Source organism: Vibrio sp. 10N.247.310.98, from assembly GCF_041467395.1.
In the GTDB taxonomy this organism is placed as follows: Bacteria; Pseudomonadota; Gammaproteobacteria; order Enterobacterales; family Vibrionaceae; genus Vibrio; species Vibrio crassostreae_C.
The window spans coordinates 1-55,110 of sequence record NZ_JBFSUL010000029.1 but is presented as its reverse complement, the minus strand read 5'-3'; the positions used below and the strand labels follow the sequence as shown (position 1 = coordinate 55,110).

Below are 55,110 nucleotides of genomic sequence, written 5' to 3'. Positions count from 1 at the left end.
AGATGGTTCACTCGTTAAGCGGTGAACAACGCTTCATACGACCTCAGGTCGCACGAAAAGTAATAAGTTACTAAGTAAAAACAAAAACGCCGAACATAAGTTCGGCGTTTGAAATGTATCTAATACAGCTTTGAGCTCAAGCTATTTTCAACTCATGCTATACGCTGAATGATGCGCCACAACCACATGTTGTTGTAGCGTTCGGGTTGTTCACAAAGAAGCGTGCGCCTTCTAGGCCTTCAGTGTAATCAACCATGCCGCCCATTAGGTATTGTAGGCTCATTGGATCAACAACCAGCGTTACACCGCTGTTTACAATTGTAGTGTCGCCATCATTTACTTTTTCATCAAATGTGAAGCCGTATTGGAAACCGCTACAACCACCACCTGTAATGTATACACGCAGTTTTAGTTCTGGGTTTTCTTCTTCAGCAATTAGCGTTTGTACGCGGGTAGCTGCTGCATCAGAAAAAGACAATGGGATATTTACTTCGCTCACGACAACCTCTCTTACCTGTGTCAAAAACAACATGATACAAATCTAATTCGAGACCATAGTTGTTGAGTATTTTCTTATATTCCGGTGATTATCTAATACCTGACTGAAACGTTCAAGTATTCACCACAGGATCGGTCCTTTTACTGTCGTAAACTCGCCAATATCTAACAATTAAAACGTGTAACCACACAAAACAACCAGATTCGGGTGATTATCTGGGCGAAAGCATTCCTAGTTGGATTAGGGATAGGTACAATGCGTGCCAATTGGTCCGACAGTCAAAAGAGGATATATCAATGACCAAATCAGCAGAGCTGTACGAAAAAGCACAGCAAACCATTCCTGGTGGCGTAAACTCTCCAGTTCGTGCATTCAATGGCGTAGGTGGTTCTCCAATCTTCGTTGAACGCGCTGATGGCCCACTTATTTTTGATGCTGATGGTAAAGCGTATATCGATTACGTTGGCTCTTGGGGTCCAATGATCCTTGGTCACAACCACGCGGTTATTCGTGACGCAGTTATTGCAGCAGCTCAACGCGGCCTTAGCTTCGGTGCTCCAACCGAAACTGAAATCAAAATGGCTGAACTGGTATCTGAGATGGTTCCATCAATGGAACAGCTACGTATGGTGAGCTCAGGTACAGAAGCAACAATGAGCGCGATTCGTCTAGCTCGTGGCTTCACTGGTCGTGACAAAATTCTTAAGTTTGAAGGCTGCTACCACGGCCACGCAGACAGCCTACTTGTAAAAGCTGGTTCTGGCGCACTGACTTTAGGTCAACCAAGCTCTCCAGGCGTACCGGCTGATTTTGCGAAACTAACGCTAACAGCAACCTTCAACAATCTAGATTCAGTACGTGAAATCTTCGCAGCAAACAAAGGCGAGATCGCTTGTATCATCGTTGAGCCGGTAGCGGGTAACATGAACTGTATCCCTCCTGTAGAAGGCTTCCACGAAGGTCTACGTGAAATCTGTGATCAAGAAGGTGCATTGCTAATCTTTGATGAAGTAATGACAGGTTTCCGCGTTGCTGAAGGTTGTGCTCAGGCTTACTACAACATCAAGCCAGACCTAACGTGTCTTGGTAAAGTGATTGGCGGCGGCATGCCTGTCGGTGCTTTCGGTGGTCGTAAAGACGTGATGCAATACATCGCACCAACTGGCCCTGTTTACCAAGCGGGTACGCTTTCAGGTAACCCTGTTGCAATGGCTGCTGGCTACGCATGTTTGAACCTTCTACGAGAAGAAGGCAACGAAAAGCGTCTAGCTTCAAAAACTAAGCAGTTGGCAAAAGGCTTCAAGCAACTTGCTGACAAGCACGGCATCCCGATGCTAGTTCATCAAGTTGGCGGTATGTTTGGTTTCTTCTTCACAGATCAAGAAACTGTGACGTGCTACGAAGATGTAACTAAGTGTGATGTAGAACGCTTCAAGCGCTTCTTCCACCTAATGTTAGATCACGGTGTTTACCTTGCACCTTCAGCATTCGAAGCAAGCTTTACTTCTCTTGCTCATGGTTCAAAAGAACTTGATGCAACACTAGAAGCTGCCGACCGCTCTCTTGCGATCATTGCTGCTGAAAGCAAATAATCGAAAGCACTTTATAAGTCGCTAACCGATTGAATTTAGGGCTGCATTAAATGCAGCCCTTTTTATATATCGCGCTCACCAGCCAAAAAATATGACAGCTTATTTAGCCGTCGACTAAGGCTAAAGCTGAACCAAAAGCGATTAACGTTCCCAGAAAAGAAAAACCAACAACATCAAGGTACCAAGGAACATTCTGAACCAAGGGATCTCTTTTTTTGTTTGCTGTTCTTCGTCTTGGCATTTCTTATCTTTATTACAGCATCCCATTATCAAAACTCCTCATTGCTAACTCTCTGTTTTGCAGCCATTATAAACTCAGAACGCAAATATAGAGACCATTACCGTGTCAGAAAAACTCAAAATCAATTCCAGCCACTGGGTGATCATCATTGCCCTACTCGCGGCGGCTTATGCTTGTTACTTGCTTATCGAGCCATACGTTAACTCTATCGTGATGGCCTTTATCATTTCACTATTGATGTTCCCAATCCATGAGTGGCTTGAAAAAAAGCTCCCGAATAAAGAAAACATCGTCTCTCTGCTGTCTTGTATCATACTGACCTTCATTATTGTTATCCCTTTATTGGCAGTATTCGCAGCAATTGTTCAGCAAGGTTCTCTGTTCTCTCAGAATACTTACCAATGGGTGACCCACGGTGGCATTCAGACTCTGTTTGCTCATCCGTTAGTGGTCAAAGCGCTGTCATTTGTGAATAACTACCTGCCTTTCGACAACATTGATCCCCAAGCCATCGCACAAAAAGTCGGTGAGTTTGCGACCAGCTTTGGTTCTAAGCTAGTTGGTATCAGTGCCAAAATCTTAGGTGACGCAACCAATTTCTTGATGGATTTCTTCTTGATGCTGTTCGTTTTGTTCTTCTTATTAAGAGATCATGACAAAATCATCAGTGTGGTTCGTCATATTCTGCCGCTGTCTCGTAGCCAAGAAGACAAACTTCTAACAGAGATAGAACAAGTATCTAAATCAGCAGTAATGGGCTCATTCTTAACCGCAATCGCGCAAGGTTTTGCCGGCGGTTTAGGTATGTGGATTGCCGGTTTCCCAGGTCTATTCTGGGGTACTATGATGGGCTTTGCCTCTTTCATCCCAGTTGTGGGTACCGCATTAATCTGGATTCCAGCAGCAACCTACTTGTTCCTAACTGGTGATACCACGTGGGCGATTTTCCTAACGGTTTACTGTGTAGCGATTGTTGGTTCAATTGATAACCTTCTGCGTCCGCTGCTAATGCAAGGCAGTGCAGGCATGAATACCCTGATGATCTTCTTCTCACTATTGGGTGGTATTCAACTGTTTGGCCTAATTGGTCTTATCTACGGACCATTGATTTTTGCGATTACCATTGTCCTATTCAACATCTACGATGAAGAGTTTAAGGACTTTTTAAACCAGCAAGACAAGAGTTAACGAACTTGACGTCAACTTGATTGGCGAACCCGTATTAAACACTTCAAGCTTTGGGCGGATTATGCGAAAATCCGCCCTCATTTTTTGCTAACGATTCAACAGAGTGTCCTATGTCAGCTTATATTGCACCAAGCCAGATTGCTCAACGCCAACTCGCCTACTTTGAAGGCAAACATGTTTTAGTTGCCGGTGAGGCAGAAGACTTGTTCCCTGTTGAGTTAGCGAAGCATTGTGAATCTGTCTCTGTGTTTACTTCTAATTACAGCTACTACCGTCAATTAGAAGGCTACAACACCATCCAACGTTTTTATGGTGCGGAGTTTACCGAAGAGACCAAAGCCGACTTAGTGATGTTGTACTGGCCAAAAGCCAAAGCGGAAGCGGAATTTTTGTTGGCGATGCTATTTGCCAAGCTAGGCAAAGATACCGAGATCGTCGTGGTTGGTGAAAACCGTTCAGGCGTGAAAAGCATCGAGAAGATGTTTGCTCCTTACGGCAAAGTTGTTAAATACGATTCAGCGCGTCGTTGCTCTTTCTACTGGGGTCAATGCTTCGAGCAACCACAAGCGTTCAACCTGCAAGACTGGTTTAAGACCTACACGGTTAACATTGGTGAGCAATCACTTACGGTAAAAAGCCTTCCTGGCGTCTTCAGTCACGGTCAATTCGATGTCGGTAGCCAACTTCTGTTGGATACTCTGCCAAAACTAAAAGGCAAGGTACTGGATTTTGGCTGTGGTGCAGGCGTATTGGGCGCGGTGATGGCATCTCGTAACCCAGATATCGAGCTAGAAATGTGCGACATCAGTGCATTTGCCGTGGCATCAAGCCAAGCAACGCTAGAAGCGAATGGTTTAACGGGTAAAGTCTTCGCATCCGATGTCTATTCTGATACTGCAGAAGACTATCAGTTCATCATCAGTAACCCACCATTCCATTCAGGTTTAGACACTAGCTACAGCGCGACTGAGACCTTACTTTCTCAGGCTCCTAAGCATTTGAAGCGTTCTGGTGAGATGATTATTGTTGCGAATAGTTTCTTAAAATACATTCCAATTATTGAACAAGCGTTTGGAAAATGCGCGACTCTAAATAAGACCACTAAATTCGCGATCTATCACGCAAACAAATAACCTCTCTAGCACAGCGCAGGGTCATTATCTGCGCTGTCTGTTCATATTTTTGTCAAAACTCTATAAAAATGAGCTTTTGCACACGCTTTAAATACCACTTACTTGTCAAAGTAAAAAAACTCGTTAATTTCGTTAAATTGGAACCCGTTAATTCTATTCTCTGTACTTGTTTTCGCCCCTTTTAGCAGTACATCAAAGGAAAGTAGTACCCAATTTATGTTTAGATTCTATCGTAAGCAGAAGTTTAAGCGCCTTCAAAATACCCTAATGCTGGCATTTCTTGTCCTCAGTATTACCCCTGTGACACTTATCGCGATATTTTTCCTCCAATCGCACAGTCAGGATCTCCAGGAACAAAGCACCTCACACCTTGTTTCGGTTCGTGATACTAAGCAGCAGCAAATTGTCGATTACCTACAAGCTCAAGAATCCCAAGTGATGGGCTTTGTTCGCTCAGAATTGGCCAATGCCAGTGGCGGGCGATTTTATGGTTTGATCAATGCATTTCAACGATTGGGGTTAGATATTGACGAGGCACGCAGTAATGCACAGCAGCGCTATATTCAAGGCTCTGGCGATCAAATCAAAACGTCGATCCTCCCTGAATCCAGCAGCTTTATTGGCAGCGAGCGTTATCGCCTGCTCCACAAGCGCTACCATAATGCTTACCTAGAACTGCTTAAACGCTCTGATTTTGACGATATTCTCTTAGTTGATATCAACGGTAACGTCGCTTATTCCGTCTTTAAAAATGACGATTACGGCACCAATCTGCTGACAGGAAAATACAAGGACTCCAACCTAGGTATTACCTTTCAACGACTAGCCAAAGACGTAACCGACCGACGCAAATCTAACGAAGATTACACGCCGGTTATCGTTTCTGACTTTAAAGACGAGAATGGCAAACAGACCGCATGGCTAGGCGCACCTATCGTTCAACAAGGCTACCTACACAGTTACGCGATGTTTAGGCTACCAATCAACGGCATTACTAAGTTGATTGCGGATCTCAACAAGAGTTCGAATATTCAAACGCTGCTTGTAGGTGATGATCACCTGCCGCGTAGCCTTGCTCATTCACAAGAATCTATCAACTTGAGCCTAGATGTTGTCGATAAAGCATTGGCTGGCGAAACAGCGGTTGGCACCTTCGACAACACCCTAGATCAAGCGATCATCGCGGCATATACGCCAATTGAGCTGAAATACGCAACATGGGCTCTTGTCGTAGAGCTGCCAGAGAAAGAGGCGTTTGCCCGTATTCATCAGTTAGAAAAGATCTTCGTGATCGTGATGCTAACGGCGATCATTCTGGTAGTCGTTGCATCGCACTATCTGTCTAACTTCATCACATCCCCACTGCTTAAACTGACGTGGGCTGCCGAAAAAGTATCGGCGGGTGATCTCGATGAAACCATGATCAATACCGAGCGCAAAGATGAGATAGGCCGACTCGCGGTGAGCTTCGAAAGAATGCAGCGATCTATTCGTGAAAAAATGCAGCTCATCAAAAGCCAAAACGATGAGCTTGAGGACAACCTTAAGACCATTCAAAAGCAAAACGAAGAGTTACAACTGGCAAATAAACTCAAAGATGAGTTCTTAGCGACTACTTCACATGAATTGAGAACACCACTGCATGGCATGGTGGGTATCGCTGAAGCGTTGATATCTGGAGCTAACGGCCCTATTCCTGCTAATCAGAAATATCAGTTGGATATCATCATCAATAGCGGTCAGAGATTGGCGACCTTGGTTGATGATCTGCTTGATTATCACAAGATGCGCTATGGCAGCTTAGATATTAAGAAATCAGCCGTTGATTTGTCGGCAGCCACCAGCTTGGTCCTAGAGTTGTCTCATCACCTATTGGGCAATAAGCCAATCCGTATTATTAACCAAGTCCCAAGTGATTTAGGTCTGGTTTCATCGGATCCTCAACGACTTGAGCAAGTGATGTATAACTTGGTCGGCAATGCCATCAAGTACACCTCAGAAGGTAAAATTGTTATCTCTGCCAGCGTTATCGATGACAACATTCGTGTACAAGTTGTCGATACTGGCCAAGGTATACCGGCCGAGTACCTTGAGCACATCTTTGAGCCATTGATTCAAGCAGGCCAAGATGCGAGTAACTACCGCCAAGGTGCAGGGCTTGGATTATCGATCAGTCGTCAGTTGATCGAGCTAATGGGCGGTTCACTGTACGTTAGTAGCCAACCAATGCTCGGCACTACGTTTAGCTTTACCCTGCCCCTAGCTACTCAAGATGAGTTAGACAGTTACAACGAATCAGGTCACTACTCGCACTTCCAAGCGCCTGATTTAATTGATAACAGCCAACAAGAAAATAGTGTTATCAGTGAAAACCCAGATGGCCCGTTATTGGTTATCGCCGATGATGAGCCGGTTAACCTACGAGTATTAGACAGCTTCTTGAAGTTAGAAGGTTATCGAGTACGTACTGCATGTGATGGCCCTGAAACCATTGAACTGATTGAGAAAGAGAAGCCAGAGCTGCTTCTACTCGACATCATGATGCCAGGAATGAGCGGCTATCAGGTTTGTGAAGCACTGCGTAAGCAATACGATCATGCTCAGTTGCCAATCATCATGCTAACGGCACTCAACCAAGCAGAAGACCGTGTTCGAGGTTTCGAAGCTGGCGCCAATGACTACTTGTCTAAACCGTTCAACAAACAAGAACTAGCGGCTCGAATTACAGCACATCTATCAGCAAGCAAAGCTGAACAGAGACGCCTTGAAAACGACCAACTGCAACTCGAGCTCAAACATAGAGCGATGGTTGAGGCTAACTTGTTAGAAACTCAAGGCCGCTTATTAGAGCAACTAGAATCGGCACCTGAAGCCATCATCTGTATTCGTGACGACCAACGTATTCGCTTTGCTAACGAAGCTGCGGCGAAGCTATTCAGACGCGGACAAGAACAACTTAAACGCTCAATGGTCGACGAGATCATTGCGCCTAAATACCTTAAGGTAGAACAAGCCCACTACTGCGGTGATATTGATATCTATATAGACGATACACGTCAGCGCATACCAAGTGACATCCTTAAGCTGCCTGAAGGCTCAGGGCTCGACACCATGTATATCTTCAATGTAGGTGGTGGTGTTAACTCAAACCGAATCAATAACCTTGAAACGGCGGTTGAAGCTCTCTCTAGTTATGCCTTTGAAGGCGACAAAGATAAGTTGCAACAGTTGAAGGAGCTTGGCGGAGAATTTACTCGTCTTGCTGACAAGGCAACCGGTGAAGGTAAAAACAAGCAAGAGTTAATGCGCGAGGTACTGGTCGATGCGATGACTAATGCCATCATCTACTGGGAATCGGTGACGGGTGAAACCAAGTTCGCTTTCGCCGAGAAGAGTGGCTTGTGGCGCGTCTACTTAGACCGCAGTACGCTGCAAACTCGAACGCTAGACAAATACCTACGCGTAGAAACCCTACCGAAAACCCCTCGCTGGCGAACGGTACTGAGCTCAATCGAATTCATACTGGAACACTGTAAAGAACAGACGCCAGAAAGAACCCATATTGAGATGCTAAGAGATAAACTTCAGAAACTACTGACCAGTTAATCCCTGAACCAACATCACGATACTTTGAATAATGGAGCCCACCTAGCGTGGGCTTTTTTGTACGCCTAATAATCACAAAAAGTAGAATCCCATCGCTTGCAACGCACTTTTTTTACGCCCTTAAACAAGGAGGAATTCACGCCAATTACGTACAGTGTGAGCTCGTAACCGTCAGTACTTTTCGTTCTATTCTCAATCATATCTGACTCTTTGTTGCAGTTTGAGAAGCGAGTCACAACAGAACGGCAGATTTAATTTTCTAGGGAAATTTAACGTAAAACTGGCAAGTGACCGAGATCTACAATTATACCAACGTAGGGTAAGGCATTATAATAAAAAGCCTTTAAAGTTAGTGGCCACTTACAACCTGCAAGAACCTCAAAACCAAATGCGAGTCACATCACTTTAACAATTGCGTACGAAAAACCACCAAAGCAACCTATTTTGACGTTAATGACGTGGGGTTGTGTGTTTTTAACGTTTTTGACGGGAAACGAGTTTGATTAATTCATCGATAAGGTGTTTTCTTACTCCTGCCAAAGGCCTACAGGCCACTCTTACCACTTCTCAGAATCAACGATGAATCTGGAGCAACGAAGAAGAGGTAGGCCTTTAACCAGAGTGTGTATCTACTAAACAATTTAGCGACAGATAACATTCAATCCATTAGTGAAATGAAAGCAAATAGTAAGGAACAGCTATGCTTGCCAATATAAAAAAAACAGCAATAGCAACAGCAATTATTGCAACTGCTACAACAGGTTTTGCATCAGTAGCAACCGCTGCAGAACGCAGTGAACTGACCGTTCACCCGAAAGAGTACACTACATTCGTACGTAACTTTAACCCGTACCTTGGTGCTACTAACCTACATACTACAACTGACTTCATGTATGAGCCGCTAGTAGTATTTAACGAAATGCACGGTAACACTCCAGTGTTCCGTCTAGCTGAAAACTTCAAGATGTCAGATGATCTGATGAGCGTTGTTTTCGACATTCGTAAGGGTGTTAAATGGTCAGACGGAGAAACTTTCTCTGCTGATGATGTTGTTTTTTCTTTCAACCTTGTAAAAGAGAAGCCAGAGCTTGACCAATCTGGTATCAACTCTTGGGTAACTTCTGTAGAAAAACTGAACGACAACCAAGTTAAGTTCACACTAACAGAAGCAAACTCAAACGTACCTTACGAGATTGCTAAAGTACCTGTAGTACCTAAGCACATCTGGAAAGACGTTAAAGATCCATCAACGTTTACCAATGAGAACCCGGTAGGTTCTGGTCCATTTACAGAAATCGATACGTTTACAGCGCAGCTATACATCCAGTGTGCAAACCCGAACTACTGGGATGCAGACAACCTAGATGTTGACTGTCTACGTGTTCCACAAATTGCGAACAACGACCAATTCCTAGGTAAAGTTGTAAACAGTGAAATGGACTGGACGTCTTCTTTCGTTCCAGATATCGATCGTACATACGCAGCAGCTAGCCCTAAACACCACTACTGGTACCCGCCAGCAGGTACACAGGCATTCATCGTTAACTTCAAGCACCCTGATGCTGCGAAGCATGAAGCATTGAGCAACGTTGACTTCCGTCGTGCTTTCTCTATGGCTCTTGACCGTCAAACTATCATCGACATCGCATTCTACGGTGGCGGTACTGTAAACGATTTCGCATCGGGTCTTGGCTACGCGTTTGAAGCTTGGTCTGATGAAAAAACTCATGACAAGTACAAAGGCTTCAACACTTACAACGCTGAAGGCGCGAAGAAGCTTCTTGCTGACGCTGGCTTCAAAGATGTAAACAAAGATGGTTTTGTTGACACTCCATCAGGCAAGTCTTTCGAACTAATGATTCAATCGCCAAACGGCTGGACTGACTTCAACAACACAGTTCAACTAGCGGTAGAACAGCTAAACGAAATCGGTATTAAAGCGAAAGCTCGTACACCTGACTTCTCTGTTTACAACCAAGCAATGCTTGAAGGTACATACGACGTAGCATACACAAACTACTTCCACGGTGCGGATCCATACACGTACTGGAACAGTGCTTACAACTCATCACTACAATCTGGTGATGGTATGCCTCGTTTCGCAATGCACTTCTACAAAAACGACAAGCTAGATGGTCTTCTAAACAGCTTCTACAAAACAGCTGATAAGAACGAGCAGCTAGACATTGCACACGGTATCCAGCAAATCATCGCTGCAGACCAAGTGACAATCCCTGTGATGTCTGGTGCTTACATGTACCAATACAACACAACTCGCTTCACTGGTTGGTGGAACGAAGAAAATCCAAAAGGCCGTCCAAACATTTGGGCTGGTATTCCAGAGCGTCTACTTCATGTACTGGACCTAAAACCAGTTAAATAAGTAATCGTTCAATCCTTGCGGCGTAACCTCTTACGCCGCTTATAAAAATCCCCACACTCTCAATTGAAAGTATGGCGCTAGTCGTCAGGGGATTTTTCGTTCCAAATTTCGCTAGGAGCGACCTGAATCCAGAAACAGGGAAACAATCTGGGTGAGTAAGGTGTGAGTTATGGGTTATTTTTTAAGACGTTTGTCATTTTATTTTGTCGCGCTATTAGTTGCTGCGACGTTAAACTTTATTATTCCAAGAGCAATGCCTGGTGACCCAGTTACCATGATGTTTGCGAACGCTTCTGTACAAGTTACTCCAGAGCGTATTGCTGCAATGAAAGAACTATTAGGCTTCGTTGATGGTGGCTACTTAGTTCAATACGTGGCGTACATGAAGAACATTCTTAGCTGGGAACTTGGTACATCAATTCAATTCTACCCACTTTCTGTAAACACACTGTTGGGTGGAGCATTCGGTTGGTCGCTTTTCTTAGCCGGCACCGCAGTTATTCTTTCTTTCTCGATTGGTTCAATCCTAGGTATTTTCGCAGCGTGGAAACGCGGCAGTAAGTACGATGCCTTCGTAACGCCAGGGATGCTGATTCTACAAGCCGTTCCTCAAGTTGTTATCGCGATGATTGCACTATTTACCTTTGCAATTGGCTTGAAGTGGTTCCCAACAGGGTATGCCTACACCGCTGGTACTATACCTGATTGGACAAGCTGGGCATTCATTAAAGATGTCGCTTACCACGCCTTCTTACCACTGTTCTGTGCTTCTGTTGTTCAAATTGGTGGCTTCCTAGTAAACATGCGTAACAACATGATCAACCTATTAGCCGAAGACTACATCACCATGGCGAAAGGCAAAGGCCTGAGCGAAAACCGAGTGGTATTCAACTACGCAGCTCGTAACGCGATGCTACCTAGTGTGACAGCCCTGTCAATGTCGCTAGGTATGGCAATCGGCGGTCAGTTAATTATCGAAATCATCTTTAACTACCCAGGTCTTGGCAGCGTACTTTTCAACGCAATTAACGCTCGTGACTACCAAGTACTGCAAGGTCAGCTGCTTATCATGACGCTATTCATGCTGTTCTTTAACCTAGTTGCAGACATGCTTTACGTTGTTCTTGACCCTCGTCTTCGTAAGGGTGGTAAATAATCATGAAAGACTTTTTAAAACTCATTTGGCGTAACCCGATGGCCCTAACAGGCGTCATCATCCTAAGTATTTTTATTCTTGGCGCGATTGCAGCTCCATTAATCACCAAACATGTACCAGACAAGCGTACAGGTAACCCACACGAATATCCTGGTTTCGTGGTGAAGTCTGCACAAACTAACCCTGATGGCTGGGTTGCTCAAAATCTAGCAGACGACCGTCGTACATTGATCATGTCTAAAAAGGCAGACCACGTACTAGGTACAACTCGTATGGGTCGTGACGTTTGGTCTCAAGTGGTATACGGCGCACGCGTATCTCTTGCTGTAGGTTTTGGTGCGGGTCTAACCGTATGTTTACTCGCAACTGTTATTGGTGTTTCTGCAGGTTACTTCGGTGGCCGTGTCGATGACGTTCTAACAGCCGCAATGAACATCATGCTGGTAATCCCTCAATACCCATTACTGTTCGTAGTAGCAGCCTTTATCGGTGAGGCAGGGCCACTCACCATAACCTTGGTTATCGGCTTTATGTCTTGGGCTTGGGGTGCCCGTGTTGTTCGCTCCCAAACCTTAGCACTGCGTGAAAAAGAGTTTGTAAAAGCCGCTGAAGTTTTGGGTGAATCTTCATTCCGCATCATCTTCGTAGAGATTCTGCCAAACCTTATCTCTATCGTTGGCGCAAGCTTCATCGGTTCGGTGATGTACGCAATCATGATGGAAGCAACCATCTCGTTCCTAGGTCTTGGTGACCCGAACACAATCAGCTGGGGCATCATGCTTTACAACGTTCAAACCTCTTCATCAATGCTGATTGGCGCTTGGTGGGAACTGCTGGCTCCTTGTATCGCACTGACACTACTTGTAACTGGCCTTGCTCTACTTAACTTCGCGGTCGATGAAATTGCTAACCCGCAACTGCGTTCTCACAAAGGCATGAAGCGTTGGAAGAAACTAGCAGCTCAAGACAAAGAAGAACGTGAACCAGAACTACCACCACAAAATGCACTTTGGAGCGGAGATAAATAATCATGTCTGAACCACTAATTTCTATCCGCAACTTATGCGTGGATTACATCACAGAGTCTGGCGATGTTCGTGCGTGTAACAACGTAAGTTTCGACATCGCTCCAGGTGAAGTCTTCGGCCTAGCTGGTGAATCTGGCTGTGGTAAATCAACGGTCGCTTTCTCTCTTATGCGTCTTCATAAGCCGCCCGCTTACATCAGTGGTGGTGAGGTTATCTTCAACGGTGAGAACATCCTTGAATACAGTGATGACCGTATGCAGTCGTTCCGTTGGAGCGAGATGTCGATGGTATTTCAGAGCGCGATGAACGCACTCAACCCAGTACTACCGATGGAAGAGCAGTTCTGTGACGTAATCATGCGTCACACCAACATGACTCGTGAGCAAGCTAAACAACGTGCTGAAGGTCTACTTGAAATCGTAGATATTCACCCGAGCCGATTGAGTGATTACCCTCACCAATTCTCTGGCGGCATGCGTCAGCGCTTAGTTATCGCTATCGCGTTAGCACTGAATCCAAAGCTGATCATTATGGATGAGCCGACAACCGCACTTGATGTGGTTGTGCAACGCGAAATCCTACAAAAGATCTATGCACTGAAAGAAGAGTTTGGCTTCTCGATTCTGTTCATCACCCATGACTTGTCATTGATGGTCGAGTTCTCTGACCGCATCGGCATCATGTACTCAGGTGAGCTAATCGAAGTAGCTAACTCTCAAGATATTCTAGAAAACCCTTACCACCCTTACACCAAAGGGTTGGGAAGTTCTTTCCCTCCACTGACAGGGCCAAAGACAAAGTTAGCAGGTATTCCGGGTAACCCTCTGAACCTGTTAGAGATCCCTGAAGGGTGTCGTTTCCAAGCTCGTTGTGACCGTGTACATGAAAAGTGTACCAAGGTGCCAACCAAGCTGCGTTCTATCGACCCGGGACATTTGTCTAACTGCCACCTGTACGGTGACCCAATAGTACAAAGGAAGCTATAGCTTGCACGCTGACTCAGCGTGAATAACGAACAAGGCGGCTCGACCGCCTAAAAACAAGCAAAGCGAATAAGGATTCTGGAGACAATTATGAGCAAAGATTTCGGTCAATTATTGGTAGAAGGCAAGAATGTCGTAAAAGACTTCCCAATAAGCAGTACCACCATTCAAACCCCAATGATGCGTGCGATTAACGACGTGTCATTCAAGATGTACAAAAGCCGTGGCCTAGCAGTGGTTGGTGAGTCTGGTTCAGGCAAATCAACAACCGCAAAAATGATCGCAAAAATGTACGCACCTTCAGGCGGCACGATCGAATACAAAGGTCGTGATATCCAAGAGATCTCAAGCAGAAAAGATCTTATGCACTACCGTGAAGGCGTGCAGATGGTATGGCAAGACCCGTTTGGTTCATTGAACCCAACGCACAATATCTTCCACCACATTGCTCGACCACTGTTGATCCACAAGAAAGTATCTCCGGGCAACAAGAAAGAGCTAGAAGAACGCGTTTACGATCTTTTAGAGCAAGTAGGTCTCATTCCGCCAAAAGAGACGGCGAAGAAATACCCTCACCAACTGTCTGGTGGTCAGCGTCAACGTGTCAACCTAGCCCGCAACATCGCGGTAGGTGCCGAAGTTGTACTAGCCGATGAGCCAACTTCAATGCTTGATGTATCGATTCGTGCCGGTGTTTTGAACCTAATGGAAGAGATGAAGTTCGAGAAGCAAATGTCTCTGCTTTACATCACTCACGATATCGCAACCGCTCGTTACATCGCTGAAGACCTTTCGGTGATGTACGTGGGACACATGGTGGAATGGGGCGATACCGATGACGTGATTGCTAACCCTCAGCACCCATACACCCAATTGCTTGTTTCGGCCGTTCCAGATCCTAAGAAGTCGATCCACGAGCAACTTGCAGGCAACAAAGGTGAGATTCCTCTGTGGACACCAGTATCAGCAGGCTGCCCATTTGCAGGCCGATGTACTCACGCAATGGATAAGTGCAAAGAGCAGCTACCAGGGGTTACGCAACTCGCTGATAACCACTTTGTGCGCTGTTACCTACACGAAAGCTAAGCAATAAAACCCAAGTTAGGGTCTTCGGACCCTAACTATTTATATCCAAAACATTCAAGTACCTAGCCAATAGAAACTAGGACTGTCGGAGAATATTGATGCTGTTATTGACCAACCATATTGGCTATGAGTCCACAGGCCCGAAGCAAGCTATCCTACAAACTAAGAAAGCTCGCCTATCAAGCACTACGGCTCTACTCGTCTGTGCTGACAACCATATGACTGTCGGAAATTTTGATGTGGTTAAACAAGGCCGCGTAGCAAATTGGCATCAAGGGCAATTCTTCACTATTGATTTCAGTTCAGTCACTGAATCTGGTCGCTACTACCTACGTTTTGACAATCTGCGCTCTGAAGTGTTTGAGATTGGTAGCAACCTATTAATGAACCACACGTTTTCTGATGTACTTCATTACTTTAAGTCACAACGCTGTGGCGGTATTTTCGACAAAAAAGATCGACAAGCACAAATTCTAGGTACCGACCGATACGTCGATGTCCACGGTGGATGGTATGACGCATCAGGCGATGTCAGTAAGTATTTTAGCCACCTGTCTTATGGTAACTACCTAAACCCACAACAAATTCCAATGGTCGTTTGGAACATGCTAAAAAGCGTACGCTTGACTAGCCATAATCCAGACTTCCCCAAATTCTCCATGACTCGTCTAACGGAAGAGGCTCTGTTCGGTGCCGACTTCTTAGTGCGTATGCAAGACGCTGACGGATACTTCTATATGACAGTATTCGACAAATGGAGCAAAGATATCAACCAGCGCGATATCTGCGCTTATGCGACTCAAGAAGGTCATAAATCAACGGACTTACAAGCGGGCTACCGGCAAGGTGCAGGTGTTGCTATCGCAGCATTAGCCGCAGCTTCTGAGCTTGAAATCTCTGGCAGCTACTCGAGCCACACTTACCTTGAAACGGCGGTTAAGGGTTACTGGCACTTAAAAGAGTACAACCTCCAGTATCTAAACGATGGTGAAGAGAACATCATCGACGAGTATTGCGCCCTACTCGCAGCCAATGAGCTGTATCGCGTAACACAAGACCAGCAATACCTATCAGAAGCAAGAACTTGGGCGACTCGTTTAATCTCTCGCCAACAGTCAGATGATTCATTTGAGCACTTCTGGTCGGCAAACTCTGATGGCTCTCGTCCATACTTTCACGCAGCTGAAGCCGGTCTTCCGGTGATTGCACTATGTGAATACATCAACAACGAAAGCGATGCTGATTTAAAAGAACAGGCGCGCACAGTTGTTGAACAAGCTTGTCAGTTCGAAATCAACATCACCGACAAAGTCACCAACCCATTCGGCTACCCAAGACAGTACGTTAAATCTGTCGATGGTGATAAACGTGATGCCTTCTTCGTAGCTCAACAGAACGAAACTGGTTATTGGTGGCAAGGCGAGAACGCACGCCTTGGCTCACTCGCAACCATGGCTTACCTAGTTCAGCCGCACATTAACGACAATGACCTTCAGCAGCGTTTAATCCAGCTTTCACAAAATAGCCTTGATTGGATTTTGGGTCTCAACCCATATCACATGTGCATGCTCGATGGTCATGGCCATAACAACCCAGACTACCTGCCTCAGCTTGGTTTCTTCAATGCGAAAGGCGGTATCTGTAATGGCATCACAGCTGGTTTTGAAGATGAACAAGACATTGCGTTCAATCCACCAGCACAAAAAGATGACATGCTCCAAAACTGGCGCTGGGGTGAACAGTGGATCCCTCATGGTGCGTGGTTCCTATTAGCAACCGCTGCACAGTTCAACTTCTTAGCTCAGCGTAAGGAGCAATAATCATGACTCTTTACTATGTAGGTATTGATGGTGGTGGTACTTCTTGTCGTGCTCGTATTCGTGACGACCAAGGCAAATTGATTGGTGAAGCGAAAAGTGGCAGTGCCAACATCCTTTTGGGTGTTGATGTTGCGATGATCTCAATTATTGATGCCATCACAAAAGCGGCACAACAAGGGCAACTCAACTCAGACCATTTTTCAAATATGCATGTTGGCCTAGCGCTGGCTGGTGCTGAGCAAAAATCAGCATGGTTCGACTTCGTGGCTCAACCACACCCTTTCGCAAGCATGACACTAAATACCGACGCTTATGGCGCTTGCATTGGTGCTCACAATGGCCAAAACGGCGCAATCATGATTGGTGGTACGGGTTCTTGCGGTATCTACCTAAAAGACGGCGAACAACATGTGGTTGGCGGTCGTGAATTCCCGATTTCAGATCAAGGTGGAGGCGCAGTTATGGGCTTACGTTTGATTCAACAAGTCTTACTTGCAGAAGACGGTATTCGCAGCAAAACCCCACTGACCCAGCACGTTATGAATCACTTTAATAATGATGTGGATGCCATTGTCGAATGGTCAAAAGGTGCTATTCCAAAGGATTACGGTCAATTCTCACCAGTTATTTTTCAACTCGCTAACGAAGGTGACGAACTGGCTATCGATATGCTCAAGCAAACCGCGGCTGATATCGAAATGTTTGTCTTAGCACTGCATCGAAAAGGCGCTGACAAGGTGTGCTTAATGGGAAGTATCGCTGAGCGTATTCTCAACTGGCTATCACCACCAGTACAACAATGGATCGTTAAACCTCAATTCGACGCTATTGAAGGCGCATTGATGTTTGCCGGAAAACCACAACACAACTTGTATCAACAGGCTTAGCAGGGAAGTTATATGAATTATCGCATCGACTTAGCTGTTCTTTCTGAACAAAAAAATAACTGCCGATTTGGCCTTACGGTACATAACTTAAGTGACCTCGACGTAAAAGATTGGTCTCTGCACTTTGCATTTGATCGTTTCATCCTTCCAGAGAGTTTATCGCAAGGAGAGCTGACTCAAGTTGGCAGCTTTTGCTCATTCACACCAAGTTCGTCAGTGTTAAAGGCCAACAACCATTACTACCTTGAATTCAGTATTCAAAGCGCACCATTCCGCTTCTATTCTGATGGCCTTAACGATGCCTTTATCCAGTCACATAATGATGGAGAAACATCGGTACTGCCTGTCGCGATATCACCCATAGTACTGGCTTCGCCATACCGTGAACGCAATCAAATACCTGAAGTTAACGCTGCTGAGATTGCATTGATTCCTCAGCCTAATCAGATCGAATTTCAGCAAGGTAGTTTCGCGCTAAGTAGCGAATGCGGAATTGAGGTTCAATCTCATCTTGCAGATAAGGCAGTCTCTTGGTTCCAGCAAGAATTGCTATCGACCTTTGAGTTGTCTCTTTCGAACGCGCTTTCAAAAGACGAGAGTTGCGACATTCTATTTCGCAGCAACCCGACGTTAGATGAAGCCGAATACAAGCTGACCATCACTACACAACAGATTATTGCTGAATCAGGCAGCCAGTCGGGCTTTACACACGCTGTGGCAAGCTTGATTCAATTAGTACAACAACTGGACGCAGAGAACTTCTCTCTACCATGCTGCCAGATAGCCGACCAACCGCGCTTTAAGTACCGCGGCATGATGTTGGATTGCGCTCGTCACTTCCACTCAGTGGATCAAGTGAAGCGTTTAATCAACCAATTGGCGCACTACAAATTCAACGTTTTTCACTGGCACCTAACCGATGATGAAGGCTGGAGAATTGAGATAAAGAGCCTGCCACAGCTAACAGAAATTGGCGCTTGGCGTGGCCCTGATCATGCACTAGAACCGCAATACACCCACATTGCTGACAACTATGGCGGCTTCTATACACAACAACAGATTCGCGAAGTCATTGAATATGCAGAGCAACGCAGCATCACAGTGATCCCAGAGATCGATATCCCGGGACACTGCCGCGCCGCAATCAAATCACTGCCTGACATGTTGGTAGAGCAAGCGGATACCACTCAATACAAGAGCATTCAGCACTACAACGACAATGTACTAAACCCAGGTTTACCAGGTACTTACCAATTTCTAGATGCAGTTATTGAAGAAGTCGCGGAGCTGTTCCCGAGCGAATTAATTCACATGGGTGCAGACGAAGTGCCACCGGGCGTGTGGACCAACAGCCCTGCTGCTCAAGCATTGATGAAAGAACACCAGTACCAAGACAGCAAAGACCTACAAGGCCACCTATTCCGCTATGCCGAGAACAAGCTTAAGCAACTCGGCAAACGCATGGTCGGCTGGGAAGAAGCACAGCACGGCGACAAAGTGAGTAAAGAGACCATCATCTACTCGTGGCTCAGTGAAGAAGCGGCTGTCAATTGCGCTCGCCAAGGCTTTGATGTGGTGTTGCAACCTGCACAGTTTACCTATCTCGACATGACCCAAGATTATGCACCGGAAGAACCGGGCGTAGATTGGGCTGCCGTTATCCCATTAGAACAAGCTTACACCTACGAAGCACTTGCTGAGATATCCGACACCGACCCAATTCGTAAGCGGATCCGCGGAATTCAGTGTGCTCTATGGTGTGAGATCGTCACCAACCAAAAGCGTATGGATTACATGGTATTCCCAAGAATTAGCGCTTTAGCTGAAGGATGTTGGACACATAAAAACAACCGAAACTGGCTAGATTACCTGTCTCGCCTAAAGGGTCACTTGCCGCTACTCGACAGACTCAATGTTGACTATCGCAACCCTTGGAAAGCTCAATAAAACAAAACCAAAGCAACACTCACATCGAGCGCTTGCTAACTCAAATTAAGGTGCTCAGTCAGATAAGACTCAGCATCACTATTTAAAAATTAGCTGCATAGATGCAGTTTGTTAAAAAGGAAATGACAATGAAATACGGCTATTTCGATAACGACAATCGCGAATACGTCATCACTCGCCCTGATGTACCAGCACCTTGGACCAACTACCTAGGTACTGAAAAGTTTTGTACCGTGATTTCGCACAATGCGGGCGGTTACTCGTTCTACAACTCTCCGGAATACAACCGTGTTACTAAGTTCCGTCCAAACGGCACCTTTGACCGTCCTGGACACTATGTTTACTTGCGTGATGATGAGACGGGTGATTACTGGTCTATCTCTTGGCAACCAGTGGCCAAGAGCCTAGATGAAGCGAACTACGAGGTTCGTCACGGCCTGTCATACTCAAAGTTCAAATGTGAATACAGCGGCATTACCGCAACCAAAACGCTATTCGTACCTAAAGGCGAAGATGCAGAAGTTTGGGACGTTGTGCTAAAGAACAACACTGATAAGCCACGTACTATCAGCACCTTCTCATTTGTTGAGTTCTCGTTCAGCCACATCCAATCGGACAACCAGAACCACCAGATGTCTTTGTACTCTGCGGGCACGTCTTACCAAGAAGGTGTGTTGGAATACGACCTATACTACAACACTAACGACTTTGAAGGCTTCTACTACCTAGCGTCAACCTTCTCACCAGACAGCTACGATGGCCAACGTGACAACTTCCTTGGCATGTACCGTGATGAAGCTAATCCAATTGCGGTTGAAAACGGTCAGTGTTCGAACAGCGCTCAAACCTGTTACAACCACTGTGGTTCTCTGCACAAGCAATTTACCATTCAACCGGGTGAAGAAGTTCGCTTTGCGTACGTACTAGGTATAGGTAAAGGCAACGGGGAACGCCTACGCGAGAAGTACCAAGATACAGCAAACGTTGATGCGGCTTTCCAAGGCATCAAAGATCACTGGGACGAGCGTTGCAACAAGTTCCAAGTTAAGTCTCCAAACGAAGGCTTAGACACCATGATCAACACGTGGACGCTATACCAAGCGGAAACCTGTGTGGTTTGGTCACGCTTTGCATCATTCATCGAAGTTGGCGGTCGTACTGGTCTTGGTTACCGTGATACGGCTCAAGATGCTATTTCAGTACCCCATGCCAACCCACAAATGACCAAGAAACGTATTATCGACCTGCTTCGCGGCCAAGTGAAAGCGGGCTACGGTCTACACTTGTTCGATCCTGACTGGTTCGATCCAGAGAAAGCCGACGTTGAGCCATCAAAATCACCAACAGTTGTTCCAACACCGTCAGATGACGACAAGATCCACGGCATTGAAGATACATGTTCTGATGATCACCTATGGATCGTTCCAACCATCATCAAGTACGTGATGGAAACCGGTGAGCACGACTTCTTCGATGAAGTGATTCCATACGCAGACGGTGGCGAGGCGACAGTTTATGAACACATGAAAGCGGCACTGAACTTCTCTGCTGAATACGTGGGTCAAACGGGTATCTGTAAAGGCCTTCGTGCTGACTGGAATGACTGTTTGAACCTAGGTGGTGGTGAATCTTCAATGGTTTCATTCCTACACTTCTGGGCGCTACAAGAATTCCTAGATCTTGCTAAGTTCCGCAATAACGATGCTGACGTTGGGAAATACACTGAAATGGCTGCTAACGTTCGCGAGGCGTGTGAAACGCACCTTTGGGATGACGAGGGTGGCTGGTACATCCGTGGTCTGACTAAAAATGGCGACAAGATCGGTACCGCTCAACAAGCTGAAGGTCGTGTGCACCTTGAGTCAAACACGCTCGCGGTTTTATCTGGTGCTGTTTCTCAAGAACGTGGCGAGAAAGCGATGGACGCTGTTGATGAGAACCTTTTCTCTGAATACGGCCTACACCTAAACTCTCCTTCATTCGCAACACCAAACGATGATATCGGCTTCGTAACTCGCGTTTACCAAGGTGTAAAAGAGAACGGTGCAATCTTCTCTCACCCTAACCCATGGGCTTGGGTAGCAGAAGCGAAACTAGGTCGTGGTGACCGTGCTATGAAATTCTACGACGCACTGAACCCGTACAACCAAAACGACATGATTGAAACACGTTACGCAGAACCATACTCGTACGTGCAGTTCATCATGGGTAAAGATCACCAAGACCACGGCCGTGCAAACCACCCTTGGTTAACGGGTACGTCGGGTTGGGCTTACTTCGCGGTAACCAACTTCATTCTTGGTGTTCGTACAGGCTTTGAAGGCTTAACGGTTGATCCTTGTATCCCGACTGATTGGCCAGAGTTCGAGGTTACTCGTCAATGGCGTGGCGCAACTTACAACATCACAGTGCAAAACCCGAATGCAGTAAGCAAAGGCGTTGCCTCTATCACTATCAATGGTGAGTCAGTTGAAGGCGCAATCCCAGTACAAGCAGAAGGCAGCGTGAACGATGTTGTCGTTGTTCTAGGCTAGTCACGCAATTTAACGAACAGCTCTTGTCTCAAGTCTTTACGGGCTTGAGACAATGAGACTAAAAGGATTTTCTAATGATTAAATTTGGTACAGGTGGCTGGCGCGCTTTCATTGGTGAAGAGTTCACTAGAGAAAACGTCCGTTTGGTAGCGCAAGCGCTCGCTAACATCATTAACAACGAAGATGCAGCCAAGAATGGGTTTGTGATCGGCTATGACCGTCGTTTCCTTTCCGATAAAGCCGCATGTTGGTTTGCAGAAGTACTTGCGGCGAACAACATCAAAGTAAGCTTCATCGATAAGTTTGTTCCAACACCTATCGTGATGTTCCAAGCAAAAGAGATGGGATGCACCTACTCGGCGTGTATTACCGCCTCTCACAACCCAGCCGATTACAATGGCATCAAGGTATTCATTGAAGGTGGCCGTGATGCTGATGAGATCATCACAGAGAAGATCGAACAGCAAATCGCAACACTGACCAACGAAGATATTATTCGTGTCGATTTCGAGCAAGCGTTGAATGACAAAGAGATCGAAATCATCAACCCGATGAACGCCTTTGTTGATTCCATCATTAATGCCATCGATATTGAATCGATTAAGAAAGCGAATCTACGCGTGCTGATCGACCCAATGTTTGGTGTGGCGAAAAACGCTCTGCAAACGGTTCTTATCAACGGTCGTTGTGATGTCGACGTAATCAACGATGGTAAAAACCCAGACTTCGGTGGCCTAATGCCTTCTCCTAGCGCAGCAACGCTCTATCGCTTGAAGCACTTAGTTGCAGCAGAAGGCTATGACATTGGTATTGGTACTGATGGCGATGCCGACCGTTTGGGAATCATCGATGAGAAAGGTCACTTCATTCACCCTAACGAAGTACTACTCCTACTTTACTACTACTTGCTGGAATACAAAGGTTGGAAGGGCTCTGTCGTTCGTAACATCGCAACCACACATCTACTGGATAAAGTCGCGGCGGATCATGGTGAGAAGAGCTTTGAGGTTCCTGTAGGCTTTAAGCACATCAGCTCACAAATGGAGGCCGATGACTCTCTGATTGGCGGCGAAAGTTCGGGGGGTTTAACCATTCGTGGTCATATCAAAGGTAAGGATGGCGTATTTGCTTCAAGCTTACTGGTTGAGATGATCAGTGTGACAGGCAAGAAGCTGTCTGAATTACTTGATGAGATTTACTCTAAATATGGCTATGCCTACACCGCAGAAGGCGATTATAAGTTTAAACCTTCAGAGAAAGAAGCGCTCTACACTAAGATCTACGTCGAGAAGCAACTGCCTGAATTTGAATACGAAATTGAAAGAGTCAGCTATGAAGATGGTGCCAAGGTGTACTTCAAGAATGCCGGCTGGGTCATTGCTCGCTTCTCAGGAACAGAGCCGTTACTACGAATCTTCGCAGAAATGGAAGATAAAGACACTGCAGAACGTGTTCTTCAAAAAGTGAAAGACTTCCTCTCTCTATAGGCTTATAGAGTGCAGCAGTTTTGTATGGGACTTAACAAATCACTGCCTTGTTAAAGCCTATAAGTGAAGAACTCTTGCCCAGTACTTTGATTAAAGTGCTGGGCTTTTTTATCGCGATTCTTGTAACGATTAGTATCGCGTTATATCTCTTTAAAAAGCCAATACGCCTTTGGTATCGACTTTTACGTTGACCGGCATACCCACTTCAAGTGCTTCTGACGAGGTTGCTAATAACTTCTGACCATGCGCTTCGATTACATAACGACAGTGATCACCCATAAATTGCTGTTCTAGCACCGAAATAGCACTATCTTGCTCGTAACTTGCTTGGATATGCTGGGGCCTTAGCAGAAGCTCACATGTATTGCCGAACTCAATCTCCGTTTGCGGTTTGGCTTCAACCATACCCAAACTGGTTTCAAATTCATGCTCCGAAATACGCTGTGCCTTTAAGTAGCTACCGCCACCCAAGAAATCAGCAACGAACTTACTCGAAGGGTGGAAATACAACTCAGATGCCGAACCATACTGTTCAATCACACCATGGTTCATCACAGCCATCTTATCTGCAAAAGCAAATGCCTCTTCGCGACTGTGAGTCACAAAAATAGCGGTCACACCCTGCTTCTTAAAAATCTTACGAATTTGAGAAATCAGCTCATGACGAACTTGAGTGTCAATGTTCGAGAATGGTTCATCTAACAGCAGTAAGTCAGGCTTGTATGCCAAAGATCGGGCAATCGCAACACGCTGCTGTTGACCACCAGAAAGTTGATGCGGGTATCGTTCACCATACTCATCTAAATGAACCAACTCTAACATCTCTTGAACTTTCTCTTTCTTTTGCTGCTCTGAGAGTTCTTTTAGTCCAAAGCCAACGTTCTGGTTGACCGTCAAGTGCGGGAACAGAGCGTAGTCTTGGAAAATCATACCGATATTTCGTTGCTCCGGTGGCAACCAATTATCGCCATCATCGATGGTTTGACAGTTTAAACTCATTACGCCACTACTCAATGGAAGCAGGCCAGCAATCGCCTTAAGTAAGGTGGTTTTCCCGCAACCACTTGCACCAAGAAGACAAACAATTTCACCATGCTCAACTTCTAACGAGAGCGCTTCCAAGATGGTTTGCGACTCATACTTACAAGTCAGATCTTTAATTGATAATGCACAACTCATTAGTGTTTCTGCTCCAAAGAACGGTTTACGATGATCAGAGGAATTAAACCTACTAACACCAGTAATACAGCAGGCATCGCCGCCAATTCGAGGTGCTCATCTGAGGCATAGTTATAAACATAGGTCGCTAATGTTTCGAAGTTGAAAGGACGCAGCAGCAAGGCCGCATTCAACTCTTTCATTGATTCGATAAACACCAGTAAGCCAGCGATCAATGCGCCACGTTTAATCAAAGGTAAATGAACACGACGTAACATCTGGTTGGTATTGCAACCCATGGTTTTAGAAGCCATATCCAATGAAGGGGATACTTTACTCAAGCTGCTTTCAATACTGCCAATTGCCACTGCAGAGAAACGTACGACCATGGCAAAAATTAGCGCGAACATGGAGCCAGAGAAGATCAAACCAGGTCGCCCCCACTCCATCACTTTGGCAATATCATTGACTAAGTGATCCATGAACAACACAGGCACCATCACACCAATTGCCAACACAGTGCCTGGAACAGCATAGCCCATCGAAGCAATACGCATGTAAGCCTGATTTTTCTTACTCGGGCTAACGCGTTGATTAAAGTTCACAATCATCGCAATGATAACGCCAATAATCGCCGCGATTACTGACACATAAAGACTGTTAACAGCATACTCTCTGAATTCAGGCGTCCAACTTTGTGCAAAGTATTTGTAGGCATAGATCATCAACTGACCCAGAGGGAATAAGAATGCAACGCACACTAATCCCCAGCACCAAAACAGTGCCAACCACTTCTTCCAACCGGATAGGTCGTAACGAAAGTCTTCACGACTGCTGAATTGATTCTGGAACAGTTTCTGTTTACGACGACTGTAGCGCTCTGAACTCAACAGCAAGATCACGATAACCAGCATAATTGCCGATATTTTCGCAGCAGCCGTTAAACTTGAATAACCTAACCAGGTATCGTAAACCGCTGTCGTTAAAGTGTTGACTGCAAAGTAACTCACGGTACCAAAATCACCGATAGTTTCCATCGCAACAAGCGATAGACCTACCGCCATTGATGGGCGAACAAGTGGCAACGAGATACGACGAAAGCTTTCCCAAGGTGAGCATTTTAGCAACCGAGCGGATTGCAGTAAGGAGACGTTTTGCTCCATAAATGCGGCGCGGCACAGCAAGTAAACATAAGGATAGAGAACGAGAGACAGAACAATAATAGCACCAGATAAGGTTCTAATATCCGGGAACCAATACTCACCGGGTCCCCACCCAGTAAGATCTCGCAGTAGAACTTGAACAGGCCCAGCAAAGTCGAACCAATCGGTGAATATATACCCAACAATATAGCCTGGCATTGCTAATGGCAGTACTAGCGCCCATTGCAAAACCCGCTCTCCCGGAACACGGCACATTGCCATAATCCAAGCAGACGGAATACCAAAAACCAAAGACAGGAATAAGGTTCCCATGACTAAAACCACCGTATTGTAAGCATAGGTGGGCATTACTGTGGACATCAGATGAGAAAATAGCTCATCTGTTTCTCCAACAGCCGTCGTAAAAATCGCTAAGATCGGTAAAACCAGTAATACAGCAATAATGCCGCTACTGGTGTTCCATAAATAATTCTTTTCTTTCATCGCCTAACTACAAAGAGGCTTAATGAAACACAAATGCATTTGCAAATACATCTCATGTCCTTTTAATGGTGGGGTTATTTATACCCATATACTGTAATGACTTCAAGGTGAGATGCTAATAACTCAAGGGATCGACGGCGAGCTTTGTATCAAAAAGTGATTTTCCAAAACAAACAACCCCAAGTGACCGAAAATGGCGACTTGAGGTTGTCATTTTACTTGGGCCGAAGCCTACAGTAATAAATTAAAGATCGAACTTAACTTCGTCTAATAGTTTAATTGCTGCTGCGTGGTGGTCAGCAATTTGGTCTAGAGAAATTGTATCTGCTTTGAATTCACCCCATGAAGCAACAAGCTCAGAAGGTTTAACATCAGCTTTCACTGGGTATTCATAGTTCACTTCTGCATACATGCTTTGTGCTGTGTTACCCGATAGGAATTCCATTAGCTTAACGGCATTCTCTTCGTTTGGAGAGTATTTAGCCATTGCCATACCAGAGATATTCACGTGAGTACCCGTTGTCTCTTGGTTAGGGAAGTTAATGTAAACAGCGTCAGCCCAAGCTTTTTGCTCTTTATCGTTAACCATCTTGCCTAGGTAGTAGCTGTTACCAAGAGCAACATCACATAGGCCTTCTTTAATCGCTTTAACTTGTGCACGATCGTTACCTTGAGGCTTGCGTGCTAGGTTAGCTTTTACGCCTTCTAGCCACTCTTTCGTTTCAGCTTCACCTTTGTGAGCGATCATCGAAGATACTAGAGAAACATTGTATGGGTGCTTACCGCTACGCGTACAGATCTTACCTTTAAATTCAGGCTTAGTTAGATCTTCGTAAGTAAACTCCTCACCTAGACGACCAACACGGTCACGAGAAGAGTAAACGCTACGTGTACGTGTTGTTAGAGCGAACCACTCATTGTTTGTATCTTGGTATTGAGCAGGAATATTCTTTTCAAGAACTTCGCTTTCAACAGACTGAACTAAACCTTGTTTAGTTAGCTCAGATAGACGACTGATGTCTACAGTTAACACTACGTCTGCAGGGCTGTATTCGCCTTCTTGAGCTAACTTTTCTGCTAAACCTTTTTTAGCAAACTTAACGTTTACTTTAATGCCAGTCTCTTTTGTGAATTCCTTGAACATTGGTTCAACTAGGAAAGGTTGACGGTAAGAGTATACGTTTACTTCTTCCGCAGCCATTGCTGTCGGGGCAATTACACCACACGCTAGAGCTGAAAGTGTTAGCAGTTTCTTCATTGTAAAATCCTTTATATCGAAATGATAATGTCTATCAGTTGCGTTATTATATTCATCATTAACATAATTACAATGACGACCAACAAAAAATCCGTCTACTCAGACCATTCAAACTCTCACTTTTGTAACAAACCATTTCAACTTTGTGTCTTGTCGTTCCTCTTAAACAATGAGCCTAACTTCAACGTTCGTGTTTATATATTGTGCAACCGTAAATACAACAAAGCCCCGCAACAAGAGTTGCGGGGCTTTCTTTGTCCAACCTAACCCATTCAGATTAGGCGACGACTGTTGATTATTTTACTGATACAAACTCAGGGTAAGCGCCGACACCACAATCGTGCATGTCCATACCTTCAAGTTCTTCATCTTCCGTTACTCGGATACCGATTGTTGCTTTAAGCACCGCCCATACTGCTAGGCTAGCACCGAATACCCATGCAAAGATGACTGCTGCACCCATTAGCTGAGCACCAAACGTTGCATCAGCGTTGCTTAGTGGCACAGCCATTAGACCGAAGAAACCACATACACCGTGTACAGAGATAGCACCTACTGGATCATCAATCTTAGCTTTGTCTAGAGCGATGATGCTGAATACAACCAATGCACCAGATACCGAACCAATCGCTACAGCAAATAGAGGTGATGGTGATAGAGGGTCTGCAGTGATTGCTACTAGGCCAGCTAACGCGCCGTTAAGAATCATTGTTAGGTCTGCTTTACCCCAAGTTGTTTTACATACTAGTAGTGCTGCAATTGCGCCTGCTGCTGCTGCTGCGTTGGTGTTAAGGAAGATTTGACCTACTGCTGTTGCGTTCTCAAAATCCGAAACCATCAGTTGAGAACCGCCGTTGAAACCGAACCAACCGAACCAAAGGATAAATGTACCTAGCGTTGCAAGTGGCATGTTTGAACCAGGAATCGGGTAGATTTCACCGTTCTTACCGTATTTACCTTTACGAGCACCGAGTAGTAGAACACCAGCTAACGCTGCTGCTGCACCAGCCATGTGTACGATACCTGAACCTGCGAAGTCACTGAAACCCGCTTCTGATAGGAAACCACCGCCCCAAGTCCAATAACCTTCAACAGGGTAAATGAACGCTGTTAGTACTACAGAGAAGATTAGGAATGACCAAAGCTTCATACGCTCAGCAACCGCACCAGATACTACAGACATTGCTGTTGCAACGAATACTACCTGGAAGAAGAAGTCTGATTCTAGAGAGTGGTCTGCGCCTTCACCTTGTGTACCAATTAGAGTACCAAATGATGGCAACCAACCGCCTTCACCGTTGTCGACATACATGATGTTGTAACCAACCACTAAGAAAGCAGTACAAGCAATTGCGTACAAACAGATGTTCTTAGTTAAAATTTCTGTGGTGTTCTTTGAACGAACTAGGCCAGCTTCTAACATCGCGAAGCCTGCTGCCATCCACATTACCAACGCACCTGAAATGAGGAAGAAAAAAGTGTCTAGTGCGTAACGTAGTTCCGTTACTGTTGTTGTAAGTTCCATATTAAAGTCTCCAGTCCTTGTAATTCTTTAAAGTGCTTCAGCATCCATTTCACCAGTACGAATTCGTACGGCTTGGCTTAGGTCATACACAAAAATTTTGCCGTCGCCGATTTTTCCGGTGTGTGCCGCTTGGCTAATCGCTTCAACAACTCGGTCAACATTCTCAGCTTGGGTAGCAATCTCTAGCTTCACCTTTGGTAGGAAATCCACTTGGTACTCTGCACCACGATACAATTCAGTATGTCCCTTCTGACGACCAAAGCCTTTCACTTCAGAAACAGTCATACCTTCAATACCCACATCAGAGAGCGCTTCGCGTACATCGTCTAATTTGAATGGCTTAACAATGGCATTTATTAATTTCATATTCGTTCCTTAAATTCTTACTTAATCCGTTAATTCTCTTATTACAATCCAAGTAGCGTGCCAAAAAGTTAAGTGCTTGATTTTAAATAAGATGAAGATAATAAGGTCGTAATAACGAAAAAGGCCGCACCAACATGGTGCAGCCTTTTCACTATCTTAATGCGCGATGCTCTTATTGCTCCAGTTTTGGGCAACGGAGCCTTCAAAGCTCTGAATGACTAACAAATAGGTCTTAGGACTAGTAACCTAAAAAATCCATCCAGCGTTCGATGAGCAGTTCGAAATCGTCGATTCCACAGCTTGCTTGGCTTTCACAGTTATAGAAGTCGAACTCACTGCCCTCTTCCATCTCTTGCTCATGCGCTAACACGTTTTCTTGAATCGTTACTTCGTCTTCATTAATCGCAAGGCTAATCTCTTTGCCAAGCAACGTCACTTCATTGCTCAAGTCCTGTCGAGATTGCTCAATCAACGCCATCACATGATCTAATTTTTGCTTATCTTTACCGATCTCTTCTTGAAGCCAACGGCCAACAATCTCATGGCCCATGCTGCATTTCACATAGTATTCACCCATTAGAGTGTTTCTAGTAAATTCAAACTCCATAACTCAACCTATACTGCATTAATACTCAAGCGATACTATTTCTGAGTATACCATTGTCTTGTCAGAAACGAGCGTATTGACGAATTTATCGTTACGATCCAACCTACACAGTCAATGAAGAGGAGGGCTCTATGCAGTTGAACGAAATGATTGCCAAACAAATTGTCGAACGAACCATGAAGATCATCCCACACTCGATTAATGTGATGGATAATAAAGGTCGCATTATTGGATCCAGTGATCCTACTCGCTTATACCAAAAACATGAAGGAGCGGTACTTGCCATCACCGAATCACGAGTCGTTAATATTGACGAAGCCACTGCCGAACACCTAAAAGGGGTTAAGCCTGGAGTTAATTTACCGATTCTATTTCAGGATAATGTCATTGGGGTGATTGGGGTTTCTGGGACACTGCAGCAAGTTCATCATTTTGGTGAGCTGGTGAAGATGACCGCTGAGCTTATTGTTGAACAAGCTGTACTTATGTCTCAAGTAGAATGGAATAAGAGGCATCGTGAAGAATTGGTATTGCAATTAATCCGAGGTAGCACGCTTAATGACATGCAACTGCAATCCATCGCACAGCGTCTGGATCTCGACCTTGCACAACCGCGGATTGCCGCCATCGTCAAGGTGTTACCGATAGGAGACACTGCGCCTTCATTGGAAAACTTACAGCAATTAGTACATTTACTTGAATATCCCGAGCGCGATAATTTAGTCGGTATCTTGTCTGTTTCACAAAACGAAGTGGTGGTACTCAAGCCTATAACCCTGATAGGGAACAGCTGGTCCAAGGATGCAGAAGCCAAGCGCGTGAAATTGCTACTCAAAAGAATAAAGAAAGAAGCTAAGTTTCAAATCAAGATTGCGCTTGGGGATTACTTTACCGGACTTTCTGGTTTAGCACGCTCATATGATACCGCTGAGCTCACTATGCGCAGTGTCGGTAACCGCCCCGGAGACATGTTTTTCTATCAAGACTATCGACTGCCGGCCATTATGAGTAGCCTGTTACAAGATCCATGGATTCGTGAGCAACTGGAGCAGTCTTACCTACATCTTCAACAACAGGACAGTAAAGGGATACTGATCAAAACTTTGAAGACATATTTAAAGCAGAACTGTGATTCAGCTCTCACCTGTAACGAACTACATATCCATCGCAATACGCTACGCTATCGAACAGACAAGATAAACCAAATAACATCATTAAATATCAACAATATAGACGATCTATTTCAACTCTACATTGCAATAAATCTATTCCACTGGTCGAGCTAAAAAATGTGCAACTGCACAATTTAAAAGGACCGATTTGAGCACTTATTTGTAGAGAATGACAAAGACTTACCAACCCTATATCTTTATATTTGCCGAAAATGACACATCGTTATCTGGGAAATAGAACATGATTGAAGTTTCAACTCTTGGCGCACTTTCAGCATTGATTGTTGCTATCGCGCTCATTCTTAAAAAAGTGCCACCCACCTACGGCATGATCATCGGTGCTTTGGTTGGCGGCGTGGTTGGCGGCGTTTCTCTCACCGAAACCGTTGAGTTAATGATAGGTGGTGCCCAAGGGATCGTCACTTCAGTGATGCGAATTCTCGCCGCTGGTGTGTTGGCCGGCGTACTAATTGAATCAGGGGCGGCTACCTCGATTGCAGAATCCATCATCAAAAAAGTAGGCGAAACTCGCGCCTTACTTGCTCTTGCTATTGCGACCATGATTTTAACCGCTGTTGGCGTTTTCGTTGATGTGGCCGTTATCACGGTTTCTCCTATTGCACTGGCTATTGCTCGCCGCGCAGACCTTTCTAAAACCGCGATCCTTTTGGCGATGGTGGGCGGCGGTAAAGCAGGTAATGTCATGTCGCCTAACCCAAATGCCATTGCGGCGGCTGATGCGTTCAATGTTCCGTTAACCTCTGTGATGGCTGCAGGCGTGATTCCGGGTCTATTTGGGCTGCTTTTCGCCTACTTCTTGGCAAAGCGCCTCGTCAATAAAGGTTCAAAAGTAGCGGAAAGTGAAGTGGTCAAAGCGGATCAAAGTTCACTGCCAAGCTTTTCTTCTTCAATCGTTGCACCGTTAGTGGCTATTGCCCTACTCGCGCTGCGACCACTCGCTGATATCAATGTTGATCCTCTAATTGCATTACCCTTGGGTGGATTGCTGGGTGCACTGGCTATGGGTCGCTTCAAACAAGCCAATAGCTTTGCGGTTTCAGGCTTGTCACGTATGGCACCGGTTGCTGTAATGCTACTGGGCACAGGAACCATTGCAGGCATCATTGCTAACTCAGGACTAAAAGCTGATCTGATTGAAGTGCTGACGATGTCTGGGCTGCCTTCTTACTTACTTGCTCCGTTTTCTGGCGCACTGATGGCACTATCAACCGCATCGACAACTGCCGGAACAGTAGTGGCATCGAATGTATTTGCCAGCACCATTCTTGAGCTAGGTGTTCCAGCTCTCGCAGGCGCAGCAATGATCCACTCTGGTGCGACAGTACTTGACCATATGCCACATGGTAGCTTCTTCCATGCCACGGGTGGTGCGGTACATATGAGTATTCATGAACGTCTAAAACTCATCCCTTATGAGTCAGCGGTCGGTCTTGTTATCGCCTTCGTCTCAGTAATGATCTTCGGTGTATTTGGTCTGTTTGTTTAAGTTTAAAGGTATCAAAATGAAAATTGTAATTGCTCCTGACTCATATAAAGAAAGCCTATCAGCAATGGGCGTTGCTCAAGCGATTGAAGATGGCTTTAAACAGCTAATACCAAACGCCGAATACGTAAAATTACCAATGGCTGATGGTGGTGAAGGCACAGTACAATCTCTGGTGGATGCGACCAATGGCTCTATCATCCAACATCCAGTGATTGGTCCATTAGGTGAAATTGTCGAAGGCTTCTACGGTATGTTCGGTGACGGTAAAACTGCCATTATTGAAATGGCGGCCGCTTCCGGCCTAGATTTAGTCTCTCCAGAACAACGTAATCCACTAAAAACCACTACCTATGGTACGGGTGAGTTGATCAAAGCCGTATTAGATAAAGGTGTTGAGCATATTATTATTGGCATTGGTGGTAGTGCGACCAATGATGGTGGCTTAGGAATGGCTCAAGCGCTAGGCATTCGTATGCTAGATGCAGAGGGTCACGAGCTGGTGTTTGGTGGTGGTGAACTGTCAAAACTGACAACCATTGATCTCACCAACCTCGACCCACGCCTACAAAACGTACGCTTAGAGGTCGCTTGTGATGTCGATAATCCATTATGCGGACCAAAAGGGGCATCACAGGTATTCGGTCCGCAAAAAGGCGCAACACCAGAAATGGTTGAGCTGTTAGATGCTAACCTTGCTCATTATGCCAGTATCATGAAAAACCAGTTAGGCGTCGATGTCATTGATCTCCCTGGTGCTGGCGCGGCAGGCGGTCTAGGCGCGGCACTTGTTGGCCTGTTAAATGCGGAGCTTCGCCCTGGTATTAACATCGTAATGGACGCCGTCAATTTAGATGAAATAGTCTCAGATGCTGATCTTGTGATTACAGGAGAGGGGCGCATTGATAGCCAAACCATTCATGGCAAAACACCGATTGGTGTCGCTCGCACAGCCAAAAAACATAAACTGCCTGTCATCGGTATTGCCGGCTGTCTAGCCAGTGATTGTGGTGTGGTTCATGAGCATGGTATCGACGCGGTATTTGCGGTAGTGAACCGTTCAGTAGACTTGCCGACAGCTTTGGCTGAAGCGGCTGAAAATATTGAACTTACTGCTCGCAATGTTGCAGCAATGTATACGATTAAGCACTAATCGAGCTCTCTGTAAGCTAAAAGCAATTTTCGCTGTATGCTAAAAGCAATTAAGGCCGCTATTCACAGCGGCCTTAATTATATTTACAACAAAATCAGACGTTACGCAGGCTCTTGGAAGATAACCGTGTCTGCTTTTTCCGTGTACTGACCCATTTTATGGAAGTTCAGGTAACGGTATGTATCAGCAGCGGTTGCATTAATCTTCTCAGCGTACTCTAAGTACTCTTCTTTCGTTGGGATGCGACCTAGAATCGCGCCAACAGCAGAAAGCTCAGCAGAAGCCAGATAAACGTTCGCGCCATTACCTAAGCGGTTCGGGAAGTTACGCGTTGACGTCGACATAACCGTCGAAGCATCAGCAACACGAGCTTGGTTACCCATACATAGTGAACAGCCAGGAGTTTCGATACGTACCCCAGCACGACCGAAGATGCCGTAGTAGCCTTCTTCTGTCAGTTGGTCTTTATCCATCTTCGTTGGCGGAGCCACCCATAGGCGAGTATTTAGCGAGCCGTTAAACTCTTCTAGCATCTTACCAGCGGCACGGAAGTGGCCGATGTTGGTCATACAAGAACCGATGAACACTTCTTGAATCTCTGTGCCTTGAACGTCAGATAGAAGACGAGCATCATCTGGATCGTTTGGTGCACATAGGATTGGTTGATCGATATCAGCAAGGTCAATCTCGATAACGTGCGCGTATTCCGCATCTGAATCAGCAGACAGCAACTCAGGGTTAGCTAGCCACTCTTCCATTGCTGTAATACGACGCTCAATCGTACGAACATCACCGTAACCTTCAGCGATCATCCACTTCAGCATCACGATGTTCGAGTTCAAGTACTCAGAGATAGACTCTTCAGAAAGCTTAACGGTACAACCTGCAGCAGAACGCTCAGCAGATGCATCAGAAAGCTCAAATGCTTGCTCAACAGATAAGTGCTCAACACCTTCAATTTCTAGTACACGACCAGAGAATTCGTTGATCTTACCGGCTTTCTCTACCGTTAGTAGGCCTTGCTTGATGCCGTAAAGAGGAATGGCATGTACTAGGTCACGTAGCGTGATACCCGGTTGCATTTCACCTTTAAAGCGAACCAAGATAGATTCAGGCATATCAAGAGGCATAACGCCTGTTGCTGCAGCAAATGCTACCAAGCCAGAACCCGCAGGGAATGAAATACCTAGAGGGAAACGAGTATGCGAGTCACCACCTGTACCTACAGTATCAGGAAGAAGCATACGGTTTAGCCATGAGTGGATAACGCCATCACCCGGACGAAGTGAAACACCCGCACGATTCATGATGAAATCAGGTAGCGTATGGTGAGTGTTTACATCGACAGGTTTAGGGTATGCCGATGTGTGACAGAAAGACTGCATTACAAGGTCTGCAGAGAAACCAAGACACGCCAGATCTTTAAGCTCATCACGAGTCATAGGACCGGTCGTATCTTGAGAACCGACTGTCGTCATTTTAGGTTCACAGTACTGACCAGCACGAACACCTTCAACGCCACATGCTTTACCAACCATCTTCTGAGCTAGCGTGTAGCCTTTATCAGATGCAGATGGATCGATTGGTTTAGCAAACAGATCCGTTTCAGCTAGACCTAGAGCGTCACGAGCACGACCCGTTAGACCACGACCGATGATCAGTGGAATACGGCCACCAGCACGCACTTCATCAAGAAGTACTTTGCTTAGCTCAAAGTTTGAGATCACAGAACCGTTCTTGTGAACAACACCTTCGTACGGGTAGATATCAATGATATCGCCCATGTTCATGTCTTGTACGTTCAGTTCAATGGGTAGTGCGCCTGAATCTTCCATTGTGTTGTAGAAGATTGGTGCAATTTTACCACCAAGACAAACACCGCCAGTACGCTTGTTTGGTACGAATGGGATATCTTCACCCATGAACCAAAGTACTGAGTTTGTTGCCGATTTACGTGAAGAACCTGTACCAACAACATCACCAACGTAAGCCAGTGGAATGCCATCTTTTTGCATTTCTTCAATTTGTTTGATTGGACCAACGCTACCCTGTTCATCAGGAGTAATGCCATCACGTTCCATCTTCAGCATCGCTTTCGCGTGTACTGGGATGTCAGGACGTGACCATGCATCAGGCGCTGGAGATAGGTCATCGGTGTTCGTTTCACCAGTGACTTTAAATACTTTTACTGTGATTTTTTCTGCTACTTTATCTTTCGCTGTAAACCATTCAGCATCAGCCCAAGATTGAAGTACTTGTTGTGCAGCAGCATTGCCAGCTTTCGCTTTCTCTTCTACGTCATAGAACGTATCGAACATCAGTAGAGTATGAGATAGCGCTTTAACAGCGATTGGAGCAAGCTCAGCATCGTCTAGTAGAGATACTAGAGATTCGATGTTGTAACCGCCTTGCATGGTACCAAGCAGTTCTGCAGCTTTTGCTTTGCTTACTAGTGGCGAAGCTACTTCACCTTTAGTGATAGCCGTAAGGAAGCCAGCTTTTACGTAAGCAGCTTCATCTACACCCGGTGGAATGCGATTTTCTAGTAGGTCAAGAATGATTTCTTCTTCACCTTGAGGTGGATTCTTCAGAAGTTCAACTAGGCCAGCTACCTGCTCAGCATCTAGTGGTTTTGGAACAACTCCTTCGGCAGCACGTTCTTCGACGTGTTTACGGTAGGCTTCAAGCACGACTTTTTTCCTCTCATTGCGGTTCACTTCTTCCCTTCATAATTGTTAGTAAAATAAAGAAGTGAACATCCTTGGAAACTTGGCTCTCCATTGCCATTTTTGTCATTCAATTTGTATTGATGAGCGGCGTCATAGAGGCCAAACTGTGGGCGGTAGAATAGCAAATTTAACGTTAAATTAAAATCTTATCATTTTGACCAACATAGCAAGTTAAGACGAAAGTCCCACTATTTTTGCCTAATTACGCACTTAAATGGCGACTCTGCGCATGATTATTTGTAGGACGTACCTACAATCAGATACACCGAATCGAAATTATCTTCGGTTCGGCCATAAGCTAAAATGATCGGCCCGATTGGAGAATCAACACCCGCGAAAACAGAACCCGCGGTGTACATTGGCGCTTCATCAATACTCAAATCATTGTTCGACCAAACACCACCATGCTCAATGGATGCGCCCACGTAGAATGGTGATTTAAAAAGGCCGAAGTCATTTTCAAACCACTTATAACGATAAATAAGGCTGGTGTAAGCCAAGTTCTGACCAATCATACTATTCCTTGGAATACCTGACAGGTTTAAGAAGCCACCAAGCTCTTTGGGATCAATAGGGAAAATCGAATTTTTGCTCTCTACAATACCGTAATCCAGCTTTGCGACTAAAGTATGCTTCTCAATACTCTTTGCTGCCATGAAATTGGCCGAAAACTCATAAACCGTATCACTCTCAGACGTTAAATCCGATTCACCAAGAGAGCTGTCATTATCAAAATCATCATGAGAAACGAGGTACTCTAAATCGACAAAGTAACCCTTGGTCGGTAAGCTGAAATTATCCAAAGTATCCAGTCGGTAACCCATGAAGCCACCAATACGCTTGTAGCCACCACTGCCCAATGAAGGTAACGAAGAAACCTCAACATCCCCATCTGTATAACGAACACCAAATGTCAGCTCCTGCCACAAGGTTGGTTGATAGCCTAATGCCAATTCACCGACATATTCACTATACGTCATAGGGAGATAATCTTTCGTTACGTCCAGTGTCGGTTCTTCAATATCATCAATATCTGCGGGTAGGTTTCTGTTCTCTTTGCTGTAAACAACCGATGCCGAAGTAAACAGCTTTTGACTCGAAAAGAATGGCGAGTAAAGTTCCGCTTCAATTCGCTTGTCCGTTCCCATCTCGATATTGGTTCTTAGCTCTGCACCATGCTTATTAATATCAGTAAAGTTGGCTGAGACACCGAGCGAGTATTGGCTTGTAGTAGAGAAATCATCTTCAAGAAAGAATCGAAAGTTGAGGTAGTTTGGCCCCCAAGATTTTTCGTTCACATCGACCAGCAGTTGCTCCTCGCCATCTACCGTGTCAAATTCATAAGTCACCAACTCGAATCTATCTAGCGCATAGAGGTCTTGTACTTTAGATTCAATTTCACTGGTCTTCAGAATCTCACCTGAATCAAGGTTTAAACGGTTTTCGATCAGCTTATCGGAATAGTGGGTATTGTTATTGATAACAACTCGGTCAACGACGGTCTTATCGCCGTGTTTTAGCTGTCTGCGCGCTTTTTGTTTGTCCTCGATATAATGCTGATAATCGGCATTTGAGAGCGATAGCTTAGAAAGTTCATCAGTATGCTGCTTAGCAGCTTCATAGCCCGCGAGGAAAGCCGATGGCATTTTATCAAATTCTGTCGTCTCCATTTCCCCAACATCTGGGCGCAGGAAGACATCATCGTCTGTTAAAGTTTCAGCTTGCTCTTGGGTGCTGCGTTGAACAAGATAATTAGAGAGTTGGTCAGCTGCGGCTAGAAAATTCGTGAAGTCTTCTTTGCCTTTGTAATTGGTACTGATATCCACCGCAATGACAATGTCCGCGCCCATCGCTCTGGCAACGTCGACTGGCATGTTATTGGTGACACCACCATCAACCAGCATTCGACCATCTAAGGAATAAGGGGGAAGCGCGCCGGGAACTGACATACTGGCCATCATCGCATCAACAAGGTGACCATGGTCGATGACCACTTCTTCAAGCTCAATAATGTCGGTTGCGACTGAACGGTAGGGAATAGCAAGATGGTCAAAAGAGTCGAGTGGAGATAGGTTACCTGTGGTCTCACGCAGAATACGCAACATATTCTGACCTTGAACCACACCTTTCCTAGCTTTGATTTCGCCCCAACCTAAACCGAGATCGGTGTTAAGTTGGTAACGGTCTTCATATTCTTTGTCACGCACTCGGCGATCACTACGGTTAACGCGATCACGATAGCCGCGATTCCAATCAACCGTATAAATAAAACTTTCAATCTCATCAGCACTCATCCCTGTCGCATAAAGCCCACCAACGTAAGAACCCATGCTGGTACCAGTAATGTAATCGACCGGAATTTGCATCTCTTCTAGCGCTTTAAGTACACCAATGTGAGCCGCTCCTTTGGCTCCTCCACCAGCAAGCACAACAGCAACGGTTGGTCTTTTATGAGCTTGTTCAGCCTGCTGAGATTGATCAACCTGTGTCGCGGTGGATGCAAACAGCTGAAAACTGATCACAGTACCGACAACACCTAAGCCACTCACTAACCAACGAGAAATCATTATTTTAACTGTCCTTGTCATTCTTTCTTGTTACGACTTTACCACTGAAAAAGCTTCTTTAGCCACTGTTTTGGTTGACTTTCACAGCCCTTTTTAATGTTTCCACCCTCATCCCAAAGTGGCAGTTTAACTGCACCATCACAATCAAACTCTAAAGCCCCTTCAGAAGTTCGAGTAAAGTTAGCGGTGACAATTCCTGTCGGCCAAGGCAGTAATAACTGCTCGGGTGTTCTCTGTTTGAGATAATCGGCATAAACACGTAACGCACCACTCGAACCAGTAAGCTTAGTCGGCTTATTATCATCACGTCCTAGCCAGATGGTCGTCACTTCACGGCCATCTACGCCCACGAACCAACTGTCTCGGCTGTCATTACTAGTGCCAGTTTTACCAGCTAACCCTGCCCATGCAAACTGACCTTGTAGGAAACGGCCCGTGCCTTCCGACACGCCACGTTTCATTGCATAGGTTGTAAGCCAAGCGGCTTGCTGGTCAACGCTTTGTGATACACGAGGGATCGACTGATACAGAACCTCGCCATCGTTATCAACAACTGAGCGAAGCGCAGACAAAGGTGCTATACGCCCAGAATTGGTAATGGTTTGATACATCTGCGCAACTTGGAACGGAGTCAGTGAGAACGAACCCAAAAACATCGACGGCACTGGGCGAATCTCATTTTTATCGACCCCCAGTTTTCCAATCGTATCCGAGACACTATCAATGCCTAATTGCATGCCTAAACGAACAGTAGGTACGTTGTAAGACTTAGAAAGCGCCACATACAAAGGCACATCGCCACGGAACTTACGATCGAAGTTTCTCGGGCTCCACACGCTACCTTTACTGCCTTTCAAGCTCAGTGGCGTGTCTTTCAATGTTGTCGCCAACGTGTACTTCTGAGGCTGCTCTAGTGCGGTTAAGTAAATTGCAGGCTTGACCAAAGAACCAATTGGGCGACTCGCGTTCAAGGCACGGTTAAAGCCATCGTAGCCAGTACGCTTACCACCGACCATCGCCCGGATTTCACCGGTATTTCTATCCACGGCAATAGCTGCTGCTTCCAGCTTATTACCTGCGGTTTTCGATAAATCAGGCACCTTACGAGCAATCGACTTCTCTAACTTGTCTTGAGATACCGGATCCAGAGAGGTAAAGACTCGAATCCCTTTTTTCGCCTCAAATCGATCGCCGACATACTTCTTAAGCTCAATGTTTACTTGTTGGAAATAAGCGGGCTGACGGCTAGCAATGCGTGGGTTGTCTTGAATATCCAAATCACGACTCGCCGCCTCTTCGTATTGTCGCGGAGTTAAGATGTCTTGTTGCATCAATAAGCGAAGAACCAGATCGCGTCGAGTCTTAGCACGCTCAGGATAGCGAACCGGATTGTAATACGACGGTCCTTTCACCATACCCACCAGCAGTGCTAGCTGATCGATGCGCAGCTCTTGAATAGGTTGACCAAAATACAAACGAGACGCTAAACCGAAGCCATGAATCGCTTGCCCACCATTCTGTCCAAGATAAACCTCATTTAAGTAAGCCTCTAGGATACGGTCTTTGCTGTAACGATGGTCTAAGATAAGTGCAATGTAGGCTTCACGAACCTTACGCCACAATGTACGTTCACTGGACAGGAACAGGTTTTTTGCCAACTGTTGTGTCAGCGTACTACCACCTTGTACCGTTCGCCCAGCTTTGACGTTAACGACCATTGCACGAGCGATGGCCAGTGGCGACACACCATCGTGTTGATAGAAGTTTCGGTCTTCGGTTGCCAGTAAGGCATCAACCATCACTTCTGGGAACTGATTGCGTTTTAAGAACAGGCGCTGCTCATCGTTACTTTTCTCAAGCATGCCAAGCATTTTCGGTTCAACACGCAGGTAGCCCATGTCGCCTTTCTTCTCCAGCGACTGAATGCGAGTTAATTCGTTACCATTGAAGTGCAGCATCACATGACGATCCGCTTCCGGTCCATCAACAAACTCGAACGGACGACGAATCATTTCAATCTTGGTCGAAGAAGAAGAGTATTCGCCTGGGTGACGAGGCGCGTTCACCTTACGGTAATTAAGTACATCGAGCTCATTCTTAACCTGAACCAAACTCACCGGAGTTCCCGGAGACAGGTCTAGCACTCGCGCATAAACCACGGTTGGCAAATCAAACAGCTGACCTTCAAAGCGCTGTTTGACCACAGAATCAAGATAAATACCGACGAACAACAGCAATGCCGCAAGCGCTAAGCCCGCTTTCCAAGAAATGCCCCATAGGATCTTCAACCAACCTCTTTTGCCAGATTTCTTAGCCTTAGGTTTGGTCTTTTTCGCAGCCGCTCTTGGTTTTCTTGGCTTGGCTTTGGTCGCTGGTGACTTCTTTGCTGGCGCTTTTTTAGGTGGTGCCTTTTTTGGCGTTAACATTTTGGTCATCATCGATTCAACTGTCGTTTGGTTTTAGTGGTTGCTACATGGTTAGCAGGGTCATCCGGCCAAGGATGTTTTGGGTAACGGCCCTTCATCTCTTTTTGTACTTCTTTGTACGCGCCAGCCCAAAAGCCAGCTAAATCTTGAGTAATTTGTAGTGGTCGCTGTGCTGGAGAAAGGAGCTCAAGCACTACTTTTTTACGCCCTTGCGCGATCAATGGCGAGTCTTGTTCGCCAAAGACTTCCTGCATTCGCACTGAGATCACTGGTTCAGATTGATATTGATAACGAATGGCCTTCTTGCTGCCTGTTGGCATCAGATAGTGCGTTGGCAACCATTGGTCGATTTCTTGATTCAAAGGCCAACCAAGATAAGCCGACAATGCTTGCTCAATCGAAACACTAGACAGTCCTTTTGCCGACTTAATGCCATTCAGATAGGGAGATAGCCACTCATCAAGGTGTTCAATCAAACTCGCATCGTCCATCGCTGGCCAATCATGCTCAGGCATCCAAAGCTCTGCACTACGTACACGCTCAACCAACTGCTTAGCCGAAGCTGTCCAATTTAAGCGATCCAACCCACATCGAGCGACATAATTGAGCAGCGCTTGGCTCGCCTGATTCGCATCGGGATCAGGTAAAGCTTTGGTGCTGATAATCAACTTGCCCAGAGATACACGCTGCTCAGCAACTAAACGGCCACGTTTCTCATCCCAATCGGCGTAATCGGAACGCACAAACAGTTTTGGAAATTCAGCTTCTAACTGTGCGATATCAACCGCGGTGGCTAAGAAAATCTGACTGGCTCGCCCTGTGCTGCGCATCAAATCAATCACTACGATATAGTTATTGTTCGCCAGTGGATCATCATCACGAACCTCAGCACCGTGGCCATTCGCCAAAAGGAAAGCACTGCTGGTCGCGCTTCTCACTTGTGCAATCCGGTCTGGGAAGGCAAAACAAAGCACTAATGGTAGCAATGATTCGTCAGCTTGTGACAAATCTAAGTGATGATTGAGTTTGCTCGCGAGACTTTTCGCTCGCTGCATCACAACGCTATTTTTGGAATGTTTTCTTTGCTTAAGTCGATGCAAAGAGTGTTGAATATCCGTCACATTGCGCTCCGGCTCTTCCAGCAAAGCAGCAGCAACAATCGCGACATTCAACAGAGCAGGACTACCTTGCTGCGCTTTAACCAACATGCTGGCAATACGAGGCTCTAGACCTAAACGTTGGACCTGTTTTCCTAATGCCGTAAATTGACCATTATCGTCTAACAATTCAAGAGTCTGTAAGAGTTGCTTGGCTTGCCCGATAGAAGCTTTGGGTGGAACGTCTAACCATTGCAGTTCATCAGCACTCGCAGCGCCCCATTGCGTCAATTCAGACACCAGCGAAGACAAATCAGAATGAAGAATTTCAGGTTCTGGTATAGCTGGTTGCTGCATCAGCTGCGTTTCGCTGTACAAACGAACGCACAAGCCCTCTTCAATTCGTCCCGCACGGCCCGCTCGTTGTTCAGCTGAAGATTGCGAGATTTTCACTTGCTCAAGCTTAGTAATACCGGTTTTCAGATCGAACTTCGCCACACGTTCAAGCCCGGAATCAACCACCAATCGAATACCTTCAATCGTCAAAGAAGTCTCAGCAATATTGGTCGCTAACACCACCTTTCGACGCCCTTTCTCTGATGGCGCGATCGCTTTCTGCTGTTGAGAAAAGCTGAGTTGCCCATACAGAGGACACACATCGATATCATTGGCGAATTGTTCTAGTTGAGATTCCACCTGCTTAATCGCAGAAACGCCCGGCAAAAAGGCCAGAAGTGAGCCTGACTCTTTCTCCATCAGAGAGCGAATCACGTTAGCCATTTTAGGGGCTAGATATTCATTTGCGTTAAGAGGCTGATAACGGAAATCGACCGGAAAGGTGCGACCTTGTGATTCAACGTATTTGGCATTCGGCAGCAAAGTTTGCAGAGCTTGTTGATCTAAAGTTGCCGACATCACTACCACTTTCAGATCGTCACGCAACGCCTCTTGGATCTCTAAGCTAAACGCCAATGCGGTATCTGCGTGAATGCTGCGCTCATGAAATTCATCAAAGATCACCATATCAACCCCTGTCAATTCAGGGTCGGTTTGGATCATTCTTGTCATGATCCCTTCAGTAACAATCTCTAAGCGAGTCGTACTGCTGCTTTTAGATTCACCACGAACTCTAAAGCCAATGCTCTCTCCCACCTTTTCTCCCAATTGGCTCGCTAAGTAAGTGGCAATATTCCTTGCCGCTAAACGCCTCGGTTCAAGCATGATGATTTTGCCTTGAACGGCGTTGGTCTTAACTAACTGTAAAGGGAAGAATGTTGACTTACCCGCACCGGGAGCGGCCTTTAGAATAAGTTGAGTGTGTGTTTCTACGCCAGCGAGCAGATCTGGCATCACAGCTTCTATGGGCAGTTGTGGCAATGGGAGAACCTTGTGGTGTAATGTTGGCAACATTGTACATAAAAACCTACCTGTCTAAATAAGTAATATGCACTTCAATCCGCCATTAGAGCCAGCGACTCTTATTAAACGCTATAAACGCTTTCTCACTGACATCCAACTTCCTGACGGCAGCGAACGCACTATTCACTGCGCTAACACTGGAGCAATGACAGGATGTGCGACTCCTGGCAATACGGTGTGGTACTCAACCTCCGATAATGCAAAAAGAAAGTACCCAAACAGCTGGGAGATCTCAGAAACAGACAAAGGTCATCGTATTTGTGTAAATACTGCGCGGGCAAACCAGCTAGCGGTGGAAGCAATTGAAAATGGGACTATAGTTGAACTCTTAGGTTATAACGCGTTACGAACCGAAGTGAAATATGGCAGCGAGAATAGTCGCATTGATATTCTGCTTGAAGATAACGAAAAGCCGCCTTGCTATATCGAAGTGAAAAGCGTCACTTTGCTCGACGAGCTAGAAACGTCAACTAAAGGGCAAGGTTTTTTCCCTGATGCGGTCACAACCAGAGGCCAAAAACATCTGCGTGAACTCACAGAAATGGTCGAATCTGGAAATAGAGCCGTACTTTTATTCACTGTTTTACATTCAGGTATTGAAAAAGTGTCTGCGGCACACCATATAGACGCCAAATATTCGTTATTACTAAAACAAGCACAAGACGCTGGAGTTGAAGTGCTTTGCTATAAAGCAGAGCTCAGCAGTACTCAAATACAACTAAAACAAGCTGTTGAATTTATCAATAGCTAAGCAAAGATGCTGAACTAATCACATTGATTGCAAGTTTGAATAAGAGTATTTGCCACCATTCGTTCTTTCTGCTATAGATACCCGCCTTAAAATTAGCTGCTTTGCAGTTGACTAGGTGTAAATAGGAGATGCTGTATGCCAGAATCTAAGAAAAAAGCGCTAGGCATCCTAGCCATCGCAGGTGTTGAACCGTACCAAGAGAAGCCAGGTGAAGAGTACATGTCACTTGAGCAAACGGAACATTTTACAAAAATTTTAGCAGCTTGGCGCAACCAGCTCAGGGAAGAAGTTGATCGTACTGTGCACCACATGCAGGACGAAGCAGCGAATTTCCCAGACCCAGTTGACCGTGCTTCTCAAGAAGAAGAATTCAGCTTAGAGTTACGTAACCGTGACCGTGAACGTCGTCTTATCAAAAAAATTGAGAAGACATTAGACAAGATCGAAGAAGACGATTTCGGCTTCTGTGATTCTTGCGGTATCGAGATTGGCATTCGTCGCCTTGAAGCTCGTCCAACTGCTGATCTTTGTATTGACTGTAAAACACTTGCAGAGATCAAAGAAAAACAGATGCAAGGTTAATTCTTGCAGATGTAAAGAAAGGGAGCCTTGGCTCCCTTTTTTGTTTGTTATCCAAGCGAAGTATTTCACACGCTTGATAGTAAATAGCAGCTTTAAGCCTTAGTTCTAGGCATTAAAGCTCTTGTCAAACGTCTTAAGAATCGGCTACTGCGGTACCATTTAGATTAGGTTGTTCACTCATGAATTATATCGGGCGCTTTGCACCATCACCGTCAGGTCCTCTTCATTTTGGCTCACTTGTTGCTGCTCTTGGTAGCTACTTTCAAGCGAAATCTAACCAAGGAAAATGGTTAGTTCGTATGGAAGACCTCGACCCACCAAGAGAAATGGCCGGTGCTGCAGACCTCATTCTTAAGACGCTTGAGGCTTACCATCTATTTTGGGATGGTGAAGTCGTCTATCAAAGCCAACGTCATGACTTGTATCAAGCTCAAATCGATCAATGGGTTGCTGACAATCAAGCCTACTACTGCCAATGCACCCGCAAGCAGATAAAGGCTTTGGGCGGCTTTTACAATGGTCACTGTCGAGATGTAGACCTAATCGATTCAGGTGAACAGGCGGTGCGCTTGTGCATGGACTTTCCAGTGGAGTCCTTTGATGATGTTCGCCACGGCACCATTCAAATCCCTAAAGCACTAGCTGAAGAAGATTTTATTATTAAACGCAGAGATGGATTGTTTGCCTATAACTTGGCCGTTGTTCTTGATGACATCGACCAAGGAGTAACAGAAGTCGTAAGAGGCGCAGACCTGATAGAACCAACAGGTCGACAAATCAGTTTGTATAAGACGCTCAAGCAAAAAACAGTGAGCTACTTGCACTTACCATTGGCAACCGATGGCTTGGGGAATAAACTGTCAAAACAGAACCATGCCACCGCGATAGATCTAGACAACCCAAAACCAACGTTACTCAACGCGATGCGATTCTTAGGTTTTGATATCCCGACGGCCCTTTATGAGGCTTCAATGGATGAGATTTTATTGTGGGGCTGCCAACAATGGAACGTCAGTCAGTTACCTGATAGTTTACAAAAAGAGCACTGTAATTAGCTCGAAACTCACGGCAAATAGCAAAAACGACACATAAAAATGCCATAACCAACCACTGTGGTTAAGCAGACGATGTTCTCAAATGGCTCGCGCTAAGCTATTATTAGCCGCAATTAAACTCTGCACTACCACTTTGGACTAAGAGAAAAACAAAGTTGGCGATACCTACTTTGTTCTAAACTAATGAATACAAACGACAATACCCCAAGCGAACAACGCGGATTCCACGAATTAGCTCTGAATATTTATACTCGTCAAGAGCACAATATTTCACGCAAGCAGATCAGCGACAACGCACTAAAAGTGCTATATCGCCTGAATGGTGCGGGTTTTGACGCATTTCTAGTCGGTGGTGGTGTGCGCGATATCTTATTAGGCTCTCAGCCAAAAGATTTTGATATTGCGACCAACGCAACGCCAGAGCAAATCAAACACCTCTTCAGAAACTGTCGTCTTATCGGTCGCCGTTTCCGCTTGGCACATATCATGTTTGGTCGCGACATCATTGAAGTGGCAACTTTCCGTGGTCACCACCAAGAACCATCGAAGAACGTTTCTGCACAATCGAAAGAAGGCATGCTACTTCGCGATAACGTGTACGGCAGTGTTGATGAAGATGCAGAGCGTCGTGATTTCACAATCAACGCGATGTACTACAACATTGCAGACTACAGCATCCACGATTACGCGGGTGGTGTAGAAGATTTAGAAGATAAACTGATCCGCCTGATTGGCGATCCAGAAACGCGTTACCGCGAAGACCCAGTACGTATGCTACGTGCAATGCGCTTCGCCGCTAAACTGGATTTCGACATCGAAGAAGACACGGCTGACCCGATTGAAGAGTTAGCTCACCTTCTAAGAGATATCCCAGCAGCGCGCCTTTACGAAGAGTCTCTGAAATTACTGCAATCAGGTCACGGTTTAGAAACATACCACTTGATGCGCGAGTACAATCTATTCCAACAGATGTTCCCAACGGTAGCGGAGCACTTCACCGAAGATTACGACTCACACACAGAGCAGATGCTTGATTTGGTTCTCGATTCAACCGACCTTCGCATCGAAGATGGTAAGCGAGTAAACCCAGCATTCATGTTCGCAGCTATGCTTTGGTACCCAATGAACAAGCTGGCAGACAAACTTGTCGCTGAACAGGGTATGGCACACTACGATGCGATCATGGAAGCGAGTAACATCATTCTAGATCAGCAAGTAAAGTCTATTGCGATTCCTCGTCGTCACACAGCAACCATTCGCGAAGTTTGGCAACTGCAACTTCGACTGCCTCGTCGCAACGGTAAACGCGCTGTTCGTCTAATGGAATTAAACAAATTCCGTGCAGGCTACGATTTCCTAGAAATGCGTGGTGAGATTGAAGGTGGCGAAACCAAAGAGTTAGCAAAATGGTGGGAGCGTTATCAGACTGCAGGTCGTAACATGCGTCAAGCAATGGCTAACGACGTTGCAGCACCATCAAAGTCAGGCCATCGTCGCCGTAAGACTTACCGAAACAAAAAGAGTAAGCAATCAGAATGATAACTGCTTACATTGCGGTCGGCAGCAACCTTGCCGACCCAGTTAGCCAAGCAAATTTGGCTATCGAAACGCTAAAAAGCCTACCGCGATCAACGTTTATTGCGACCTCTCAGCTATATAGTAGCACTCCAATGGGACCGCAAAATCAACCAGACTACATCAACGCGGTAGTCGCTATCCAAACCGAATTAACGCCAATTGAACTGCTTGATTGCACTCAAAAGATCGAACTAGAGCAAGGGCGTGTCCGTAAAGACGAACGTTGGGGACCAAGAACCTTGGATCTCGACATTGTGCTATACGGCAATGAGGTGATCGATTCAGAGCGCTTAATCGTTCCTCATTATGGAATGAAAGAACGAGAGTTTGTACTCTACCCGCTTGCTGAAATCGCACCAAGTTTACAACTCCCTGATGGGACTGAGCTGACAGAACTACTGAAAATAGTAGATAAGAACGGGCTCAATGTTTGGCAACAATAGCCAAGCGCATTAAGGAAAACCAATGAAAAAAGTAACCATTAACGACCTGATCAAATGCAAACGTGAAGGCCGTAAATTCGCGACTTCGACAGCTTATGATGCGAGCTTTGCTCAATTATTCGAAAGCCAAGAAATGCCAGTTCTGCTTGTCGGTGATTCACTGGGTATGGTTTTACAAGGCCATAACGATACATTACCAGTAACTGTTGAAGACATTGCTTACCATACTCGCTCAGTGCGTGCTGGTAGCCCGAACTGTCTTCTTATGGCTGACATGCCTTTCATGAGCTACGCAACGCCAGAACAAGCTTGTGAGAGCGCAGCTACCTTGATGCGTGCTGGCGCGAACATGGTAAAAATCGAAGGCGGAAGCTGGTTGGTTGATACTGTGAAAATGCTAACAGAACGCGCAGTACCAGTATGTGCGCACTTAGGCTTAACGCCTCAATCTGTGAACATCTTTGGTGGTTACAAGATTCAAGGTCGTGACGACGAGCAAGCCGACAAAATGGTTGCTGACGCGTTAGCACTGCAAAACGCAGGCGCTCAAATCGTTCTACTTGAATGTGTGCCAGCTTCATTGGCAAAACGAATTACAGAAGCTTGTGACGTACCGGTTATCGGTATCGGCGCAGGTAATGTTACCGATGGTCAGATCTTGGTTATGCATGACATGTTCGGTATTTCTGCGAACTACATGCCGAAGTTCTCTAAGAACTTCCTAGCAGAAACAGGTGATATGCGTAAGGCAGTAGCTCTATACAAAGAAGAAGTAGAGAGCGCGCGCTTCCCTGATGAAGCTCATACAATCGCTTAGGAGTAAGTATGCAAACTTTTGCTGAAATAGCGGCTCTTCGTGAGCAGATTAAACAGTTTAAGCGTGATGGACGTACGGTTGCTTTTGTACCGACAATGGGAAACCTGCATGAAGGCCACCTGACTCTGGTAAAGAAAGCTCGTGAACTGGCCGACATCGTTGTGGTAAGCATCTTTGTAAACCCAATGCAGTTTGACCGTGCAGACGACCTAAACAACTACCCTCGAACGTTAGAAGCAGATTTAAGCAAACTAACAGGTGAAGGGGTTGAGCTAGTATTTACACCAACGCCAGAGGTGATGTACCCAGATGGATTAGACAAGCAGACGTTTGTTGAGGTCCCTGGCATATCTCACATGCTTGAAGGTGCCTCTCGTCCAGGTCACTTCCGTGGTGTATCAACCATTGTCACTAAACTGTTTAATATCGTTCAGCCAGACTTTGCATGCTTCGGCGAGAAAGACTTTCAGCAACTTGCTGTTATTCGCCAGATGACCACTGATTTAGCATTAGACATTGAAGTTGTCGGCGTTGCGACCGTTCGTGAAATGGATGGTTTGGCAATGAGCTCTCGCAATAGCAACCTAACGATTGACGAGCGCCAACGAGCGCCCGTTTTAGCGCGTACTATGCGCTGGATCAGCAGCGCTATTCGTGGTGGTCGCGATGATTACGCATCAGTGATTGAAGATGCTACTGACCAGCTACGCGCTGCAGATCTTCAACCTGACGAAATCTTCATTTGTGATGCTAAAACTCTGCAAGCGATCACTTCAGAATCAACTCAAGCAGTGATTCTAATGTCGGCTTTCCTAGGTAAGACGCGTCTTATCGATAACCAAGTTCTCGATTTGGTAACGGAAACCAAAGAAGAAGTGAAAGAAGAAACGACTGAATAGTCGGCTTCTGCTCTTAACGCAAAACAAAAAAAGGTCGATGTTATATCGACCTTTTTCTTTACCTGTTACTTAGATGAACCAAAGGTTAGCTACGTAAGCCAATACCCTTTGTCACTAGGTAGTGTGCAATGCCATACAACAGCACGATAAACACACCTAGTACGCCAAACGACGTCACGATCCCCACATCAGACACACCCAAGAAGCCATATCTGAACGCGTTAACCATGTACACGATAGGGTTCAACTTCGATACACCTTGCCAGAATTCAGGCAATAGACTGATCGAGTAGAACACACCACCAAGGTACGTCAGCGGCGTTAAGATAAAGGTTGGGATAATAGAGATATCATCAAACGTGCGTGCGAATACCGCGTTAATCAAGCCACCCAAAGCGAATACTACCGACGTTAAAAATACCGTCGCAATGATCACGCCCCAATGGTCAACTTGTAAGTCGACAAAGAACAACGACACGAAGGTTACTATGGTACCCACTAACAAGCCACGAACCACACCACCCATTACGAAGCCGGCGATAATCACGTAGTTAGGAACAGGCGCTACAAGCAGCTCTTCAATGTTCTTCTGGAACTTGGCACTAAAGAACGATGAAGCAACGTTGGAATATGAGTTGGTGATCACCGACATCATGATCAGACCGGGAACAATGTATTCCATGTAGCTAAAGCCGTTCATTTCACCAATACGCGCACCAATCAGGTTACCGAAGATGATGAAGTAAAGCGTCATGGTAATCGCTGGCGGCACCAGAGTCTGCACCCAGATACGAGTAAAGCGATTGATCTCTTTGGTCAACAAACTGCAGAAAGCGGTCCAATATAGGCTGTACATATTATTTACTCCCCTCACGGACGATACTCACAAATAGCTCTTCTAGACGGTTTGCTTTGTTACGCATAGAGAGGACTTTAACCTGTTGCTCGCTCAATTGAGCAAAGATGGTATTCAAACCTAGGTTCTTGTCGATTTCGATTTCTAGCGAGCCATTGACCATCACTTGGCTATTCACGCCTTCAAGCTTAGGTTCAGTCGTGCCCTCTTCCAGATCCAGAATAAAGGTCTCAGCACTCAATTTGCCCAACAGCGCTTTCATTGTTGTGTTCTCAATCAGCTCACCGCGATTGATGATACCAATGTTGCGACACAGCATTTCTGCTTCTTCTAGGTAGTGCGTGGTCAAGATAATGGTAATGCCCTGCTTCTCATTGATCTCTTTTAGGAATTCCCACATTGAACGACGTAGTTCAATATCAACGCCTGCTGTCGGTTCATCAAGGATCAACAAATGAGGTTCATGCATCAATGCACGCGCGATCATCAAACGACGCTTCATACCACCAGACAAGTTACGCGCGCGTTCGCCACGCTTTTCCCACAGATCGAGTTGAGATAGGTACTTTTTCGCTCGCTCTTTCGCTAATGCTTTTGGCACGCCGTAATAACCCGCTTGTTGCAGCACGATCTGTTCAACGGTTTCAAACGGGTTAAAGTTAAACTCTTGAGGCACAAGGCCTAAGTTCTGCTTCGCCAATTCCAGATCGGTATCAATGTCGTAGCCGAACACTTTAACCTTGCCTGACGTTTTATTTACCAGTGAAGAGATAACACCAATGGTGGTTGATTTACCCGCACCATTGGGACCAAGTAGTGCGTAAAAGTCGCCTTTTTCTACTTGTAAACTAACGCCCTTAAGAGCCTCGAAGCCCCCAGCATAAGTTTTTCTTAATTGCTCAATTTCTAATGCATACATAGAGATAGACTGCCATTTGCTATAGATAAGATGTAGACGACCGAGCTTGAGGAAGAGAGTAATGCTTAAAACGAGCTAGCAGAAAACTAACCCAAACTTGTTAACTCGGCCATTTTGCAAACAAGTTTATCGTTGATTGACGATTAATACAAATATCGTGTGAGAGTTTCTTTCGAAAACAAATAAGCGTCTTGGCTAGGTGAAGACTAAATCAACGTTCAATAAATATAAAAATGCCGCTAAGTGATTCACTTAACGGCATTAATGATCAGTCTTGAAGTGAGCGTCTATGGCTTATTCATATCAGGTCATTCATATCAGCTTATTACTGAAAAATTAAACTGACTCAAATTGATGCTCATCTCTGTCGACATAGCTTGTTGCTGCCGTCAGGGCTTCATATCTGAATCGATAAGTGTTGGATTCAGGTACTAGGTCAATCACGTGGAACTTCTCTAGTTGTTGACGAGTATTCTCATTAGGACACAGCAGATACACCTCACACTGCGCATCCAATGCATCTTTAATCGCATTCTCTAGCGCTAGGCCAACAGTGACATCAATCATAGGTACATCTGTCAGGTCTAGAATCATCGCTTCATAGTCAGAGATACTTGAGTGCTGACGTGAAATCGCCTTTGAAACGCTGAATATCATCGGCCCTGATAGGTAGAAGAATAGCACCTTACCATTGGCACTATCGAGTAACTGACGTTCGCTATCAGTCAATGGGATATCGTCTTCATCATCACCATCACTGATCGCCTTAACTTGTCTGGCTTGCTCTCGGCTTAATCTTTCAATAATCAGAATATTCGAGATAAACACACCCAGTCCAACGGCAATAATCAAGTCAACAAACACAGTCAATAGCATCACGCCGTACATCACGCCCATGCCGGCATAGCTAACCTTGTGCGCGCGCTGGATAAAGCTCCAATCTAGGATATTGAAACCAACATACATCGCGATACCAGCCAGCACTGCCATAGGAATCGGTTCTGTTAAACCACCTGCAACCAATACCACGAGCGCAAGTACTAAAGCTCGAATAACACCTGAAAGCGGAGAACGCGCTCCCACCTGAATATTGGTTACAGTCCCCATAGTAGCACCCGCGCCAGGTAGTGCACCAAACAGGCCAGAGATCATATTGGCAATGCCTTGACCACGAAGCTCTTTGTCTGAGTCATGCTCTTTACGAGTCAATGAATCTCCGATAACCGCGGTCAAAAGCGTATCAATACAACCTAATGTACCAAGCACCAAGGCATCGATAACCATAGTAGTAAACTGTTCAGCGCTGATCGTAGGGATAACGAGGGAAGGTAAACCAGCTGGGATTTCACCAATACGGCGAATAGAGTCGGTATCAAAAATAATGACGGACAAGAGCGTTACAGCCACTAACGCGACCAGTTGAGCAGGCACATACTTACGATACTTAGCGGGGAAGCCAAAAAGAATACCGAGTGTCAGAGCACCTAGAAATAGCTCACTCACTTTTAAGTTTGCTAGCGTATCAGGTAAAGCAGAGAGCGTGCCCATTACACCACCGGATGGAGCGGCATGCCCTAACAATGGAGACAGCTGCAAGATAATCAGAATAACGCCAATGCCCGACATGAATCCGGAGATCACGCTATATGGCATCAAAGTGACGTATTTTCCTAGCTTTAACGTACCAAGTAATATCTGGAATGCACCGGCCATCATCACGACAGTAAAGGTCATTGCCATACCCGTTTCAGGATATTTAGCAACCATACTCGTCATTACGGCAGTCATGATCACCGTCATCGGGCCGGTAGGTTCAGAAATCAAACTACTCGAACCGCCAAACAATGCTGCAAATAGGCCAACCATAATGGCGCCCCACAAGCCAGCTTCAGCTCCCGCGCCAGAAGCAACACCAAATGCCAATGCTAAAGGTAACGAGATGATGGCTGTAGTTACACCGCCAAACATATCCCCTTTGAGATTGATATCCGTAAAACGACTTCCAAACAAAACACACCTTCCTGATGATGAAATGACAAACCTTATCACTTTAGCAAATGTATCAAGTGTTCAGAAAGTGTTAATTCAATCACATTATTCATGTCTTATAACCGGATTATTGATAGTGGGCTAAGTTTATGATTTTCCGTACTAGAACACGTCAGATGAGTACATTTTGACGCAGTTTTTACGAGATTGAATTTGTAACATTGTGTATAGTTAAGCATCTTAATTGAGGGATGTAAGAAGCAAGATGCCAGAAATAAAACAGCTTTTTGAGAACAATTCCAAATGGTCTGAAGAAATTCGCTCTGAAAGACCTGAGTATTTTACAACGCTTGAAGAGGGTCAAAGCCCTGGTTTTCTATGGATAGGTTGTTCAGATAGCCGAGTTCCAGCCGAGCGCCTGACTGGCTTATATTCTGGAGAACTGTTTGTTCACCGAAACGTGGCCAACCAAGTGGTTCATACAGACCTAAACTGTCTATCTGTTGTTCAGTACGCAGTAGATGTGCTTAAAGTGAAACACATTATTGTCTGTGGTCACTACGGTTGTGGCGGTGTTAACGCGGCGATTGATAACCCGAAACTTGGTCTTATCAACAACTGGTTACTGCACATCCGTGACAATTACCTAAAATACCGCAAGCAAATCGAGGGGCTTCCTCGTGAACAATGGGGTGACAAGTTATGCGAAATTAACGTCGCAGAACAGGTTTATAACCTAGGTAACTCAACCATTATGCAAAATGCGTGGGAGCGTGGCCAAGACGTTGAAATCCATGGTGTGGTTTATGGTATTGGCGATGGCAAGCTACAGGACCTTGGCGTACGTTGCTCAAGTAACGATACTTTAGAGAACAGTCACTTAGATGCATTAAACAAGATCTTAACGACGCCTCTTCTTAGTCAACAAAGCTAACCCATTCCGTCATATATACAAAAAGCCCGCATCAATGAACTGACCCCCAATAGTTGGACACCAATTATTGGGGGTCTTTTTATGTCCAAA

At 45.5% G+C, this 55,110-nt stretch carries 40 protein-coding genes; 25 read left to right on the top strand and 15 right to left on the bottom strand.

Annotation, left to right across the window (positions count from 1 at the left end; genetic code table 11):
- Positions 1-157: 157 nt before the first annotated feature.
- Complete coding sequence (erpA, locus tag AB6E78_RS13135) at positions 158-499, bottom strand: iron-sulfur cluster insertion protein ErpA (RefSeq protein WP_004734539.1); 342 nt, start codon at positions 497-499, stop codon at positions 158-160.
- 296 nt (positions 500-795) lie between these two features.
- On the opposite strand from erpA, the gene hemL reads away from it, so the two are divergent.
- A complete protein-coding gene (hemL, locus tag AB6E78_RS13130; protein ID WP_010436060.1) occupies positions 796-2,091 on the top strand; it encodes a glutamate-1-semialdehyde 2,1-aminomutase in 1,296 nt (431 codons plus the stop codon).
- 141 nt (positions 2,092-2,232) lie between these two features.
- Here the strand turns inward: hemL and AB6E78_RS13125 are convergent, their stop codons facing one another.
- A complete protein-coding gene (locus AB6E78_RS13125; protein ID WP_004734537.1) occupies positions 2,233-2,358 on the bottom strand; it encodes a hypothetical protein in 126 nt (41 codons plus the stop codon).
- Positions 2,359-2,434: 76 nt separating this feature from the next.
- Here AB6E78_RS13125 and AB6E78_RS13120 point away from each other — a divergent pair, with 76 nt between their 5' ends.
- From AB6E78_RS13120 to AB6E78_RS13060, 13 genes are all read left to right on the top strand, one after another.
- Complete coding sequence (locus AB6E78_RS13120; RefSeq protein WP_017066800.1) at positions 2,435-3,520, top strand: AI-2E family transporter; 1,086 nt, start codon at positions 2,435-2,437, stop codon at positions 3,518-3,520.
- 110 nt (positions 3,521-3,630) lie between these two features.
- Positions 3,631-4,653 (top strand): 16S rRNA (guanine(1207)-N(2))-methyltransferase RsmC, encoded by a 1,023-nt coding sequence (gene rsmC, locus AB6E78_RS13115; protein ID WP_017066801.1) that lies wholly within the window; start codon positions 3,631-3,633, stop codon positions 4,651-4,653.
- Between the two features lie 216 nt (positions 4,654-4,869).
- Entirely contained in the window at positions 4,870-8,259 is a 3,390-nt protein-coding gene (locus AB6E78_RS13110) for a response regulator (protein ID WP_136977818.1), read from the top strand.
- Between the two features lie 700 nt (positions 8,260-8,959).
- On the top strand, positions 8,960-10,642 hold the full coding sequence (locus AB6E78_RS13105) for an ABC transporter substrate-binding protein (RefSeq protein WP_017056650.1): 1,683 nt from the start codon (positions 8,960-8,962) through the stop codon (positions 10,640-10,642).
- 169 nt (positions 10,643-10,811) lie between these two features.
- Positions 10,812-11,798 (top strand): ABC transporter permease, encoded by a 987-nt coding sequence (locus tag AB6E78_RS13100; RefSeq protein WP_017059409.1) that lies wholly within the window; start codon positions 10,812-10,814, stop codon positions 11,796-11,798.
- Between the two features lie 2 nt (positions 11,799-11,800).
- Positions 11,801-12,826, top strand: coding sequence for an ABC transporter permease (locus tag AB6E78_RS13095; RefSeq protein WP_017056648.1), 1,026 nt, complete (start codon positions 11,801-11,803; stop codon positions 12,824-12,826).
- A 2-nt stretch (positions 12,827-12,828) separates the two neighbouring features.
- On the top strand, positions 12,829-13,812 hold the full coding sequence (locus AB6E78_RS13090; protein WP_017063265.1) for an ABC transporter ATP-binding protein: 984 nt from the start codon (positions 12,829-12,831) through the stop codon (positions 13,810-13,812).
- 87 nt (positions 13,813-13,899) lie between these two features.
- Positions 13,900-14,895: an ABC transporter ATP-binding protein gene (locus tag AB6E78_RS13085; protein WP_017059411.1), complete on the top strand. Its 996-nt coding sequence runs from the start codon at positions 13,900-13,902 to the stop codon at positions 14,893-14,895.
- 98 nt (positions 14,896-14,993) lie between these two features.
- Positions 14,994-16,715 (top strand): glycoside hydrolase family 9 protein, encoded by a 1,722-nt coding sequence (locus AB6E78_RS13080; RefSeq protein WP_372133772.1) that lies wholly within the window; start codon positions 14,994-14,996, stop codon positions 16,713-16,715.
- A gap of 2 nt (positions 16,716-16,717) precedes the next feature.
- Complete coding sequence (locus AB6E78_RS13075; protein ID WP_372133771.1) at positions 16,718-17,602, top strand: BadF/BadG/BcrA/BcrD ATPase family protein; 885 nt, start codon at positions 16,718-16,720, stop codon at positions 17,600-17,602.
- A gap of 12 nt (positions 17,603-17,614) precedes the next feature.
- Positions 17,615-19,549 carry a beta-N-acetylhexosaminidase gene (locus tag AB6E78_RS13070; RefSeq protein ID WP_372133770.1) on the top strand — a complete coding sequence of 645 codons (1,935 nt, stop codon included), beginning with the start codon at positions 17,615-17,617 and terminating at the stop codon, positions 19,547-19,549.
- A 128-nt stretch (positions 19,550-19,677) separates the two neighbouring features.
- The gene (locus AB6E78_RS13065) at positions 19,678-22,083 is read left to right on the top strand and encodes a GH36-type glycosyl hydrolase domain-containing protein (protein WP_372133769.1); all 2,406 of its coding nucleotides are present in this window, start codon (positions 19,678-19,680) and stop codon (positions 22,081-22,083) included.
- A gap of 74 nt (positions 22,084-22,157) precedes the next feature.
- A complete protein-coding gene (locus tag AB6E78_RS13060) occupies positions 22,158-23,570 on the top strand; it encodes a phosphoglucomutase/phosphomannomutase family protein (protein WP_372133768.1) in 1,413 nt (470 codons plus the stop codon).
- A 150-nt stretch (positions 23,571-23,720) separates the two neighbouring features.
- Here AB6E78_RS13060 and AB6E78_RS13055 read toward each other — a convergent pair whose 3' ends face one another.
- The 6 genes from AB6E78_RS13055 to AB6E78_RS13030 form a co-directional block, all read right to left on the bottom strand.
- On the bottom strand, positions 23,721-24,749 hold the full coding sequence (locus AB6E78_RS13055; RefSeq protein WP_102394603.1) for an ABC transporter ATP-binding protein: 1,029 nt from the start codon (positions 24,747-24,749) through the stop codon (positions 23,721-23,723).
- Positions 24,749-26,374, bottom strand: a complete 1,626-nt coding sequence (locus tag AB6E78_RS13050; protein ID WP_017068890.1) for an iron ABC transporter permease — start codon at positions 26,372-26,374, stop codon at positions 24,749-24,751. Before AB6E78_RS13050 ends, AB6E78_RS13055 begins: the two co-directional genes overlap by 1 nt.
- 244 nt (positions 26,375-26,618) lie before the next feature.
- Positions 26,619-27,632: a Fe(3+) ABC transporter substrate-binding protein gene (locus tag AB6E78_RS13045; RefSeq protein ID WP_017068889.1), complete on the bottom strand. Its 1,014-nt coding sequence runs from the start codon at positions 27,630-27,632 to the stop codon at positions 26,619-26,621.
- 295 nt (positions 27,633-27,927) lie between these two features.
- Positions 27,928-29,157, bottom strand: coding sequence for an ammonium transporter (locus tag AB6E78_RS13040; RefSeq protein ID WP_017059420.1), 1,230 nt, complete (start codon positions 29,155-29,157; stop codon positions 27,928-27,930).
- A gap of 27 nt (positions 29,158-29,184) precedes the next feature.
- Entirely contained in the window at positions 29,185-29,523 is a 339-nt protein-coding gene (gene glnK / locus AB6E78_RS13035) for a P-II family nitrogen regulator (RefSeq protein ID WP_004738200.1), read from the bottom strand.
- Between the two features lie 238 nt (positions 29,524-29,761).
- On the bottom strand, positions 29,762-30,130 hold the full coding sequence (locus AB6E78_RS13030; protein WP_019824378.1) for a YacL family protein: 369 nt from the start codon (positions 30,128-30,130) through the stop codon (positions 29,762-29,764).
- Positions 30,131-30,261: 131 nt separating this feature from the next.
- Between AB6E78_RS13030 and AB6E78_RS13025 the strand changes: the two genes are divergently transcribed.
- From AB6E78_RS13025 to AB6E78_RS13015, 3 genes are all read left to right on the top strand, one after another.
- The gene (locus AB6E78_RS13025; protein ID WP_017059422.1) at positions 30,262-31,416 is read left to right on the top strand and encodes a sugar diacid recognition domain-containing protein; all 1,155 of its coding nucleotides are present in this window, start codon (positions 30,262-30,264) and stop codon (positions 31,414-31,416) included.
- Between the two features lie 127 nt (positions 31,417-31,543).
- Positions 31,544-32,809: a GntP family permease gene (locus AB6E78_RS13020; RefSeq protein ID WP_017059423.1), complete on the top strand. Its 1,266-nt coding sequence runs from the start codon at positions 31,544-31,546 to the stop codon at positions 32,807-32,809.
- Between the two features lie 16 nt (positions 32,810-32,825).
- Positions 32,826-33,959 carry a glycerate kinase gene (locus AB6E78_RS13015; protein WP_017059424.1) on the top strand — a complete coding sequence of 378 codons (1,134 nt, stop codon included), beginning with the start codon at positions 32,826-32,828 and terminating at the stop codon, positions 33,957-33,959.
- Between the two features lie 101 nt (positions 33,960-34,060).
- On the opposite strand, the gene acnB is transcribed toward AB6E78_RS13015, so the two are convergent.
- The 4 genes from acnB to hrpB all read right to left on the bottom strand — a co-directional run bounded on the left by acnB (position 34,061) and on the right by hrpB (position 44,188).
- Positions 34,061-36,649 carry a bifunctional aconitate hydratase 2/2-methylisocitrate dehydratase gene (gene acnB / locus AB6E78_RS13010; protein WP_372133767.1) on the bottom strand — a complete coding sequence of 863 codons (2,589 nt, stop codon included), beginning with the start codon at positions 36,647-36,649 and terminating at the stop codon, positions 34,061-34,063.
- 272 nt (positions 36,650-36,921) lie between these two features.
- A complete protein-coding gene (locus AB6E78_RS13005; protein WP_372133766.1) occupies positions 36,922-39,255 on the bottom strand; it encodes a patatin-like phospholipase family protein in 2,334 nt (777 codons plus the stop codon).
- Positions 39,256-39,293: 38 nt separating this feature from the next.
- Positions 39,294-41,693: a penicillin-binding protein 1B gene (gene mrcB, locus AB6E78_RS13000; RefSeq protein WP_017063253.1), complete on the bottom strand. Its 2,400-nt coding sequence runs from the start codon at positions 41,691-41,693 to the stop codon at positions 39,294-39,296.
- The gene (gene hrpB, locus AB6E78_RS12995) at positions 41,690-44,188 is read right to left on the bottom strand and encodes an ATP-dependent helicase HrpB (RefSeq protein WP_372054859.1); all 2,499 of its coding nucleotides are present in this window, start codon (positions 44,186-44,188) and stop codon (positions 41,690-41,692) included. The genes mrcB and hrpB overlap by 4 nt, the downstream gene beginning before the upstream one ends.
- 34 nt (positions 44,189-44,222) lie before the next feature.
- Between hrpB and sfsA the strand changes: the two genes are divergently transcribed.
- The 7 genes from sfsA (at position 44,223) to panC (ending at position 50,322) form a co-directional block, all read left to right on the top strand.
- On the top strand, positions 44,223-44,948 hold the full coding sequence (gene sfsA / locus AB6E78_RS12990; RefSeq protein WP_048612328.1) for a DNA/RNA nuclease SfsA: 726 nt from the start codon (positions 44,223-44,225) through the stop codon (positions 44,946-44,948).
- Between the two features lie 135 nt (positions 44,949-45,083).
- Positions 45,084-45,530, top strand: coding sequence for an RNA polymerase-binding protein DksA (gene dksA / locus AB6E78_RS12985; protein ID WP_017059430.1), 447 nt, complete (start codon positions 45,084-45,086; stop codon positions 45,528-45,530).
- Positions 45,531-45,709: 179 nt separating this feature from the next.
- Positions 45,710-46,585 (top strand): tRNA glutamyl-Q(34) synthetase GluQRS, encoded by an 876-nt coding sequence (gene gluQRS / locus AB6E78_RS12980; protein ID WP_136973777.1) that lies wholly within the window; start codon positions 45,710-45,712, stop codon positions 46,583-46,585.
- A 183-nt stretch (positions 46,586-46,768) separates the two neighbouring features.
- Positions 46,769-48,124 carry a polynucleotide adenylyltransferase PcnB gene (gene pcnB, locus AB6E78_RS12975; RefSeq protein ID WP_017063249.1) on the top strand — a complete coding sequence of 452 codons (1,356 nt, stop codon included), beginning with the start codon at positions 46,769-46,771 and terminating at the stop codon, positions 48,122-48,124.
- Positions 48,121-48,606 (top strand): 2-amino-4-hydroxy-6-hydroxymethyldihydropteridine diphosphokinase, encoded by a 486-nt coding sequence (gene folK / locus AB6E78_RS12970; RefSeq protein ID WP_004735459.1) that lies wholly within the window; start codon positions 48,121-48,123, stop codon positions 48,604-48,606. Before pcnB ends, folK begins: the two co-directional genes overlap by 4 nt.
- A gap of 22 nt (positions 48,607-48,628) precedes the next feature.
- Positions 48,629-49,423, top strand: a complete 795-nt coding sequence (gene panB / locus AB6E78_RS12965; RefSeq protein ID WP_017059433.1) for a 3-methyl-2-oxobutanoate hydroxymethyltransferase — start codon at positions 48,629-48,631, stop codon at positions 49,421-49,423.
- A gap of 8 nt (positions 49,424-49,431) precedes the next feature.
- Positions 49,432-50,322 carry a pantoate--beta-alanine ligase gene (gene panC / locus AB6E78_RS12960; protein WP_017059434.1) on the top strand — a complete coding sequence of 297 codons (891 nt, stop codon included), beginning with the start codon at positions 49,432-49,434 and terminating at the stop codon, positions 50,320-50,322.
- 85 nt (positions 50,323-50,407) lie between these two features.
- Here panC and AB6E78_RS12955 read toward each other — a convergent pair whose 3' ends face one another.
- From AB6E78_RS12955 to AB6E78_RS12945, 3 genes are all read right to left on the bottom strand, one after another.
- Positions 50,408-51,178, bottom strand: a complete 771-nt coding sequence (locus AB6E78_RS12955; protein ID WP_010435987.1) for an ABC transporter permease — start codon at positions 51,176-51,178, stop codon at positions 50,408-50,410.
- A 1-nt stretch (position 51,179) separates the two neighbouring features.
- Entirely contained in the window at positions 51,180-52,097 is a 918-nt protein-coding gene (locus AB6E78_RS12950) for an ABC transporter ATP-binding protein (protein ID WP_017059435.1), read from the bottom strand.
- 336 nt (positions 52,098-52,433) lie between these two features.
- On the bottom strand, positions 52,434-54,065 hold the full coding sequence (locus AB6E78_RS12945) for a SulP family inorganic anion transporter (protein ID WP_017063247.1): 1,632 nt from the start codon (positions 54,063-54,065) through the stop codon (positions 52,434-52,436).
- A 286-nt stretch (positions 54,066-54,351) separates the two neighbouring features.
- Between AB6E78_RS12945 and can the strand changes: the two genes are divergently transcribed.
- A complete protein-coding gene (gene can, locus AB6E78_RS12940; protein ID WP_017063246.1) occupies positions 54,352-55,020 on the top strand; it encodes a carbonate dehydratase in 669 nt (222 codons plus the stop codon).
- Positions 55,021-55,110 lie beyond the last annotated feature (90 nt).

Coding starts and splice junctions, on each gene's coding strand:
- folK (WP_004735459.1), top strand. CDS start 48,121: ATGATAACTGCTTACATTGCGGTCGGCAGCAACCTTGCCGACCCAGTT.
- AB6E78_RS13060 (WP_372133768.1), top strand. CDS start 22,158: ATGATTAAATTTGGTACAGGTGGCTGGCGCGCTTTCATTGGTGAAGAG.
- gluQRS (WP_136973777.1), top strand. CDS start 45,710: ATGAATTATATCGGGCGCTTTGCACCATCACCGTCAGGTCCTCTTCAT.
- panC (WP_017059434.1), top strand. CDS start 49,432: ATGCAAACTTTTGCTGAAATAGCGGCTCTTCGTGAGCAGATTAAACAG.
- AB6E78_RS13045 (WP_017068889.1), bottom strand. CDS start 27,632: ATGAAGAAACTGCTAACACTTTCAGCTCTAGCGTGTGGTGTAATTGCC.
- AB6E78_RS13085 (WP_017059411.1), top strand. CDS start 13,900: ATGAGCAAAGATTTCGGTCAATTATTGGTAGAAGGCAAGAATGTCGTA.
- AB6E78_RS12945 (WP_017063247.1), bottom strand. CDS start 54,065: ATGTTTGGCGGTGTAACTACAGCCATCATCTCGTTACCTTTAGCATTG.
- AB6E78_RS13105 (WP_017056650.1), top strand. CDS start 8,960: ATGCTTGCCAATATAAAAAAAACAGCAATAGCAACAGCAATTATTGCA.
- sfsA (WP_048612328.1), top strand. CDS start 44,223: ATGCACTTCAATCCGCCATTAGAGCCAGCGACTCTTATTAAACGCTAT.
- AB6E78_RS13125 (WP_004734537.1), bottom strand. CDS start 2,358: ATGGGATGCTGTAATAAAGATAAGAAATGCCAAGACGAAGAACAGCAA.
- AB6E78_RS13005 (WP_372133766.1), bottom strand. CDS start 39,255: ATGATTTCTCGTTGGTTAGTGAGTGGCTTAGGTGTTGTCGGTACTGTG.
- AB6E78_RS12950 (WP_017059435.1), bottom strand. CDS start 52,097: ATGTATGCATTAGAAATTGAGCAATTAAGAAAAACTTATGCTGGGGGC.
- AB6E78_RS13020 (WP_017059423.1), top strand. CDS start 31,544: ATGATTGAAGTTTCAACTCTTGGCGCACTTTCAGCATTGATTGTTGCT.
- AB6E78_RS13015 (WP_017059424.1), top strand. CDS start 32,826: ATGAAAATTGTAATTGCTCCTGACTCATATAAAGAAAGCCTATCAGCA.
- pcnB (WP_017063249.1), top strand. CDS start 46,769: ATGAATACAAACGACAATACCCCAAGCGAACAACGCGGATTCCACGAA.
- AB6E78_RS13080 (WP_372133772.1), top strand. CDS start 14,994: ATGCTGTTATTGACCAACCATATTGGCTATGAGTCCACAGGCCCGAAG.
- AB6E78_RS13030 (WP_019824378.1), bottom strand. CDS start 30,130: ATGGAGTTTGAATTTACTAGAAACACTCTAATGGGTGAATACTATGTG.
- AB6E78_RS13055 (WP_102394603.1), bottom strand. CDS start 24,749: ATGAGTTGTGCATTATCAATTAAAGATCTGACTTGTAAGTATGAGTCG.
- AB6E78_RS12955 (WP_010435987.1), bottom strand. CDS start 51,178: ATGTACAGCCTATATTGGACCGCTTTCTGCAGTTTGTTGACCAAAGAG.
- can (WP_017063246.1), top strand. CDS start 54,352: ATGCCAGAAATAAAACAGCTTTTTGAGAACAATTCCAAATGGTCTGAA.
- dksA (WP_017059430.1), top strand. CDS start 45,084: ATGCCAGAATCTAAGAAAAAAGCGCTAGGCATCCTAGCCATCGCAGGT.
- rsmC (WP_017066801.1), top strand. CDS start 3,631: ATGTCAGCTTATATTGCACCAAGCCAGATTGCTCAACGCCAACTCGCC.
- AB6E78_RS13110 (WP_136977818.1), top strand. CDS start 4,870: ATGTTTAGATTCTATCGTAAGCAGAAGTTTAAGCGCCTTCAAAATACC.
- AB6E78_RS13095 (WP_017056648.1), top strand. CDS start 11,801: ATGAAAGACTTTTTAAAACTCATTTGGCGTAACCCGATGGCCCTAACA.
- AB6E78_RS13090 (WP_017063265.1), top strand. CDS start 12,829: ATGTCTGAACCACTAATTTCTATCCGCAACTTATGCGTGGATTACATC.
- AB6E78_RS13075 (WP_372133771.1), top strand. CDS start 16,718: ATGACTCTTTACTATGTAGGTATTGATGGTGGTGGTACTTCTTGTCGT.
- glnK (WP_004738200.1), bottom strand. CDS start 29,523: ATGAAATTAATAAATGCCATTGTTAAGCCATTCAAATTAGACGATGTA.
- AB6E78_RS13050 (WP_017068890.1), bottom strand. CDS start 26,374: ATGAAAGAAAAGAATTATTTATGGAACACCAGTAGCGGCATTATTGCT.
- panB (WP_017059433.1), top strand. CDS start 48,629: ATGAAAAAAGTAACCATTAACGACCTGATCAAATGCAAACGTGAAGGC.
- AB6E78_RS13040 (WP_017059420.1), bottom strand. CDS start 29,157: ATGGAACTTACAACAACAGTAACGGAACTACGTTACGCACTAGACACT.
- hemL (WP_010436060.1), top strand. CDS start 796: ATGACCAAATCAGCAGAGCTGTACGAAAAAGCACAGCAAACCATTCCT.
- AB6E78_RS13065 (WP_372133769.1), top strand. CDS start 19,678: ATGAAATACGGCTATTTCGATAACGACAATCGCGAATACGTCATCACT.
- mrcB (WP_017063253.1), bottom strand. CDS start 41,693: ATGATGACCAAAATGTTAACGCCAAAAAAGGCACCACCTAAAAAAGCG.
- AB6E78_RS13100 (WP_017059409.1), top strand. CDS start 10,812: ATGGGTTATTTTTTAAGACGTTTGTCATTTTATTTTGTCGCGCTATTA.
- AB6E78_RS13025 (WP_017059422.1), top strand. CDS start 30,262: ATGCAGTTGAACGAAATGATTGCCAAACAAATTGTCGAACGAACCATG.
- AB6E78_RS13070 (WP_372133770.1), top strand. CDS start 17,615: ATGAATTATCGCATCGACTTAGCTGTTCTTTCTGAACAAAAAAATAAC.
- hrpB (WP_372054859.1), bottom strand. CDS start 44,188: ATGTTGCCAACATTACACCACAAGGTTCTCCCATTGCCACAACTGCCC.